Source organism: Brumimicrobium aurantiacum (assembly GCF_003402975.1).
Classification (GTDB): Bacteria; Bacteroidota; Bacteroidia; order Flavobacteriales_D; family Crocinitomicaceae; genus Brumimicrobium; species Brumimicrobium aurantiacum.
Map to the genome: position 1 here is coordinate 1 of NZ_QURB01000007.1, position 57671 is coordinate 57671.

Annotated in this window: 42 protein-coding genes and 1 pseudogene (1 of these 43 running past the window's edge); 20 read left to right on the top strand and 23 right to left on the bottom strand. The window is 34.8% G+C overall.

Features of this window, described 5'->3' with window-relative positions; genetic code table 11:
- The 4 genes and pseudogenes from DXU93_RS15205 to DXU93_RS11025 all read right to left on the bottom strand — a co-directional run.
- Positions 1-118, bottom strand: a pseudogene (locus DXU93_RS15205) (ArsR/SmtB family transcription factor); the annotation flags it as partial.
- A 235-nt stretch (positions 119-353) separates the two neighbouring features.
- Entirely contained in the window at positions 354-818 is a 465-nt protein-coding gene (locus DXU93_RS11015; RefSeq protein WP_116881347.1) for a nuclear transport factor 2 family protein, read from the bottom strand.
- 16 nt (positions 819-834) lie between these two features.
- Positions 835-1410 carry a YdeI/OmpD-associated family protein gene (locus DXU93_RS11020; RefSeq protein ID WP_116881348.1) on the bottom strand — a complete coding sequence of 192 codons (576 nt, stop codon included), beginning with the start codon at positions 1408-1410 and terminating at the stop codon, positions 835-837.
- Positions 1411-1424: 14 nt separating this feature from the next.
- Positions 1425-2411: an NAD(P)-dependent alcohol dehydrogenase gene (locus DXU93_RS11025; protein ID WP_116881533.1), complete on the bottom strand. Its 987-nt coding sequence runs from the start codon at positions 2409-2411 to the stop codon at positions 1425-1427.
- 243 nt (positions 2412-2654) lie between these two features.
- Here DXU93_RS11025 and ade point away from each other — a divergent pair, with 243 nt between their 5' ends.
- The 5 genes from ade to DXU93_RS11050 all read left to right on the top strand — a co-directional run bounded on the left by ade (position 2655) and on the right by DXU93_RS11050 (position 20412).
- Entirely contained in the window at positions 2655-4277 is a 1623-nt protein-coding gene (gene ade, locus DXU93_RS11030; protein WP_116881349.1) for an adenine deaminase, read from the top strand.
- A 276-nt stretch (positions 4278-4553) separates the two neighbouring features.
- Positions 4554-5417 (top strand): cation diffusion facilitator family transporter, encoded by an 864-nt coding sequence (locus DXU93_RS11035; RefSeq protein ID WP_116881350.1) that lies wholly within the window; start codon positions 4554-4556, stop codon positions 5415-5417.
- 273 nt (positions 5418-5690) lie between these two features.
- Positions 5691-12083, top strand: coding sequence for an HYR-like domain-containing protein (locus tag DXU93_RS11040; protein ID WP_116881351.1), 6393 nt, complete (start codon positions 5691-5693; stop codon positions 12081-12083).
- Positions 12084-12262: 179 nt separating this feature from the next.
- On the top strand, positions 12263-12706 hold the full coding sequence (locus DXU93_RS11045; protein ID WP_116881352.1) for a hypothetical protein: 444 nt from the start codon (positions 12263-12265) through the stop codon (positions 12704-12706).
- A gap of 2 nt (positions 12707-12708) precedes the next feature.
- Complete coding sequence (locus tag DXU93_RS11050) at positions 12709-20412, top strand: HYR-like domain-containing protein (protein ID WP_116881353.1); 7704 nt, start codon at positions 12709-12711, stop codon at positions 20410-20412.
- Between the two features lie 109 nt (positions 20413-20521).
- On the opposite strand, the gene pyrF is transcribed toward DXU93_RS11050, so the two are convergent.
- The 3 genes from pyrF to DXU93_RS11065 all read right to left on the bottom strand — a co-directional run bounded on the left by pyrF (position 20522) and on the right by DXU93_RS11065 (position 23870).
- Positions 20522-21343, bottom strand: a complete 822-nt coding sequence (pyrF, locus tag DXU93_RS11055; protein WP_116881354.1) for an orotidine-5'-phosphate decarboxylase — start codon at positions 21341-21343, stop codon at positions 20522-20524.
- A 266-nt stretch (positions 21344-21609) separates the two neighbouring features.
- Positions 21610-22695, bottom strand: a complete 1086-nt coding sequence (gene prfA, locus DXU93_RS11060) for a peptide chain release factor 1 (protein WP_116881355.1) — start codon at positions 22693-22695, stop codon at positions 21610-21612.
- Between the two features lie 8 nt (positions 22696-22703).
- A complete protein-coding gene (locus DXU93_RS11065) occupies positions 22704-23870 on the bottom strand; it encodes an AIR synthase related protein (protein WP_116881356.1) in 1167 nt (388 codons plus the stop codon).
- Positions 23871-24328: 458 nt separating this feature from the next.
- On the opposite strand from DXU93_RS11065, the gene DXU93_RS11070 reads away from it, so the two are divergent.
- The 7 genes from DXU93_RS11070 (at position 24329) to DXU93_RS11100 (ending at position 29511) form a co-directional block, all read left to right on the top strand.
- Positions 24329-24523 carry a tyrosine-type recombinase/integrase gene (locus DXU93_RS11070; RefSeq protein ID WP_116881534.1) on the top strand — a complete coding sequence of 65 codons (195 nt, stop codon included), beginning with the start codon at positions 24329-24331 and terminating at the stop codon, positions 24521-24523.
- A 60-nt stretch (positions 24524-24583) separates the two neighbouring features.
- Positions 24584-25432, top strand: coding sequence for a hypothetical protein (locus DXU93_RS11075; RefSeq protein WP_116881357.1), 849 nt, complete (start codon positions 24584-24586; stop codon positions 25430-25432).
- A 642-nt stretch (positions 25433-26074) separates the two neighbouring features.
- Positions 26075-27187 (top strand): YaaC family protein, encoded by a 1113-nt coding sequence (locus DXU93_RS11080; RefSeq protein ID WP_116881358.1) that lies wholly within the window; start codon positions 26075-26077, stop codon positions 27185-27187.
- 161 nt (positions 27188-27348) lie between these two features.
- Positions 27349-27804 carry a hypothetical protein gene (locus tag DXU93_RS11085; RefSeq protein ID WP_116881359.1) on the top strand — a complete coding sequence of 152 codons (456 nt, stop codon included), beginning with the start codon at positions 27349-27351 and terminating at the stop codon, positions 27802-27804.
- 651 nt (positions 27805-28455) lie between these two features.
- Positions 28456-28743, top strand: coding sequence for a hypothetical protein (locus tag DXU93_RS11090; protein WP_116881360.1), 288 nt, complete (start codon positions 28456-28458; stop codon positions 28741-28743).
- Positions 28744-28997: 254 nt separating this feature from the next.
- Positions 28998-29252, top strand: coding sequence for a type II toxin-antitoxin system Phd/YefM family antitoxin (locus DXU93_RS11095; RefSeq protein ID WP_116881361.1), 255 nt, complete (start codon positions 28998-29000; stop codon positions 29250-29252).
- A 1-nt stretch (position 29253) separates the two neighbouring features.
- A complete protein-coding gene (locus DXU93_RS11100) occupies positions 29254-29511 on the top strand; it encodes a Txe/YoeB family addiction module toxin (RefSeq protein WP_116881362.1) in 258 nt (85 codons plus the stop codon).
- 918 nt (positions 29512-30429) lie between these two features.
- Here the strand turns inward: DXU93_RS11100 and DXU93_RS11105 are convergent.
- The 3 genes from DXU93_RS11105 to dnaK form a co-directional block, all read right to left on the bottom strand.
- On the bottom strand, positions 30430-31506 hold the full coding sequence (locus tag DXU93_RS11105; RefSeq protein ID WP_116881363.1) for a hypothetical protein: 1077 nt from the start codon (positions 31504-31506) through the stop codon (positions 30430-30432).
- Positions 31499-31843: a PadR family transcriptional regulator gene (locus DXU93_RS11110; protein ID WP_116881364.1), complete on the bottom strand. Its 345-nt coding sequence runs from the start codon at positions 31841-31843 to the stop codon at positions 31499-31501. The genes DXU93_RS11105 and DXU93_RS11110 overlap by 8 nt, the downstream gene beginning before the upstream one ends.
- A 327-nt stretch (positions 31844-32170) precedes the next feature.
- On the bottom strand, positions 32171-34078 hold the full coding sequence (gene dnaK, locus DXU93_RS11115; RefSeq protein WP_116881365.1) for a molecular chaperone DnaK: 1908 nt from the start codon (positions 34076-34078) through the stop codon (positions 32171-32173).
- Between the two features lie 323 nt (positions 34079-34401).
- Here dnaK and DXU93_RS11120 point away from each other — a divergent pair, with 323 nt between their 5' ends.
- The 3 genes from DXU93_RS11120 to DXU93_RS11130 are packed head-to-tail and all read left to right on the top strand — an operon-like array spanning position 34402 to position 40880.
- A complete protein-coding gene (locus DXU93_RS11120; protein WP_116881366.1) occupies positions 34402-37974 on the top strand; it encodes a DUF7948 domain-containing protein in 3573 nt (1190 codons plus the stop codon).
- The gene (locus DXU93_RS11125; RefSeq protein WP_116881367.1) at positions 37975-38973 is read left to right on the top strand and encodes a PorP/SprF family type IX secretion system membrane protein; all 999 of its coding nucleotides are present in this window, start codon (positions 37975-37977) and stop codon (positions 38971-38973) included.
- Positions 38955-40880 (top strand): tetratricopeptide repeat protein, encoded by a 1926-nt coding sequence (locus DXU93_RS11130; protein ID WP_116881368.1) that lies wholly within the window; start codon positions 38955-38957, stop codon positions 40878-40880. The genes DXU93_RS11125 and DXU93_RS11130 overlap by 19 nt, the downstream gene beginning before the upstream one ends.
- A 69-nt stretch (positions 40881-40949) precedes the next feature.
- On the opposite strand, the gene DXU93_RS11135 is transcribed toward DXU93_RS11130, so the two are convergent.
- The 5 genes from DXU93_RS11135 to paaA all read right to left on the bottom strand — a co-directional run bounded on the left by DXU93_RS11135 (position 40950) and on the right by paaA (position 43793).
- Positions 40950-41162: a heavy metal-binding domain-containing protein gene (locus tag DXU93_RS11135; RefSeq protein WP_116881369.1), complete on the bottom strand. Its 213-nt coding sequence runs from the start codon at positions 41160-41162 to the stop codon at positions 40950-40952.
- A 68-nt stretch (positions 41163-41230) separates the two neighbouring features.
- Entirely contained in the window at positions 41231-41725 is a 495-nt protein-coding gene (gene paaD / locus DXU93_RS11140; RefSeq protein ID WP_116881370.1) for a 1,2-phenylacetyl-CoA epoxidase subunit PaaD, read from the bottom strand.
- Positions 41726-41751: 26 nt separating this feature from the next.
- Positions 41752-42510, bottom strand: a complete 759-nt coding sequence (gene paaC, locus DXU93_RS11145) for a 1,2-phenylacetyl-CoA epoxidase subunit PaaC (RefSeq protein ID WP_116881371.1) — start codon at positions 42508-42510, stop codon at positions 41752-41754.
- 9 nt (positions 42511-42519) lie between these two features.
- Entirely contained in the window at positions 42520-42807 is a 288-nt protein-coding gene (gene paaB / locus DXU93_RS11150; RefSeq protein ID WP_116881372.1) for a 1,2-phenylacetyl-CoA epoxidase subunit PaaB, read from the bottom strand.
- A 32-nt stretch (positions 42808-42839) separates the two neighbouring features.
- Positions 42840-43793, bottom strand: coding sequence for a 1,2-phenylacetyl-CoA epoxidase subunit PaaA (paaA, locus tag DXU93_RS11155; RefSeq protein ID WP_116881373.1), 954 nt, complete (start codon positions 43791-43793; stop codon positions 42840-42842).
- A gap of 284 nt (positions 43794-44077) precedes the next feature.
- Here paaA and paaE point away from each other — a divergent pair, with 284 nt between their 5' ends.
- From paaE to DXU93_RS11170, 3 genes are read left to right on the top strand one after another with little or no spacing between them, the layout of a single operon-like run.
- Positions 44078-45151, top strand: coding sequence for a 1,2-phenylacetyl-CoA epoxidase subunit PaaE (gene paaE / locus DXU93_RS11160; protein ID WP_116881374.1), 1074 nt, complete (start codon positions 44078-44080; stop codon positions 45149-45151).
- A gap of 27 nt (positions 45152-45178) precedes the next feature.
- A complete protein-coding gene (locus tag DXU93_RS11165; RefSeq protein ID WP_116881375.1) occupies positions 45179-46288 on the top strand; it encodes a 2Fe-2S iron-sulfur cluster-binding protein in 1110 nt (369 codons plus the stop codon).
- A complete protein-coding gene (locus DXU93_RS11170) occupies positions 46278-46970 on the top strand; it encodes an SDR family NAD(P)-dependent oxidoreductase (protein WP_116881376.1) in 693 nt (230 codons plus the stop codon). The genes DXU93_RS11165 and DXU93_RS11170 overlap by 11 nt, the downstream gene beginning before the upstream one ends.
- 90 nt (positions 46971-47060) lie before the next feature.
- On the opposite strand, the gene DXU93_RS11175 is transcribed toward DXU93_RS11170, so the two are convergent.
- Both DXU93_RS11175 and pfkA read right to left on the bottom strand, forming a co-directional pair.
- Positions 47061-47621, bottom strand: a complete 561-nt coding sequence (locus tag DXU93_RS11175) for a transposase (protein ID WP_116881377.1) — start codon at positions 47619-47621, stop codon at positions 47061-47063.
- Positions 47622-47761: 140 nt separating this feature from the next.
- Positions 47762-48733, bottom strand: a complete 972-nt coding sequence (gene pfkA, locus DXU93_RS11180; RefSeq protein WP_116881378.1) for a 6-phosphofructokinase — start codon at positions 48731-48733, stop codon at positions 47762-47764.
- A 171-nt stretch (positions 48734-48904) separates the two neighbouring features.
- On the opposite strand from pfkA, the gene DXU93_RS11185 reads away from it, so the two are divergent.
- Positions 48905-49885, top strand: a complete 981-nt coding sequence (locus DXU93_RS11185; RefSeq protein ID WP_116881379.1) for a pyruvate dehydrogenase complex E1 component subunit beta — start codon at positions 48905-48907, stop codon at positions 49883-49885.
- A gap of 253 nt (positions 49886-50138) precedes the next feature.
- Here the strand turns inward: DXU93_RS11185 and DXU93_RS11190 are convergent, their stop codons facing one another.
- From DXU93_RS11190 to DXU93_RS11205, 4 genes are all read right to left on the bottom strand, one after another.
- Positions 50139-53405 (bottom strand): collagen-binding domain-containing protein, encoded by a 3267-nt coding sequence (locus DXU93_RS11190; protein ID WP_116881380.1) that lies wholly within the window; start codon positions 53403-53405, stop codon positions 50139-50141.
- Between the two features lie 86 nt (positions 53406-53491).
- Positions 53492-54412: a DUF58 domain-containing protein gene (locus DXU93_RS11195; protein ID WP_116881381.1), complete on the bottom strand. Its 921-nt coding sequence runs from the start codon at positions 54410-54412 to the stop codon at positions 53492-53494.
- 84 nt (positions 54413-54496) lie between these two features.
- Entirely contained in the window at positions 54497-55144 is a 648-nt protein-coding gene (gene nth, locus DXU93_RS11200) for an endonuclease III (RefSeq protein ID WP_116881382.1), read from the bottom strand.
- Positions 55141-55818, bottom strand: a complete 678-nt coding sequence (locus tag DXU93_RS11205) for a tetratricopeptide repeat protein (protein ID WP_116881383.1) — start codon at positions 55816-55818, stop codon at positions 55141-55143. The genes nth and DXU93_RS11205 overlap by 4 nt, the downstream gene beginning before the upstream one ends.
- A 30-nt stretch (positions 55819-55848) precedes the next feature.
- On the opposite strand from DXU93_RS11205, the gene DXU93_RS11210 reads away from it, so the two are divergent.
- Complete coding sequence (locus tag DXU93_RS11210; RefSeq protein WP_116881384.1) at positions 55849-56112, top strand: hypothetical protein; 264 nt, start codon at positions 55849-55851, stop codon at positions 56110-56112.
- Between the two features lie 183 nt (positions 56113-56295).
- Here DXU93_RS11210 and DXU93_RS11215 read toward each other — a convergent pair whose 3' ends face one another.
- Positions 56296-57255, bottom strand: a complete 960-nt coding sequence (locus tag DXU93_RS11215; protein WP_116881385.1) for an isopenicillin N synthase family dioxygenase — start codon at positions 57253-57255, stop codon at positions 56296-56298.
- 97 nt (positions 57256-57352) lie between these two features.
- Positions 57353-57671, bottom strand: partial view of a hypothetical protein gene (locus tag DXU93_RS11220; protein WP_123776116.1) — the final stretch only. It continues 350 nt past the right edge of the window; the window shows 319 of its 669 coding nt (coding positions 351-669); the start codon falls outside the window, past its right edge; it ends in the stop codon at positions 57353-57355.

Sequence of the window (57671 nt, forward strand, 5' to 3'; positions counted from 1 at the left end):
CCAATTCAAGTCCGTTCGATAAGTAGTCAAACGAGCCGTTGAGTTCTGCAACTCGGTCTTTACAACGGTTGATTTGTTTAATGTCCGCTTGTTGTCTTATGCAAGAATTGTTTTCCATAAACACAAAAATAGTCAACTTGTTTATTTAAGCAAATGCTAAAATACAATATTTTAAAAATAACCCGATTTGTTTCTCGGGTCGTATTATTGCCTGACCGCTAACTCATTTATCCCCTTACCATCAGACTACTAAGCCAACAACCATTTGTTGGCTTTGTGCACCGTCAGATAAAGTTATTCTCCTCTAAAATAATAATTTTCTGAATAGTTTGAAATTTAGCATCACTACCTTTCTAATTCTTCGCCATGTATTTGTCCAATTGTTCTCCTGTGGTTTTTTGGATTTTGTTTTTTAGGAAGGAAGACCAACCCATCAAGTGTCCAACAGGTCCCATGGCTTGTTTTGACCATTTCCATACGTCGAAAGTGTCTATATGCTCAATGATTTTCCCGTCTTTAAATTTGAAATGAGCAGAAACCAAATTGATCACTTTTCTCTTTTTTGGACCGAAGTTATATTCTGCTCTCCAATTTGCTGAACCTGTGTCACCATCGATATTTATGTTGCTGAAGGTGATTTTCGATTGAGCACCGCGTGAAAGCAACATTTCCCACATTTTACAGGCTCTTTTTCCTTCTAATGTTCCAAAAGCAGGATCAGTGAAGCGAACATTTTCATGATAACATGCTGTCATTACTTTGCTGTCTCCGTTAGAAAATGCAGTGTAAAATTTATTGATTAATTCATTATGATCCATTGTATTTGCTTTAAAATTATCTAAATTGTTTTGGCTTTAATCCTTGTGCGGAAAGTTCAACCGTTTCGTTTATGCGTTTAATTCTTGTGTCACTTCTTTTGGCGGTCACAACCCATTGTAATATGGATTTACGATTCGATTTACTTAACGATAAAAAGTAGGCTTCAGCCTTAGGATTACTTTTTAAGGCTTGGTCTAAATCCTTTGGAATGATGAGGTTTTCAACATCGTCGAGTAAAGACCAATTACCGTTCTCTTTCGCAATCTCTATCGTTTTATATCCTGCTTCTTGTATTAAATCTTGCTCCATCAACACCTTCACCTTGTCTTTGTTCACCTTTGACCATGTACTTTTCGGGTTGCGTTTACTGTATAGTTGTCGGTACTTTTCTTCATCAATCGATTTCTTGGTACTGTCAATCCAACCAAAACAAATGGCTTCATCTACGGCTTCACTCCACGATAAGCTGGGTATTCCTGTCTTTTTACGATAAAAAATGACCCAAATCGATTGTTGGGTAGCATGATTTTGGGCTAACCAATTTCTCCATTCTGCTTTATTTGCAGGGTAAAACGTTTCCAAAGCTGACATTTTGTAAAAATAGTTTAATCTTTTTGATTCAATGAAATCACGATTTTTCCAGTGTGTAAACCTTCTCCAAAACGTTGTACAGCCCATGGAATTTTATCGAAGCTATGAGGTCCGTCGATGATACATTTTAATTTCTTTTCAGCATATAATTGGTTGATGAATTCCAAATCGTGATTGCCTTTTAACATGAGTACTTGAACTCTTTTCGTGCTCAATATTTTTAACAGTGGTTTCATGTAAATCATTTGAAGAAGTTTACCTGATTTTCCGCCTATTGATATGTATTTTCCTTTTGGATTAAGTACAGGTAAAAATCGCCAAATATTTCTGTTGGTTTTACAATCTAAAATGAGATCATATTTTTGCTTCTCTTTGGTGAAATCAACCTTTTTATAATCGACAACTTCATCAAATCCTAGGGTTTTCATGGTAGATAATTTTTCTCCAGTATCCACTCCTGTAACATGTGTGTTAAAGGTTTTAGCAATTTGAATGGCAAAAGTTCCTACACCTCCGCCACCGCCGTTGACGAGGATTTTTTGATTGTCCTTTAGCTGACCTAAATCACGCAAACCTTGTAAAGCCAGCATTGCTGCATGTGGAATACTTGCCGCTTCTTCAAAACTGATTTCCTTTGGTTTTAATTCAACCGCTTTTTCATTGAGTGAAATGTATTCTGCAAAGCTTCCAAAACCAAAGTCAGAAGTATCTCCATACACTTCATCACCGATTTTAAACCGCGTAACATTTTTACCAAGTCCAGTAACGATGCCAGAAAGTTCCATGCCAGGAATTGCGTATTTCTTGCGTGGTTTTGACAATCCAAATAAAAGTCGATAAGTGAGGGGATTTCCAGAAGTTACTGACCAATCATAATCATTTACAGTGGTTGCACAAACTTGAATCAAGATATCGTTGTCCTTTGGTTGAGGTCTATCCAATTCAACTTGCTGAAGTGCATCAAGTGGACTTCCATACTTCTTAACTTTAAAGGCTTTCATTGGAGGCATAAGGTTATACAAGTTTAAAATTATTCGCTTTGTAAAAATAATGACTTATTGTAATAAAATCCTCGAGCTTCGTGATTAATTAGATTGAGATCTAAATAAACACTGGTCTCTATGTTTCAAGTTGCGTTAGACTTCCTTAATTTAAAATCTTAAAAACTCTTTTCTTTATTGTTTTCGATGAAAGAATTACTGTAGGTTTTTGATAATTCCTATTTTTACCTAAAACACAAGAATATGCAAGAATTCAAAGGTCAAATTGTCGACATTAACAATAGAAAAATTTTCAAAGGAGTAATTAATGTGGAAAATGGAAAGATTCATTCTATTACGCCGAACGAAGATGTTCCCAATCAATTTATTTTACCAGGCTTTATTGATGCGCATGTTCATGTCGAAAGTTCAATGTTGATTCCTTCAGAATTTGCGCGATTGGCTGTTAAACAAGGAACCGTTGCAACTATTTCAGATCCTCATGAAATAGGAAATGTTTTAGGAAGGGCAGGAGTAGAGTATATGATTGCTAATGGAAATCAAACGCCTTTTAAGTTTTTCTTTGGAGCGCCATCCTGTGTTCCAGCAACAGTTTTTGAGACTGCAGGTGCGACCATAGACCTTGAAGATATTCGTGCTTTATTTAAGTTGCCGCGAGTCAATTATTTGGCGGAAATGATGAATTATCCAGGGGTGTTATTTGAGGATAAAGAAGTCATGGCTAAAATCGAATTGGCCAAAAGTTTAAATAAGCGCGTGGATGGCCATGCACCTGGTTTACGTGGAGAGGATGCTAAAAAGTATATTGCAGCAGGAATTGAAACAGACCACGAATGTTTTACCAAGGAAGAGGCTTTTGATAAGCTAAAACATGGTATGAAAATATTGATTCGTGAAGGAAGTGCAGCCAAAAACTTTGAAGCACTTTATACATTGATTGATGAATTTCCAAATGAAATTATGCTGTGTTCAGACGATAAACATCCTAATGATTTTGTACGTGGACATATCAATAAACTCGTTGCACGTGCTGTAGCGAAGGGGTGTGATTTATATAATGTCTTAAGTGCAGCTTGTTTGAATCCTATTGAACATTACAACATGGATGTCGGACAGATGCGTGTTGGAGACCAAGCTGATTTTTGTATCGTTGATGACCTCGAAAACTTTGAGGTCAAACAAACTATAATTGATGGAAATATTGTCTTTGAAAATGGAAAAGTAAATTTCCCTAGTGTTGCTGCAGAATTACCTAATAATTTTCATTGTTCTCCGATTGCATTAGCGCAATTAAAGTTAAACGCGGAAAGTGAAAATGTACGTGTAATTGTAGTGGAAGACGGTCAGTTGGTCACCAAAGAAGAAAGTATTAAACTTCAATCTAAAGATGAAGAATTAACACCCGATCTCGAAAAGGATGTATTGAAAGTAGTGGTAGTGAATCGCTATCATGATGCCAAACCTTCCGTCGCTTTGATTAAAAACTTTGGATTAAAATCTGGAGCTATTGCTTCATGTGTTGCACATGATAGTCACAATATTATATGTGTGGGAACCAATGACGAAGATATTCAAAAGGCCATTAATTTAATAGTAGGTGAAAAGGGAGGTGTGTCTTTAGCAAATGGAGAAGAATCTGAAGTTTTAGGTTTACCAGTTGCGGGAATCATGACGGATAAAAGTGGAGAAGAAGTTGCTGAAAAATATGAGCAATTAGATCAAAAAGCAAAAGATTTAGGTTCTACTTTAACTTCACCTTACATGACACTTTCCTTTTGTGCATTATTGGTTATTCCACAATTAAAACTAAGTGATAAAGGACTCTTTGATGGGAGGAAGTTTGAGTTTGTCTCGCTTTACAAGTAGTTGTTACTATGCCGTAGCTTTGATTGCACTAGTTATGTTTTTTTATTGAGCCTAATTCTATATCCGGATAGGCGATTAAGGGTAACCACAGCGTAGCGACATTCTTTGAGTGAATTCAAAGAAAGGTTAATAATATAGCACCACATTGTGTGCTAACGATGAATGTATTGCAGTTTCGAAGGAATCATTTAAGTCGAAAAAAAGTTAGAAATTATAAAATATCCTTCAAACGTAAATCTTAAATTTACAATATAAACAAAACTTAAAAACCGAGATATGAGTCAAAATCATCATCATACCGACCGTTCAACAAGTAATTTAAAACTTGCGTTTTGGATGAATCTTGGTTTTTCCATTTTTGAAATTATTGGAGGAATTTATGTCAATAGTGTAGCTGTTGTGTCTGATGCGATACATGATCTTGGAGATAGTTTATCATTGGGAACAGCGTGGTATTGTGAAAAGAAATCCAAGCAAAAAGCTGATGATCAATATTCTTATGGTTATGGACGATATTCTTTGCTCGGGGCGTTAATCAATAGTATGGTTTTGTTATTGGGTTCAGGTTTTGTCATTTATGCAGCAATCGATCGTTTGATTCATCCAGAAAGTTCAGATGCGCTAGGAATGATTGTTTTTGCCATTGTCGGAATTGCGGTAAATGGTTTTGTGGTTTTACGGATGAGGTCATCAAAAAAACTCAATGAAAAAGTGGTGTTTTGGCATATGTTGGAAGATGTGTTGGGTTGGACCGCTGTATTGATTGCTGCAATTGTTATGTATTTCTATCCGACTCCTTATATTGATCCTATTTTATCTTTGGCCATAACAGGCTACATTTTATACGGTGTTTTTGGGCGCCTAAAAGAAACCTTATATTTCTTTTTACAAGGAGTGCCGAAAGAGGTGCAATTATCAGAAATTCGAACTAAAATTTTAGCCCTTCCAAATGTTAGCGACGTTAATCATGCACATGTTTGGTCGTTGGATGGAGAGCAAAATATTTTTTCTGCACATGTTACAGTTTATGCCATTAAAAACATAGAGCAAGTTTCCATTGTAAAAAGTCAGGTAAAAGAAATACTTAAGCCTCATCATTTGAAATGTTCGACAATTGATATTGAAATTGAGGAAGAATAGCGTTTCTAATTTTGAACATTTTTGAATTTTATCCACAATTGAATGTAATTTATCAAGAGCGATGAAGTTGTATCTGTTTTTTTTATAATTTTATCATCGAATTTAAATATTTAATTATTTGATTTTCTTGCGGTTGTCTTATTGCTTCCGATTGTGAGTAAAATTGTATTTTCATATTTAGTCCGCTTTAAAACTTTAGAAAAGAAAAGGTGAGTTTATAAAAGCGATTTATCAATATTATTATTTAAAGAAAAACCTAAATTAACTTATCATATGAATCGATTGATACTAACCACAATAGTACTGTTTTGTATATTCTTTACTGGAAATACTCAAAACTGTCCATCATATTCGACATTAACAGCCACAGGAGAGGCTTGTGCAGGCCAGACTTACACAATGCACTTTGCAAATACATCTTGTCCTAGTGAAATAAATTTTGATTACAGTGGTAATATCAATGTTGGAGGAAGTGTATTGATGGAAAGTATTTTGACTGGAAATACAATTTACAGTGAAAGTTCGGTTGGTGGCCATTCAGCGAGCATAGGGCCAATTGATCCTACATTAGAAGGTACAGCTTTTAAATTGTCAACGACAAACGCCACATATACTATTTCTCAAAACGGAATAACTACAGGTCAGGCAATCAGTGAAGAAATATATTTTAACTTAAAGCCAATCATTAGTTCTGCTACCTTAAGCATAACTACTCCATCTGGTGTTGTGACAAGATCGGTTCAGTATTGTAAGGATTTTAATGTTGGATTAGAACTTGAAAACACTGATTACTGTAATACTTTGAATGTTGCTTTACCATGGGAATTAAGATGTGACCAAACGAATACTTTATTAGGCTCCGGAAATCACAATGTAACTGTTTATCCTTCTGTGCCTTCAAATACCAACGATTTGGTTGATATTGTATGGAATCAAACAACATGTGAATGGGATGTTTCTGCCAATTTTGATTGTGATAATTCTGACATTGGAAATATTTTCACCATTTCTCCAGATCCTACTTCGGGTCCTACAAATACTTGTGTTGACGGAAATGAAACATTTACAATAGAATATTTAGGAGTAAGTGGTAGCCCAAACTGTTGTTCAAATGCTGGGCCTAAAGTACCCGTAGAATTTAATACGGCAACCTCGGTAGGAAATACAACAGTGGAAAACTCCCTATTTGGAGGTACAAATAACGCTGGCTATATCACTATTCCACCAAATAATTTAGGAGGTTCAGCAAATGCCTTGAATCTGTCTGTATCCATAAACAATTATTGTTTCAATGCCCCAAATATTGACTATTTGATTAATATTTTTGTGGATGGTATTGTGGTAGTGAATTCTAAACATTATAACCCTATCATCACCTTAGGGTATAATCTTTCAAATATACCTTGGTATGATCAAAATAGTGTAGTGGATATTTATGTTTCACCGATACTATTGTCTAATGGTGGAGTCAATACAACTTATTCACCCAATGCTGTTTGTGGAAGTTTAAATCCAATGGAATGGACAGCAGATATAACAGCTTCATTAGATGTTGAATTCATAGATTCGATAGGTACAGGTTTGCCATGTACAAATGATACGATAATTCCTCATGTGAACTGTACTCCTGATCAGCCAGCTTTGGTCTTAGCTTCAGCTGCTGATTGTAATTTACCAAGTACTTTAGAAGTTACAAATTATGATAATGCTTTAAGCTATACTTTTGTACCTACAGGACCTACGATTAATGCGGCAGGGATCATAAGTGGTGTTGCAGGAAATTATTCTATTGAAGCCAATAATGGAAGCTGTTCAAGCTCAAGTAACTTTACCATCGACCCAGGAAATCCAGTACCTTCCTACTCAGTGAGTTCAGTAAATCCTACCGTTTGTAGTGGGAGTGATGGTTACATTCTACTCTCAGGATTAGACAATTCAGTTACATATAGTGTGACTTATGATGATAATGGAACAACAGTTGGTCCAGCTAATTTTACTTCAAATACTTCTGGAGAAATTCAAATCACAGGTTTAAGTGCTGGTAGCTATGATAACTTTTTAGTAGATCTTAATGGTTGTTCTACTAGTGATTTAAGCAATATTAATTTGACTGATCCAAGCGCTCCAACTGTTGATGCAGGGTTAGATCAAACGATTTGTGAGGGAACTTCAATTACATTGAACGCAACAAGTACTCCACCTGGCGCAGTCTTTTCATGGGACAATGGCGTTGTTGATGGTATGGCTTTTTCTCCAAATTCGACATCAACATATACTGTGACAGCAGATTTGAATGGTTGTATTGGAACGGATAATGTAACAATTACTGTGACTCCTCAAGATACACCAACTTTTACAGCCATTGCAAGTTTTTGTGAAAATGATGCAATTCCAACTTTGCCTACAAGTTCAAATGAAAATATCGCTGGAACCTGGAGTCCGGCAATTGTAAGTAATACACCCGGAACTACGACCTATACTTTTACGCCCGATGCGAGTGAATGTGCTTCAGTTGAAACGATGGATATCTTAGTATATGCGACTCCTAGTCCAACGATAAACCCTGTTGCAAATCAATGTTTAAATGCTTCTCCAGTAACACTAAACGCTTCTCCAGCTGGGGGAACATTTTCTGGAAATGGAGTTGTTGGTAATGTTTTCACGCCGTCGGTAGCAGGAATTGGAGTGCATACAATTGCTTATACCTACACTGATGGAAATGGATGTACAGGTGTTGGTACGATAGATATAGTAGTTGACTTTTTACTCGATTTTTCTTTGAGCTCAAATTCTCCAACAGTATGTGGAGGAAGTGATGGTGAAATTACCATTTCAGGATTAGAAATGAATACATCACATCAAGTTTCATACAACAAAAATGGTAACCTTGTTGGACCATTGACATTGATTTCTAATGCAAATGGAGAGATTACGATTACAGGATTGAGTGCTGGTGCATATTCAGATTTTATTGTTGATTGGATTAGTTGTTCAGGATCTAATAACACAACAATTACCTTGTCTGACCCCAATGCACCAAACATTACGACGCCTGGTGATTATACAATATGTGAAGATTCACAAATAACACTTACAGCATTAAATCCTGATGGAGCAACAATTTCTTGGGATAATGGAGTTACAGATGGAGTTGCTTTTACGCCAACAACTACCACAACTTATACTGTAACAGGAACCTTAAATAATTGTATAGCTACTGACGATGTAATAGTAACGGTGGATATGAAAGTTGATCCTACTTTTGCTTCTGTTGTTGATTTCTGTGAAAATGAAACTGCTCCAGTATTGGGAAGTGTTTCAGATAATGGAATTACAGGAACTTGGAATCCTTCAGTAGTTTCAAATAATGTTGGAAATTCAACCTATACTTTTACACCGATAAATTCAGCATGTGCGAATGAAATTGATTTTAATATTTCAGTGAATCCTGTGCCAACTCCAACAATAGATTCATTGGCAGATATGTGTGAACAGGCTGTGCCAGTTACATTAGTAGGAACACCTAATGGAGGTGTTTTCTCTGGTGCAGGAGTTACAGGAAGTACATTTGATCCTACTGTAGCAGGTTCTGGTGTTCATACAATTACTTATGAATATACTGATGGAAATGGTTGTATGGGGACAGCAACCACAAATATTAATGTTACAACGAATATATTATTTACTTTGAGTTCAACAGAACCTACAACTTGTAATGGAACTGATGGAACAATCACAATTGGTGGTTTAGATGCAGGTGAAATGTATGATGTATCTTATTTATTTAACAATTCTAATATTGTTGGACCAATTACAATTACTGCTAATGGTGCTGGAAATGCTGTGATAACAGGATTGGGTGAAGGTTCATACACCGATTTTGATGTGGTGTATAAAACATGTTCTGGGATTAATAATTCAACAATTGTTTTAAACGATCCTCCATTGCCAACAATTAATGCTGGATTGGATCAAGTCGTTTGTCAAGGTCAAACAACAATTTTAAGTGCGCATAATCCAGATGGTGCAACCATTTCTTGGAGTAATGGTATAACGGATAATATGAGTTTTACACCTCCTCAAGGAATTACAACTTATACCGTAACAGGAAGTTTAAATGCATGTATTTCAACAGACCAAGTAACTGTCACAGTTCCAACACCAATTATAAGTATGACTTCTCCAGGAAACTTAACGGCAAATTGTGATATATCTGAACAACCTGTATATGCTGATTTTGATGCTTTCTTAAATGCAGGAGGAACAATAAACTTGCCTGTTGATGGATTAGTTGATTCAGCTTCATTTACACTAATAAGTGAAAATTCAGATGGTAACACTTGCCCTGAAATAGTCACAAGAGTTTATGAAATAACTGATGTTTGTGGAAATTCAGTTTCAACATCTCAATCTATAACAATTCATGATCTTGTCGATCCTACAGGAACTGCCCCAGCAGATCTTAGTCTTCAATGTATTGGGGATTTACCTACTGCGGATCCATTATTGGTTACCGATGAAGCTGATAATTGTACGGTAAATCCAATTGTGAGTTTTATAAGTGAAGTGTCTGATGGAAATACATGTCCTGAAGTTATTACAAGAACTTATCGTGTAACTGATGATTGTGGAAATTCAATTGATTTGGTGCAAACAATCACGATAAATGATGATACTCCACCAACAGGTGATGCTCCTTCAGATATTGCTGTTCAATGTATTGGAGATGTTCCTGCACAAGATATCAATTTAGTGACTAATGTTTCAGATAATTGTACTGTTACACCAACTGTTACTTTTATAAGTGATGTTTCAGATGGAAATACTTGTCCAGAAATTATCACAAGAACTTATAATATCGCTGATGATTGTGGAAACAATGTGGACCTTGTGCAAATCATTACTGTTGGAGACAATATTGCGCCAACGGCAAATACTCCAGATACGCTAAAAGTAGATTGTTTAACAGATGTTCCTGCAGCTGATGTTACCGTAATTTCGGGTGTTTCTGATAATTGTACTTCCTCGCCAATGGTGGCTTTCGTTTCGGACGTGTCAGACGGAAATACATGTGCAGGTGAGCTCATTACAAGAACTTATAGTGTTACCGATGACTGTGGAAATGTAACTTCAATAGAACACATGATTTTAATTGAAAATTATGATCCAAACTTTAATATTGTTGGAAATGATCCAACGACTTGTGGTGGAGTAGATGGTTCGATTAGCTTAACAGGACTAAACCCTTCTACAGATTATTGGTTGACTTATGATGGAGGTACATCAAATCTTATTACGACAGATGTAAATGGAGCGTATGAAATTACAGGTTTAACAGAAGGGAGTTATACAGATTTTACACTTGATGAAACTTCATGTAATGTTTGTTCGACAACTGAGAATGTTACGATTACCCTGAATGATCCTTTACCACCAACCATTGATGCTGGACCAGATCTAGTTGCTTGTGATGATGAGGTGATCACGATCAATGCAATTAATCCTGATAATGCAAATTTAAGTTGGAATAATGGAGTAACCGATGGAGTTGGATTTGTTTCACCTTTAGGAACTACAAAATATATTGTGACTGCAGAATTGGCAAATTGTTTTGCAAAAGATTCATTAGAAGTTATGGTTAACCCACTTCCGAATGTATCAGCAGGAAATGATATTCAGATTTGTGATGGAGATCAAGTTACGCTAACTGCAACAGGAAATGCAGTTAATTATACATGGAATAATGGAGTAGTAGATGGAATTGCATTTACACCAACCTTAGGAATTACAAATTATATTGTGACTGCCACTTCAGTAGATGGTTGTGAAAATAAGGATACTGTAGAAGTTGAAGTGATGGTGTCGCCAGATGTTTCATTTGCAGCCAATAGAACTGTTGGTTGTGCTCCTGATGAGATAAATATTTTGAATACAACACCTGGATCAATTCAAGAGTGTAAGTATACGATTGATGGTGGCCACCAATATTACGATTGTAATATCGCTCCAACTTTTCTTAATGCAGGTTGTTATGATATCAATTTAGAAGTTGAATTGACCAATGGTTGTGTGGATGATCTTACAATGGTCGATTACATTTGTATGGATGATTATCCAGTGGCTAATTTTACTGTTGAACCAGAGGAACTATCTAATATCTACAACGAAGCAGAATTTACCAATAAATCCACAGGAGCCTTTTCTTATGAATGGAATTTTGGAGATGGAGAATTCAGTAACGCCACCGATCCTACACATACTTACATGGTTGAATCAATTAATGAAGAATATACTTTTATTGTAGATTTAATAGCGATAAGTAATTTAGGATGTCGTGATACTTTCTCTTTGGATTTACCTTTTTATGAGGAGTTGATTTACTTTGTTCCCAATACATTTACTCCAGACGGAAATAAATCAAATGAGACCTTTAAACCGATTTTTACAACGGGGTTTGATCCACAGAATTATAATTTTAAAGTATATAACCGTTGGGGAGACATTGTCTTTGAAAGTAATGACGCTAATTACGGATGGGATGGAACATACAAGGCTAGTAATTATGAAGTTATGCCTTCAGGAACTTATGTTTATCGTATTAATTTTAATAAGTTACGAAATGATGAAGAAGTTGAAATTATGGGTACAGTGAATTTACTTCGATAACATAATACAATAGATTTTAATTCAAAAGCCAGAACATTTCGTTTTGGCTTTTTTTTATTCTACACATCCATATTTTCTTTATAAACTTATGAACTTACATCCTACTACTAATTAATAAAATCATATTAAACACTATTCTTTAACAACCTTTAAAAACTTTTTAGCGTTTATATAGCACTATGAAGAAACTTATGAGACTAAAACCAATATCTATAATGATATTGTGTATTCTATTTTTTGGGCATAATGCTTATACTCAATTAGATAATGTTGAAACTAAAGTAGAGGAATACTTAGGGAAGGAAAAATTTGAACTTTTTCAGACAAGTAACCCAGGACTTATTCAATTTTTAAAAAAGAAATCTACACATGGTTTTTTAATTGAAGATGTTTCAGAAACAAAATCCAATGTACTACCAAAATTGGGTAAAGTCTTATATCAAGAAAAAGAAATTTCATTGGAAGCTTTTTATGAAGCTACAAAATCTAATGACTTTAACTTTTTACAATATTCTTTTCCTGATATTGATAATGGAACATTCTTGTTAAGTAAATCAGAAAATAGAATGATAACGATTTATTCTGATCGCATTATAAATCAACTGGTGAATAAAGACAACTAATTATGAGAAGATATACTATTTTTATATTCATTTGTACCATACTTTTCTCCATTCAGAAATCATTTGGACAAAGTTATATTATTACCAATGGAGTTGCTGATACTACTTGTACAGGTACATTTTATGATACTGGTGGACCAAGTGGTGATTATTCTAATAATGAAAATATAACCTATACCATTTGTCCTAATTCAAATAATACCTTAGTTGTAGATTTCGTTTACTTCAATTTAAGAAATAATGATTACCTAACGATTTATGATGGGGCTAGTGTATTGGATCCTTTAATTGGTAGTTATTCTCAAGCTCCAGGACCAGGAACAGTAATTGCTTCCTCAAGTAATACTTCTGGTTGTTTAACTTTTGTATTTACTTCATCACCTATTTTTACAGATGGTGGGTGGATTGCTAATATTAGTTGTTTATTGCCTTGTCAAGATATAATTGGTAGTGCAACATTCTCACCTGCACCTGATGCAGACGGTGTGATTCGAATTTGTCAAGGTGAAACTGTAGACATGTTTGGAACAGCAACTTACCCGCAGAATAATCAGAATTATCCTCAATCTAATGCCACTTCAGTGTTTGAATGGAATACTGAGAATGGTCCAAATCAGTTCGGTCAAAACATTTCATCTACCTTTAATAATGAAGGTGCTTATGTAGTTCAATTAGATATACAGGATGTAAACAATTGTTATAATTCGATACCAATTAGTCAAGAAATTCATGTTTCCACCACCCCCGATTTTAGCGGAACCTTGGCCTCACCTGATTCCATTTGTTTGGGTGAACAATCTGTATTAACAGGGGATGCTACTCCCGTTACGTTCAATAAAACTTGTGTACAGCCATCCTTTCCTCCAGTAGCACTCCCTGATGGCTCAGGAGTATCATATAATACTTCTGTTAATTTAGATTGTTTTAATGATAATCAGACCTTGACTAATATCAATAATCTGCAATCGATTTGTGTTAATATGGAACATTCCTATATGGGAGATTTAACCATCGAAATCGAATGCCCGAATGGTCAATCTGTTACTTTACATAGTAACGGAGGTGGTTCAACTTATTTAGGTGTACCGGTAGATAATGACAATTTACCTTTGGCACAAGGAATTGGTTACTTATATTGTTGGACACCATTTGCAACCAATGGTACATGGGGGGCTAATTCAGCTTCTAATTCAACATTACCTGCAGGAGATTACGAGTCTTTGGGTCCGTTATCTAATTTGGTTGGATGTGATTTAAATGGAAACTGGACACTTACTGTTACTGACCATTTAGGATCTGATAATGGATTTATTTTTGATTGGAGTCTAAACTTTAATCCCGCGATTATTCCTCCAGGAATTACTTTCACTCCGACAATTAATTCGGAAAATTGGTTAGCTAATCCAACAATTGTAAGTGGCACTAATCCAATTACTGTGGAACCAACAACTTTAGGAAACGAATGTTATACTTATGAAGTAACCGATAACTTTAGTTGTACTTATGATACAACAATTTGTGTGAATGCAATAGCTGTTCCTAGTTTAGACCCGGTAGCTGATTTCGATACATGTGCAGCATATACATTGCCGGTAATCACTGGGACAAATTTATCTGGAAATGAATCTTTTTATACAGGACCATCAGGAACTGGAACTCAATATAATGCTGGAGATGTAGTAACTGTTCCGATAAGCTTATATATTTATGATAATACAGGAGCACCAGCAATGTGTGAAGATGAAACAAGTTTTAATATTGGTCTGTTCGCAAATAATACCACGCTAACTGCACCTAACAATTTATCGGCCAATTGCTCAATTTTAGAGGTGCCGCCATATGCCTCACTTACAGATTTTGAAAACGATGGAGGGTCTGCAAGTTCATCGTCAAATATGAATATTGTTCCCGGTACTTTCACATTAGTGAGTGAAATTTCAGATGGAATGTACTGTCCAGAAACAGTAACGAGAACTTATTCTGTTAAAGATGATTGTGGAAATGTAGCAACAGCAACACAACTTGTGATTATTCATGATCAAATAAATCCAACAGGAACTGCACCTGCAGATGTTACAGTACAATGTATTGGTGATGTTCCGTCAGTAGATATTACAGCTATTACAGATGAAGCAGATAACTGTACTGTGAATCCAGTAGTTGCACATGTTAGTGATGTGTCGGATGGAAACACTTGTCCTGAAGTTATCACGAGAACTTATAGCATTACCGATACTTGTGGTAATTCAATAAATGTTGTTCAAACAATAACCATCAATGATGACATCAATCCAACAGGGACAGCTCCAGCTGATGTTACAGTGCAATGTATTGGTGATGTTCCAACGGTGGATGTAAATGCAATTACTGATGAAGCAGATAATTGTACTGTTAATCCTACTGTGACCCATGTGAGTGATGTATCGGATGGAAAGTCTTGTCCTGAAATCATTACAAGAACATATAACATTTCCGATGACTGTGGAAACAATATTAATGTTGTACAAACCATTACCATTAGTGATGATACCAATCCAACAGGAACTGCTCCAGCTGATGTAACAGTGCAATGTATAGGTGATGTCCCAGCGGTGGATGTAACTGCAATAACAGATGAAGTCGATAACTGTACAGTGAATCCAATAGTGACGCATGTTAGTGATGTTTCTGATGGGAATACTTGTCCAGAGATCATCACAAGGACATATAATATTGCAGATGATTGTGGAAACAATATCGATGTTATTCAAACCATTACGATTAATGATGATACCAATCCAACAGGAACTGCTCCAGCTGATGTTACTGTGCAATGTATAGGTGATGTTCCAGCAGTTGATGTGACGTTAATTACTGATGAAGCTGATAACTGTACAACTACGCCAACAGTTTCTCATGTAAGTGATGTTTCTGATGGGAATACATGTCCGGAAATCATTACAAGAACCTATCGAATTCAAGATGATTGTGGGAACTTTACAGATTTAAATCAAACCATTACAATTAACGATGATACGAATCCAACAGGAACCGCTCCTGCAGACCTAACATTTCAATGTGTTACAGATATTCCTGCACCAGATGTTAGCCTAATTACAGATGAAGCAGATAATTGTACAGTAAATCCAACTGTAACTCATGTTAGTGATGTTTCTGATGGGAACACTTGTCCAGAGATCATCACGAGAACTTATAATATTGCAGATGACTGTGGAAATAGTATTAATGTGACACAGAATTTTATAATCTATGATGACATCAATCCAACAGGAACTGCACCTGCAGATGTTACAGTACAATGTATTGGTGATGTTCCGGCAGTAGATATTACAGCGATTACAGATGAAGCAGATAATTGTACTGTGAATCCAGTAGTTGCACATGTTAGTGATGTGTCGGATGGAAACACTTGTCCTGAAGTTATCACGAGAACTTATAGCATTACCGATACTTGTGGTAATTCAATAAATGTTGTTCAAACGATAACCATCAATGATGACATCAATCCAACAGGAAGCGCTCCAGCTGATGTTACAGTGCAATGTATTGGTGATGTTCCAACGGTGGATGTAAATGCAATTACTGATGAAGCAGATAATTGTACTGTTAATCCAACTGTGACCCATGTGAGTGATGTATCAGATGGAAGTTCTTGTCCTGAAATCATTACAAGAACATATAACATTGCCGATGACTGTGGAAACAATATTAATGTTGTACAAACCATTACCATTAGTGATGATACCAATCCAACAGGAACTGCTCCAGCTGATGTAACAGTGCAATGTATAGGAGATGTCCCAGCGGTGGATGTAACTGCAATAACAGATGAAGCCGATAACTGTACAGTGAATCCAATAGTGACGCATGTAAGTGATGTTTCTGATGGGAATACTTGTCCAGAGATCATCACAAGGACATATAATATTGCAGATGATTGTGGAAACAATATCGATGTTATTCAAACCATTACGATTAATGATGATACTAATCCAACAGGAACTGCTCCAGCAGATGTTACTGTGCAATGTATAGGTGATGTTCCAGCAGTTGATGTGACATTAATTACTGATGAAGCTGATAATTGTACAACTACGCCATCAGTTTCTCATGTAAGTGATGTTTCTGATGGAAATACATGTCCGGAAATCATTACAAGAACCTATCGAATTCAAGATGATTGTGGGAACTTTACAGATTTAAATCAAATCATTACAATTAACGATGATACGAATCCAACAGCGAGTAATGTTTTTTCTACGGTAGATTGTATTGATAACTTACCACCAGTAAATATTGCAGTGATCACTGATGAAGCAGATAATTGTACTACAAATCCAGTAGTAGCTTTTGTATCTGAAAGTTCAGATAACAACGTTTGTAACGGAGAGCAGATTACGAGAGTTTACAGTGTGACTGACGATTGTGGAAATAGTATAAATGTAAATCATGTTATAACAATCGATGCTTACACTCCCAATTTTGTAGTGACTCCAAATAACACAACATCGTGTGGAGGAACTGATGGTTTAATTACAATTTCAGGATTAATTCCGAATAAGGATTATGAAATCAGCTATGATGGAGGAGCACCTTTTTTAGTGACCACAAATGGAGCAGGGGAGTATACAATCCTTGGTTTACCTTCTGATAGTTATACTAATTTTACAGTTACGGATGCGAGTTGTATTGGATGTACAAATACAGAAAATGTTTCGGTTAATGTTAACGATCCTAGTTCTGCTGTAATTGATGCAGGGCCAGATCATGTATTGTGTGAAGGTTCAACTTTAGTCTTGAATACAGTAAATCCAGATAATGCAAATTTATCATGGGATAATGGAGCTGTTGAAGGAGGTGCAGGATTCGTTCCACCACCGGGTGTAACCTTTTATACTGTGACTGCTGAATTGGTAAATTGTTTTTCATCAGATCAAATTAAAGTTACGGTTTCACCAGAAATTACATCGATTTCGTGTCCAGGTGATTTAACCGCCAATTGTGATATTTCTGAGCAGGCACCTTATGCCGATTTTAACGCATTTATTGCTGCAGGAGGTTCTGCATTGATTCCTTCTGGAGGTATAATTGATTCAACATCATTCCAATTGCTGAGTGAAGTTTCTGACGGAAATTCTTGTCCAGAAACAGTGACAAGAACTTATCAAATTTCGGACACTTGTGGAGTTGCTGTTACTTGTACTCAAGATATTGTAATTAACGATTTAATATTACCTACTGGAACAGCACCAAATGATACCACAGTGACATGTCCAGATGATGTTCCTGCAGTTGATGTTACATTAATTACAGACGAAGCAGATAATTGTACGGTAAGTCCCGTAGTCACTCATGTAAGTGATGTTTCCGATGGAAATACTTGCCCAGAAACGATTACAAGAACTTATGCCATTACGGACGATTGTGGAAATACTTTAAATGTTACTCAATTGATTACAATAAATGACTTGGTGAATCCTACAGGGACGGCGCCAGCAGATTTAGCTTTTCAATGTATTACTGATATTCCGGCACCGGATGTGACAGAAATTACCGACGAGGCAGATAATTGTACCGTAAATCCAATTGTAACTCATGTAAGTGATGTTTCCGATGGTAACACTTGTCCAGAACTCGTTACAAGAACATATAATATTGCTGATGAATGTGGAAATTCAATCAATGTAACACAAGTGTTTACGATTAACGATACCATAGATCCTACTGGAGCAGCACCAGCAGATGTAAATGTTGAGTGTTTGGCAGATGTGCCAGCCATAGACGGAACAACTGTACAAAATGTAAATGACAATTGTACAACAACTCCTACGGTAACACATGTAAGTGATGTCTCGGATGGAAACACATGTCCTGAAGTGATTACAAGAACCTACAATATTGCAGATGATTGTGGAAACAATATTGATGTGGTTCAAACGATTACAGTAAACGATGTAACAAATCCAACAGCTAGTAATCCTGTGGATATAACAGTTCAATGTTTAAGTGATGTTCCACCTGTTAATACAACGGTGGTCACAGACGAAGCAGACAATTGTACAGTAAACCCAATAGTGGCATTTGTTTCTGAAACTTCAGATGGAAATACCTGTAACGGAGAGGTAATTACTCGTGTTTATAGTGTTACAGATGATTGTGGAAATTCGATTAATGTTTCACATACGATAACAGTTGATTCCTACACACCACCTGCAGGATTTACGCTTTCAAGTACAGATCCAACAACATGTTCAGGGACAGAAGGTACAATAACATTAGCTGGTTTAACTCCTTCTACTAATTACCAATTGAGTTATGATGGAGGCGCTCCGTTTCCAATTACTTCTGATGCAGCGGGTGAATATACAATTATCGGTTTAACTGCAGGTTCTTATATTGATTTTACAGTTTATGATGAAGATTGTATAACATGTTTCTCAACCGTAATCGCAACGATTAATTTATCAGATCCAAATGCGCCTGTCATTGATGCTGGTCCAGACCAAGAACATTGTGAAGGAACTGTGGTTACCTTAAATGCAATAAATCCTGAAGGTGCAAATATCTCATGGGATAATGGTGTAACTGATGGTGTTGGTTTTGTTCCACCAGTTGGTGTATCCAATTATACTGTTACTGCTGAACTTGCGAATTGTTACTCTTCAGATGTTGTTTCAGTATTAATTCATCCATTGCCTCCTGTAGATGCAGGATTAGATGTAGATGCATGTATTGGAGAACAAGTGACTTTAAACGGAAGTGGAGCAGTGAGCTACACTTGGGATAAAGGTGTGGTTGATGGTGTTCCATTTAGTCAGGGGATTGGAATTGAAACTTATACCGTAACAGGTACTTCGTCATTTGGTTGTGTAAATACAGATCAAGTTGATGTAACAATTCACGATTTACCAGTTATTTCTTTTGAAGCGGATACATTGACAGGCTGTTATCCATTAGAAGTAGATTTCACAAATCTTTTACAAACTCCAAGTGACCAATGTGTATTTACGATAAATGGAAATGACCTTATTGGATGTGATGTAACTTACTCTTTCGATATTGTAGGATGTCATGATGTAACTTTACAAGTAGAGTCTCAATATGGATGTGTAAATCAAGCTACATTAACGGATTATATTTGTATTGGAGAATATCCTGATGCAGACTTTACATTTAGTCCTGATAATCTTTCAAGTTTTGATAAAACAGTGGAATTTACAAATACTTCAACAGGTTCAGTAACATATGACTGGGATTTTGGAGATGGAGTAGGAAGAAGCAATTTAACAAATCCAGAATACACTTATGGAATCGAAGCTGAAGAAGTTGAAGCATACTCTGTAGAATTGATAGCTTACAGTGATTATGGATGTCCTGATACTATCTCTAAAGCAATGCCATTTATTGCGGATTTAATCTATTACATACCTAATACATTTACACCAGATGGGAATACCAATAATGAAGTGTTTAAACCTGTTTTCTATTCAGGGTTTGATCCTCAAGATTTTAATATGAAAATATTTAACCGATGGGGAGAAGTCATTTTTGAATCTAATGACGCATCTATAGGTTGGGATGGAACTTATGGAGCTTCGAGTAATGAAACTGTTCAGCAAGGCACCTACATCTGGGAAATTGAATTTAAAAGGGAAAAAGAAAAGGAAAGAGTGGAACTTTCAGGACATGTGAATTTAATTAAATAGACCAAATAATCTTCCGTGTGAGGTGTGCAAAAACACCCTAATATAAAAAGAGGAAAATAAGTTAATCTTATTTTCCTCTTTCATTTTTGATCTCTATATTTTAAGATACTTAAATCAGACCTTTGTCTTTTAAAATAACTTCCATCTCTTGTTGAACTTCGATGGCTTTTTCTTGGGCCTTACTCGCGAAATCTTCTCCTTCTGAAGCATAAAGGATTCCTCTTGATGAGTTTACCAATAAACCACAATCGTCATTCCATCCATATTGTGCTGTATCATTTAAACTTCCACCTTGAGCTCCAATTCCTGGGACTAAAAAGAAATAGTTAGGTACAATATTTCTCACCGATTGAATTCCTTCAGAACGTGTGGCACCCACAACATACATTAGCTGTTCTGCGCTTCCCCATTTTGAGGTTTTTTTCAAAACGTTTTCGTAGAGTTTCTCACCACTTAGATCTGTCATGAATTGAAAGTCTAATGCTCCTTTATTTGATGTCAATGCCAAAACTATAACCCATTTGTCTTTGTATTCTAAAAATGGTGTAATTGAATCTTCTCCCATATATGGTGCAATAGTTACAGCATCGAAATCCATGTATTCGAAGAATGTTTTTGCATAATAGCGCGATGTATTTCCTATATCTCCGCGTTTTGCATCTGCAATCGTAAACTTATTCTTTGGAATGTAATCAATCGTTTTCTTTAAAGATTCCCATCCTTTAGGTCCAAGACATTCGTAAAAAGCAATGTTTGGCTTATAAGCAACACAATGATCCTTAGTTGCATCAATAATGGCTTTATTGAATTCAAAAATCGGATCTTCTGTATCCAATAAATGCTTTGGAATTCGGTCCATATCTGTATCTAATCCAACACAAAGGAAAGATTTCGTGGATTTTATTTCTTGGATAAGTTTTTCTCTTGTCATTGCTTTCTACTTAAAAAAATAAGAAAGGCAAAGATAATGAAATTTTGTTAGATAGTAGGCACTAACGGGGCTGATTGTCTTTTCTTTGGAACTGACATTCTTCCTTAATGAAGGAACTTTTTTCAATTTGAATTTCGAGCTGAATAAAAGGTGTTCACAAACAAAAAATGCGTTACACCATAAGCGCAACGCATTTCAATTATTTAGAGTTAACCAAAATTCGTAATCCGATAGCTATCGGATCATAATTAAATAATTCGTAACTACTAAAGCCCTTCCTCACCTTTCAACTTCTCAGCATTCTCAGCCATCTTCAAAGCATCAATCATTTCTTGAATATCTCCATTAATGAAAGAAGAAAGATTGTACATTGTTTTATTAATTCTGTGATCGGTAATTCTTCCTTGTGGATAATTGTAAGTTCTAATTTTTGCCGAACGGTCACCCGAAGAAACCAATGACTTACGCTTTTCAGCTCTTTCACTCATGATTTTATCCAATTCTACTTGGTATAGACGTGAACGTAGAACAGAAAGCGCTTTATCGTAGTTTTTGTGCTGTGAACGACCATCTTGACATTCAACCACAATTCCTGATGGCGCGTGCGTTAAACGAATGGCAGAATCCGTTTTGTTTACGTGCTGACCTCCAGCTCCAGAAGCACGGAAAGTATCACGACGAACATCAGCCATGTTTAATTCCACATCCACTTCTTCAGCCTCGGGTAAAACCGCAACTGTAATTGCAGATGTATGTACACGTCCTTGAGATTCTGTTTCAGGAACACGCTGAACACGGTGAACTCCCGATTCAAATTTCATTGTTCCATAAACACCTTCACCTTCAATATTCATTGAAACCTCCTTGTATCCAGAAGTACTTCCTTCGTTAGAGTTAATGATTTCAACTTTCCATCCTTTTTCCTTGAAGAACATCGTGTACATTCTGTAAATGTCTTCCACGAAAATACACGCTTCATCTCCACCTGTACCAGCTCTCAGCTCAATAATAACGTTCTTGTCATCTTCTGGATCTTTAGGAATCAACATGAATTTGATTTCTTCTTCCATTGCTGGACGCTTGTTCTCTAATTCATCCAATTCCATTTTCGCCATTTCTCGCATTTCAGGATCACTTTCCTCCGCAAGTAGCTCTTTTGAAGATGCTATGTTTTCAAGTACGTTTTTATATTCCTCGTAAACTTTATCTAACTCTTCAAGATCTTTGTACTCTTTGTTGAGTTTAACATAACGCTTCATATCAGCAATTATATCCGGGTCAACAATAAGTTGTCCAACCTCCTTAAATCTATAATGAATGGCTTCTAATTTGCCTAATAATGTATTATCCATAAATGTGTTTAATATTCAAATGTACCGAATTCAGAAGTGATGGTCAATTTCTTAGCATCGCTTTCTTCAACACGACCTATGATTTGTGCATCAACATTAAATGATTCTGAAATCTTAATGATGTCTTGTGCAATTTCTTCAGGAACATAAAGCTCCATTCTGTGACCCATATTGAAAACCTTGTACATTTCTTTCCAATCTGTTCCTGATTCTTCGTGAATCGCTTTAAATAGCGGAGGAATAGGGAAGAGATTGTCTTTGATAATGTGTACGTCGTCTACAAAATGCAGTACTTTTGTTTGTGCACCACCACTACAATGAACCATTCCATTGATGTCTGCACGGTGAGTATCTAAAATTTTCTTAATAATTGGAGCGTAAGTTCTAGTAGGAGATAATACAAGTTTTCCAGCGTCAAGAGGACTTCCATCCACTTCATCTGTTAATTTATAATTTCCACTGTAAACGAGGTCATCTGGAACACTAGGATCAAAACTTTCAGGGAATTTCTCTGCCAAATATTTGTGGAAAACATCATGACGAGCAGAAGTTAATCCGTTTGAACCCATTCCTCCGTTATATTCTTTTTCGTAAGTCGCTTGACCAGAAGAAGAAAGTCCAACAATAACGTTTCCAGGTTTAATGTTGTGATTAGAAATTACGTCTTCACGTTTCATTCTACAAACCACAGTTGAATCAACGATAATAGTACGCACCAAATCACCAACATCAGCCGTTTCACCACCAGTAGAATCGATTCCAATTCCCATTTCTCGAAGGTCGGCCAATAATTCCTCAGAACCATTAATCAATGCCGAAAGTACCTCACCAGTAATTAAGTTTTTATTTCGACCAATTGTCGATGAAACCAAAATATTGTCTGTCGCTCCAACACACAATAAATCGTCAACATTCATAATCAAAGCATCTTGAGCAATACCTTTCCAAACCGAAATATCTCCGGTTTCTTTCCAGTACATGTAGGCCAAGGCAGATTTAGTTCCTGCACCATCAGCATGCATTACCACACAGTGGTCTTCACTTCCAGTTAATAAATCAGGTACGATTTTACAAAATGCCTTAGGAAAAAGTCCCTTATCAATATTTGCAATTGCATTGTGCACATCTTCTTTCCCTGCGGAAACCCCTCTTTGATTATAACGATTATCTGCCATGATTCTTTTACGATTATGAAAACGCAAAGATAATTAAAATTTAAGAGAGGGGGGAAGGTTTTTTAATTGGATAGATAAAAAAAAGTTAGTGCAGAGTTTCGCAAAGTTTTCGCAGAGTTCCGTTGAGTTTTTAAGTTGGTTAGTTTTATAAGTTAGTTATCAAGTTGGGTAGTTTTCAAGTTATTTAGTTCTCAAGTTTGGTTGCCTCAAAACTCTTGCTGATTCTTACTTGTATGCTCTTGCTCAAAACTCTTGCTGATTTAGCGTCCTTTTCTGCCTACACCTCCAATCTGTCTCCTGTTTTTACCACGCTGTAAAATCCCCAAAAAGGAGCATTCCGTTGGTCGCTCTTTTTGTGAATACAGCTGAGTAAAACAGTACAACAGGATTTCCGTTTCCGTCAGGGCCGGGGGAAATATCATTGCCTCAGAATACCATTTTCAGCAAGGTAAGCAGAAATTAAGAATAAAGGGAGTTCACGCATTTTAAGACATAGCTTTGCAACTTATCAATTAGTATTTGGAACAGATTTAAGATTTATTCAATTTTTAAAGGGACACAGCAGTAGTAAAACGACAGAAATATATACGCAAGTAGCAATAAATCATCTTAAAAATATTAAAAGTCCGATTGAATTATTAAATTTGGGTTAAAAGATACATGGTGAATAAAAGCAATTGCGTTTAGCTACCTGTTGGCTGTAATTTGAGAAATTGGATAAAAAATTAAACATATTAACACAAAATGTAGCAAATACTGCATTACAGGTTACGCCAATAATTAGTATTCCAAATCCACCATCTGCAATTCCGATGGGTTGCGGAATTTTCTTGAAAATAAACGAAGATAGATATTTGATAAGTGCAGGACACTTATTGAACTTGAAGGACTGGCCGAATTTAATGGTTCCTGGAGCTGACAAAAAAATGGTTTGGTTAAACGGAACTGTAATCACTTCTTACAAAGATTCTGAAACTGACAATCCAATCGATTTTGGTCTGCTGAAATTCTCAACAAGACAAAACAAACATTTCATTAATGGAAGTTTTGGATTTTGCAACCCTTCGAATATTATCGTTAATCATAAAGTTCAACAAGGTGGTTATTATGTGATTGCTGGCTATCCAATTTCAGGTGTGAAAAAGACAAGTGGTAAAGCGGAATTTAATCCTATTCCTGTTAAATTTTTGACTTATCCATTAAGTGAAAACAAATATGAAAAATATAGATTTAATCCTGACCATTTTATTTTAGTAAAATATCAAAGAAAAGTTGCGCCTTTTGGTTCTAAAAAGAAACAAATAACGAAAGAATTGAGAGGAATAAGTGGTAGCGGACTTTGGTATGTGCCTGATTGGAATGACAGAAAAAAAGGAGTTCCAAAATTTTACCTAGTTGGAATTATGGTAGAGAATTACAAAGACAAAGGATTTGTTGCTGCATTGAGAATTGATTTTGCGACCGAAGTAATTAAACAGTTTTTTATCTATTCACCATTTGAACACACTAAATTTGACTTTGTAGATAAAGTAAAGAATTTATATGTCTCGGAAATAAAATAACTACTGCCAACAATTAAGAATCAATGAGGTTAAGTAAAGTTCGACTTCATTTACTTGATCTTGAATGCTTACCCTAGGTGGCAGGTTCGAAGCCTGAAAAAACTATGGGGATTCAATAAGAAAACTTGTGATTGTATTTCTAAAAATTGGACTTTCTGTTTTTAGAAATATGCTGTTTTGTCAAACAGGAACACTTTTTATCTTCTGATTTGCTGAGATAATGCGGTATTAAGTATTGATTTTGACAAAAGCTTTCATTTAAAGCATAGAAATAGCTGTCCGTATGCGTTATAGATTTTAAAGATCAGATTACTAGTTGTTTAAAGTTCTTTGTTTACTTTCAATTTTGATGGTGGACCTCTTAAACCCAGAATTAACTCCTTAATTTCAAAAGCCTTCCCTTTACATTTTATGACATAGCTTTGCGACACAATTTTTAGGATTTGGAACAGTTTTAAGATCTATTCAATTTTTATAGGGACTCAGCAGTAGTAAGAGGATAGAAGTAAATAGGCGAGTAATAACTAATCAGTTGAAAAATATCAAAAGTCCGATTGAATTATTAAATTTGGAGTAAAAGATACAGTATGGCTAAACGTAATACGATTAGCCGATTGTTAGCAGCAAACAATAAAACCAATAATGGGAAGAAAGAAAATTGAATTCGTAGAAGCTAAAAAGAAATTTACTTCTGTAAAATACTTCCCCTTTGGAAACGTACCTGGAGAATCATATGTATTAACCTCTGACCCATGGAATTATCTCAAAGCATTTCTGAAAAATGAACATGACAGCATTAAAAAGAAAACTGAAAAGCTAGGTCCAAAAAAAGATAAACTAAGTAAAGCACTATATTTTACTGAATTAGCTGAAAGTTTTCAAAGAAGCGCTGAAAATGTACAAATGCCAACCAAGGCAACCTTAACATATTATTCAGTTTTGAATATTGTAAAGGCTTTTTTACTAGTTCGAGGACATGATTTAGAAACTAATCAGGAATATCATGGCTTAAGTTTAAATCCAAACGATACGATGGATTTAACAATTTCATCCAACGCAAAAAATGGAGGTATTAATATTTTCCATGAGTTCGCTAAAGAACTAGGTTATACAGTCAAACCGGGCACTAAAATATCTTTAGAAGAAATGATATCAAATCTTCCTGAGATTCATGAACTAGCATATAATCTTAACTTAACAAAAACTAGTAAACGAAAATTTCTACCCATAGATATTGAATTTTTATCAAATAATAGAAGGTGGAATAAGCTTACATATAGAATATGTTTTGAGAAAAAACACAAACATGATTATCGTATAGAAAAATTTAAAAAAGGTATTCTCTCAAAAATTTTAGAAGAAAGCGAAGATTCTAAAGAAAGAGTTTGCTATCTATCCAAGCAGGTAAGAAATTTAACTCACACATCAGAAAGCAGTTGGAAATCAAATTATAATGAATTGTGCAAAGAAATAACGGGGTGTAATATTAGAATTATGTTGACAAGAGTAGGCTACAAATATTACTTAGACTTACAACCAGATAACTATTCGCCTTTAATTTATTATTTCAGTCTTATGTTTTACATCGGCTCAGTTGCTCGTTATCGACCGACATTGAACGAAGAAATTTTAGAAGGACAATACAAATCCTTAATATCAGAGGTGCTGACAAGTTCACCGAAGCAATTCCTGTACTTAATTGCTGGATTTATGACAAATAAAATATGTGCTGTTCCAATGGCAAATTTGAATTAAAAGTCAGCTGCTAACAATGGGTATACGTAATGCGGGCTGAAGTGCTAAAAGGAAATTATTAACATAAAACAAAATCAATGGAAAACGGAAAGATAAGTGCCTTAAAATCCCGCACTACGCATACCCGAGACCGTTAGCGGTAACTATAACTCAACGTTGAAATGACTATTAGTGGAACATATCTGGATAGGTTTATATCAATTATTTTACCGATAGTTTTACTAGTTTCTGTAATTCTAATTATAACAACAAGAGAGATTTATACACTATTAGTAGGCATAATAATAGCTTTATTAATTTGGTTATTAGATACTATAATCCTGTATAAAAAATATAATAAACCTGTACAAGTAAAAATTGAAAAGCAATTATTGGTTAACAACGAAGTAATTGATTCAAATGACATACTTAGTATTACTCCTATAACTGACAATAGAATCAGGTGGGATTTTAAGTTAGTCACAATAACTCTTTCAGATAATAGAATTATTCACTTCATTGAAAAGCCACAATTTTTTATACATGACATAATGGATAAACCTTCAAAATCGATTCAATTAATAATTGATAACCTTCCAGAATTAAAGGAAAAGATACAGGAACGAAAATATGTTTAAAACAACAATACCGCATAACAATTAAGCATCAATGAAGTCAAGTAAGGCTTGAGTTCATTGTGCTTGGTGTTGAACTCTGCCTTTGGTGGCGGGTTCGAAGTCTAGAAAAACTATGGGGATTCAATAAGAAAACTTGTGATTGTATTTCTATAAATTGGACTTTCTATTTTTAGAAATATGCTGTTTTGTCAAACAGGAACACTTTTTATCTTCTGATTTGCTGAGATAATGCGGTATTAAGTATTGATTTTGACAAAAGAATTCATTTAAAGCATGGAAATAGCTGTCCGTATGAGTTACAGATTTTAAAGAGCAGACTACAAGTTGTTTAAAATTCATTGTTAGCTTTCAATTTTGATAGTGGACCTCTTAACCCCAGAATTAACTCCTTAATTTCAAAATCCATCCCTTTACATTTTAAGACATAGCTTTGTAACTTATCATTTAGAATTTGGAACAGATTTAAGATCTATTCAATTTTTAATCGGCCTCAAAGTAGAAGGATAGAAGTAAATAGGCGAGTAATAACAAATCAGTTGAAAAATATAAAAAGTCAAATTGAATTATTAAATTTGGAGTAACCACACAGGTTGGATATGCGCAATGTTATAGCCAATTGTTGGCAACCATTTACTCACTCAAACTCTGAAAATGAAACGAAGAAAAAAATCTAAACAAGTTCTTGTGAAAAGAATATTTTTTGAAAAAGGAACTTATGACTATCTCTATCGTGATAAAGAAACTGCTGAAAAAATTATAAAATCTACTGAAAACAGAACCGAAAGCCATAAATTTGAAAAAGCTGAATGGTATGTTTCTATTGAGTATAAAATTAAAAAAATCTTTAAAAGTAAACATTTTGAGAAAGTAATTTATATAGTGTTATCAATTACATTAGGTTGGTTTTTAAAATATTACTTTGATAAGTGGGTAAGTTAAATTTGCTAAATAAATGCCAAAATAAACAAGAGCTAACCTCATTATTGTTTTTAATGGTTTTTTATAAAGGAAGCCATTTTCATATTTGTTAGAACCTAAAAATAAAAGCACCTTAAATGAAGTCTATTTGCTTTGTAAGACTAATATTTGAGTAAAAATGGGGTTTGTGCGCAGACTTCCTGTTGCCAACAATACGGGAAAATTGCAAATACCATATTTTGTACATATATTTGTACTTAAATAAGTATTAAATTATGCAAATCACAACTGTTTCTGAGTTTAGAAAGGACATTAAAACATATTTGGACAGAGTTATTAAAAACTTTGAAACCTTAATAATTAATCGCGGAAAAGATTCTGGAATTGTTGTTATGTCCTTAGAAGAATATAATTCTCTAATGGCTACCAGTCACGAATTATCTTCCCGAAAAAATGAATTACGTTTAGACTCTGCTATTGACAAACTAAAAAATGGAAGATCATTTTCAAGAGACTTAATCGAAGACTAATATGAAATATACATTTGTTGACGAATCTTGGGAAGATTATTTATATTGGCAAAAAACAGATAAGAAAAAACTTAAAAAAATAAACGAACTTTTAAAGGATATATCAAGAAATCCATTTGACGGGATCGGAAAACCAGAACCTTTAAAACATAAATACGCCGGATTTTGGTCAAGAAGAATTGACAGTGAACATAGATTGATTTATCAATATAAAGACGGAGAAATTTTAATTGCAAAATGCCGATTTCATTATGACTAGAAAAGTACAGCAGGAAATAACTAAGTCTTCGGCGTGCCGAGTGTCTCCGTTTGCCAACTGATTACGCCCTATGGTTGTGAAATCGCTGTGCTAAGTTGGCCAATATTTAGACAAGCTAAATTGTGTCCGTCGGTCCCCATGTTTTAGCCTGTCATGAATTTATTCTGCGGAAACGATTACATTAATTAAGGACTTATTGTTAAGGCTGAATCCTTCGCTCAAGCATCCTTCACCGAAGCAGATAAACACCTCCGTGTCCCTCCGTGAAAACACTCCTTTTTCCTCCGTGTTAAAACACCTCACCACAGGAGAACTCTTCTTAGCGTTCTCAATTTGCCGTAGGTAAATAACCTCTGCGTTTCTATGTGTAAAACCTCAGTGTACCTTTGCGGTTTCTTTTTCTACACCATCCAGCACTTCTCATGTGTCTCACTTTTCTTTCTCTTCAAATTACCTCAACCACAACAAACCTCCGTGTACCTTCGTGAAAACACTCCTTTTTCCTCCGTGTTAAAACACCTCACCACAGGTGAACTCTTCTTTGCGTTCTCAATTTGCCGTAGGCAAATAACCTCTGCGTTTCTTTGTGTAAAACCTCAGTGTACCTTTGCGGTTTCTTTTTCTACACCATCCAGCACTTCTCATGTGTCTCACTTTTCTTTCTCTTCAAATTACCTCAACCACAACAAACCTCCGTATACCTTCGTGAAAACACTCCTTTTTCCTCCGTGTTAAAACACCTCACCACAGGAGAACTCTTCTTTGCGTTCTCAATTTGCCAAAGTTAAATATAGCCTTTGAGCCTTTAGCGAAAACCTTTGCATGCCTTTGTGGGTAACCTTTCTACCTCCTTAAACTTGAAATGAAAAAAGGCCGTCCTTCCAAACGACCTCAATTCAAATAATTAAAGTTTATTTTTTAACTCCACTTATTCAAAAGAGAATTCTCATTGTTTAGAACTTGAAGTTGAATGTGATCCAAAATGTCATCTAAAATTTTTCTTTGAGTTTCTTTTTTTAATAATTCACTGAGTCCAATCTTTTTTTCTGCTAAAGAATGTTTATCCATATAATCATTGTATGTAGTCAGGTTTGCTTGTAAATCCTTGAAGGAGTCGTCCCCTTTAGTATTTAATTCCTGTTTTATTTCTTCAATTGATTGAATAATGGCTCTTGAATACTTTCTCAATACAGAAATTTCGATTTTGTTTGTGTCGATGATATTGTACAATTCTTGATTTGTATTTTCTAATGTCTCGATTTTTTGATCATAATATTCTTCATAAATCTCTTGCTGATTATTTGTTTTTGAACTGTAACCTAAATTCTGTAGCGCAAACAACATTCCTCCGCAAGCAAACATTAGCACTGAGTTAACTATCGTGTTAAATTTAAGTTCGGGGCGCTTTATTCTTGTAACGTAATATAGCGGGACATAGGTGAAGGTAAAAGCAATAACTCCAGAAAACATGAGAATGTTTGCATAAGGCCAATGCATTAGTTTAAATAGTATTCCAACAGTCATAATTATAGCGAGTAAAAACCCTAAACTGAATACCCATTTATCCGTTTTACTTTCTTCATCTCTAAACTTTAGAATAATTAGAAGTGGTAAGAAGACGAGACTAAATAGACCTCCTGCTAAAATTATTACCACTCCAGCACCAGGGAGGTGGAATGATTTTAAAAAAGCTCCTAGAATGGTGAAAACTGTAATTGTAAAACCTGTTATTTTTAATGTATTTTTCATGGCGTAATAATTTTTGAATTTTAATAAAATCTCGGTTTCCTCCTGGATTTCCTTTAAATCCTTTTTGAAAAACCGAGGCATGATTTTTTTATAGAATTCATAAAAGTCTTCATTATCAGATTTCTCATTCTCGATGATACAGCAAATGTGATCAAGTAAGTTGTATTGCAGATCTTCAATATCAACTCCATTGGCTTTTATATCCGCTAAAATGAAATCTATTTCAACTTCTGTAAATTTATGCATTACTCGGTTTTATATCAATGTCTAATAAGTACTTCATTGTTTCTATGAAGTCCGCAAATTCGTTAACCTTTTCTTGAGCCGTATTTTGTCCTTGCTCGGTGAGGGAATAATATTTTCTCACGCGTTTTCCAATGTACTCCTTTTCAAACCCTATATCTCCCTTTTTCTCTAGTGAATGCAGAGTAGGGTACAAGGCTCCTTCTGTGATTTTGATTTTGCCATTAGTCATTTCTTTTACTGTTTGAGTAATTTCATAACCGTACATTTTATCTCTATTCTTTAATAGGTTTAAGATAATTGTCTTTAATGTTCCTTTTATTAATTCTGATGTATACATAGGACAAATATACATAAGAATCTTAGGTAAACAAATTTAACACCTAAGTTTCTTAGGTTTATTTCATAATCTTCCCGTAAATAAAGGAGTTTGGAATGTTGTTTTATGCTGTTGTTTATTTTTTAACTTCAAATAAGAGAGAGAAAAATTTAAAAATTGATAGAATTAGAAGAAATATTGTTGTGTTTTTATTAGAGACTAAAATAAAAAAGGGGATTAACATATTATTGTTAATCCCCTTTCCAAATAACTTCCATAGTTCTTAGGATACACCCAAAAAAAAGAGGCTACCTTGTGAGTAGCCTCTCTCTCTATGAAAACTTAAATTTATTTTTTCTCGTCTTCTACTTCTTCGAAGTCAACATCAGTTACTTCATCGTCACCTGCGTTTTCTTCGCTAGCTCCTTGTTCAGCACCTCCTTGAGTTCCTGCTCCTTCTTGTTGGTACATCTCTTGTGAAGCTGCTTGGAATACAGTGTTCAATTTATCTGATGCAGTATTGATTTTCTCCAAATCTTTAGCTTCAAATGCTGTTTTTAATTCAGCTAAAGCATCTTCGATTGGTTGTTTCTTCTCTGCTGGAATTTTATCTCCATATTCTTTCAATTGACGCTCTGTTTGGAAAATTTGAGAATCTGCTTTGTTGATCGTCTCAACTTCTTCCATTTTCTTCTTATCTGCTTCTTCGTTTGCTTGAGCTTCGTTTTTCATTCTTTCGATTTCCTCTTCGCTCAATCCTGAAGATGCTTCAATCTTAATTGATTGCTCTTTTCCTGTTCCTTTGTCTTTTGCAGAAATGTTCATGATACCATTCGCATCAATATCAAAGATCACCTCAATTTGTGGCTCACCTCTACGCGCTGGTGGAATATCCGTCAATTGGAATCTACCTAACGTTTTGTTATCTGTTGCCATTGAACGCTCTCCTTGAAGTACGTGAATGTCAACTGATGGTTGGTTGTCTGCCGCTGTTGAGAATACTTGTGATTTCTTCGTAGGAATCGTTGTATTTGCATCAATTAATTTAGTCATTACTCCTCCCATAGTTTCAATACCTAATGAAAGTGGAATAACATCTAGTAACAATACGTCTTTAACTTCTCCTGTTAAAACACCACCTTGAATTGCAGCACCAATTGCAACAACCTCGTCTGGGTTAACTCCTTTTGAAGGATCTTTTTTGAAGAAGTTCTTCACAGCATCTTGAATTACTGGAATTCTTGTTGATCCACCAACTAAGATTACTTCGTCGATATCGTCAATAGATAATCCACCGCTCTTCAATGCTGAACGACATGGCTCAATTGTTTTTTCAACGATGTCAGAGATCAATTGCTCAAATTTAGATCTTGGTAAAGTTCTTACTAAGTGCTTAGGAACTCCATCAACTGGCATGATGTAAGGCAAGTTGATTTCAGTTGAAGTTGTAGAAGAAAGCTCAATTTTTGCTTTTTCAGCTGCTTCTTTCAAACGTTGAAGTGCCATTGGATCTTTTCTCAAGTCAATTCCTTCATCTTTTTTGAATTCTTCAGCCAACCACTCAATGATTCTTTCATCAACATCGTCACCTCCTAAGTGCGTGTCACCATCTGTAGCCAATACTTCGAATACTCCGTCACCTAGCTCTAAGATAGAAACATCATGCGTTCCTCCACCAAAGTCAAATACTGCAACTTTTTGATCAACATTTTTCTTGTCTAATCCGTATGCCAATGCTGCTGCTGTTGGCTCGTTGATGATTCTTTTAATTGTTAAACCTGCGATTTCACCAGCTTCTTTCGTTGCTTGACGTTGTGAATCGTTGAAGTATGCAGGAACTGTTACTACAGCTTCTGTTACTTCTTGTCCAAGGTAATCCTCAGCAGTTTTCTTCATTTTTTGAAGAACCATTGCAGAGATCTCCTGTGGTGTAAATGTTCTGTCGTCTATTTTTACACGTGGTGTATTGTTGTCTCCTTTTACGATTTCGTAAGACATTCTTCCATCCTCGTTATTAACTTCATCATAAGTTACCCCCATGAATCTTTTAATAGATGAAATAGTTTTTGTTGGATTTGTAATGGCTTGACGTTTTGCTGGATCTCCAACTTTACGTTCTCCTCCTTCTACAAATGCAACAATTGAAGGTGTCGTACGTTTTCCTTCTGCGTTTGTAATTACTACTGGCTCGTTACCTTCCATTACTGAAACACAAGAGTTGGTAGTACCTAAGTCAATTCCAATTATTTTTCCCATATCAATTTTTGTTTTTTTTTCTAGTTTAATTTTTAACTCACCCTCCTTTTATCAATCATGATGCCACTAGAGTTTTAGTAGGATTTTCTTTCATTTTGACATCTTTTTTAGTCAATCATCGATTTTTGACTGACATCTTGTCCTAAAACTGACAGGAATTGATCCTTTTAAGCATGCTTCGTCATAACAATCAATCTGTTAGGTTAATTATAGCCTGCTAAAAGTATTTCTGATTTTAAACTTAGAAATCTAAGTTGTTCTCTTAGTAGGACTTGTTTTATTTGGTGTTCGGTTTGTTTCAGAGATTTCCTTATTTTAGCAATATGATAAGGTATCTACACTTACTATTTATATTCTTGTTTCCTTTTGGTCTGTTGAGCCAAGAAATTACTCATGCCCATTCAGTTCACCATGCTTTTCTTGAGAATAAAGGTCAGTGGGAAGACCATGTGTTTTTCAAAAATAAAATAGAAGGCGGAAACATGTGGGTGGAACAAGGTAGAGTCTTGTTTCAGCTTCAAGATTTTTCAAAATTACAAGAAGCACATTTTTCTAAAAAGAAGGTCAAAGAAGAAGTGAGCTTCCGCGAAAAACTTGTGGAATTGAAATTTGTTGATGCAAATGAAATATCCAGGGTAGACAAAAAAGGAGCAACTGAACATTATTACAATTATTTTTTAGGTAACGATGAATCGAAATGGGCTTCTGATGTGCACGGATATGAAGAGTTTACTTTAAATGAAATTTATGATGGTATTGATCTTCGTTTTATAGAACAAGAAAAACAAATTAAATATGAGTTTATTGTTGGGCCTGGGAAATCTCCAAATCAAATAAAGCTAGATTATTCTTATCAAGATGCATTGAAAATCGACAAGAAAGGAAATCTGGTGATTGAAACGGAATTGGGTAATATTATAGAGGAGAAACCATATGCCTACCAAATTGTCAATGGAAAGATTATTGAAATTACCTGTCAATACAGCATAGATGGTGAAAATGTCTTGTTTGAATTGGGAGAGTACAACAAAAGAGCCGAATTAGTGATCGATCCAACTTTAGTTTTTGCCACCTTTAATGGCGCTGTGTCAGATAACTTTGGAATGACTGCCACATATGGTTATGACGGTTCTGCCTTTACAGGTGGTACAATCTATGGAAATTCTCATCCGATGCCAGATCCTAATGCTTATGATGTAAATTCAAATATCACCTCAGTCAATATTGGAACGGTTACTACAGATGCCTTTATTGCCAAATATTCAGATGATGGAACTCAAATGTTATGGGCCACTTTTTATGGAGGAGGTAGCAATACGGAAGGGACGGATGTACCACATTCATTAATCTGTGATCAAGATGACAATATATATGTTTTTGGTTCAACTTCCTCATTAGATTTTCCAATTGTGAATGGATTTCAAACCACGCATGGCGGAGGAACACCTTTCTCAATTAATTACAATGGAACCAATTTTGGAATTGTAGGGACAGATATTTATGTTGCGAAATTTAGTACGAATGGACATAATCTACTTGGCTCAACTTATGTTGGAGGAAGTTTAAATGACGGTGTAAATTATATCGTGAGTGCAGGAAACTATAACTCGGCCGCAGCTTATGACAGTTTAACAATGAATTATGGAGATCAATTCCGTGGCGAAATTATGCTGGATTCCGATAACAATATTTTGATAGGTTCTTGTGCCAGATCAAGTGATTTTCCAACGACGAATGCTTTCCAGCCTAATTTGGCAGGTCAACAAGACGGGGTCGTATTTAAAGTGAAAAATGATTTCACAAGTTTGCTTTTTTCAAGTTATTTTGGAGGTACAGAAGCAGACGCTATTTATTCGGTGAAAATAGACTCTAGTGAAAATATTGTTTTTGCAGGAGGAACAACTTCTTCCGATTTGCAAAGTACTCCTGGAGTTTATCAAGATGTTTATGGTGGAGGAGAGGCAGATGGTTTTATTGGAAAGCTCTCACCAAATGGTTTGAATCTAACACACTCTACTTATATCGGAACGTCTAATTACGACCAAACTTTCTTTGTGGAAATAGACCGATTGGACAATGTATTTGTTCTTGGTCAGAGTAACGGTGGAACATTTCCTGTGATTAACGCAAATTATGAAGTGCCAAATTCGAGTCAGTTTATCGCAAAAATGAATCCTGATTTATCATTTATAGATGGCTCAACGGTCTTTGGAAGTGGTAGTACTATTTTTGATATTTCTCCAGCAGCATTTCTCGTAGATATTTGTGGAAACATGTATGTCTCAGGATGGGGAGGGAGTGTTTTGGCTGGTTCCTCGGCAATGAATAATATGCCAGTAACTCCAGATGCATTTCAAGGAACACCTCCTAGTGGTTTTGATTTTCATTTAATGGTTATCGAACGAGAATTTAATAGTTTGTTGTATGGAACCTATTTGGGAAGTAACTCTTCTCAAGAACATGTTGATGGTGGAACCAGTCGATTTGATAAAAACGGTGTTGTTTATCAAGGTGTTTGTGGAGGTTGCGGAGGAAATAGTGATTTTCCAACAACTGCTGGAGCTTGGTCAGATCAAAACTTAGCCAATAATTGTAATGCTTTGACTTTTAAGTTTGATTTTAACCTTATTCCTACCGCTGAGTTTACTGTTGAATCAGAAATGGGTTGTGCGCCTTTCGATGTTGAATTCACCAATCAATCTTCAGATGGAGATCGTTTTTTGTGGGATTTTGGAAATGGAAATGTCGATTCTACAACGCTAGAACCTACAGTGACTTACACTCAGCCAGGTACTTATGAAGTAATGCTCACAGTAACCGACTCTGTGTGTTTAATCACTGATTCAGCAGTAGTAACCATTACTGTTCTTCCAGAAATAGAATTGGAAGAATTGCAAACCATTAGTCTATGCCAGCCTGATACTATTACATTGACAGCATTAACGAATGGAACAGCAAATCAATTTGTATGGTCATCTAATCCATCATTTACCGATACGTTGAATACAAATACTTTGGATTCAACTTTGCAAATTAACCATCCCACTGGAGGTTGGATTTACATCAATGCTTCTAATGGAGTATGTGAGTTAGTAGATAGTGTTGAGGTTATTTTTACAAGTGGAAATATTCTTTTAGAAGGTGATACTCTGCTGTGTTTAGGAGAAGATACACAAATTTCAGCATCAACAGGAGATCCTTCAGTAGGTTTCACAAGTATAGATTGGTCTTCAGATTCAATTATAGTTTCAGGTGATGGATCGAGTACTGTAACGGTAAATCCTAGCGTAACTCAATATGTTTATTTGAATGCTGAAACAAGTAATGGCTGTATCATTTTCGATTCTATTTTAGTTTCAGTTAGTAATATTGATCCTTCAATTGTAGAGGCTTATGCTTCAGATTCAATCGTACCCAATGGAACTGTGGTAGTCTTAAATGCCGAACCGGATGGCTATTCATATAGTTGGTCTCCTACAGATGGTGTTGAAAATCCAAATGCACAAGAAACAAATGCTATCGTTTATGGTACCACCAACTATACTGTTTCGGTTTCTGACGGAATTTGTACTAAAAACGCGATGATTACAGTAACTGCCTTTCCTTATGTCTGTGATGAACCTTATATTTTTGTTCCCAATGCGTTTTCACCAAATGGAGATGGGGAAAACGATGTACTTTATGTAAGAAGTTTAATTGTCTCTGATGTTAATTTTAAAATATTTAATCGATGGGGAGAACTCGTTTATGAATCGAACACCACACATGGTCCAGGTTGGGACGGAACTTATAAAGGTAAACTACTCGATCCTGATGTATATGATTATTATTTGAAAGGACATTGTATTGATGGACAAGAATTTTTAATCAAAGGAAATATTACATTGATTCGCTAATTGAGAATATTAATCTACATATTGCTCTTTTTGATATGGAATGCAGAGGCGTTTGGCCAAGATGTACACTGGTCACAATTTGATCATAATCCTGTATTTCAAAATCCTGCAAATGTTGGTCGTTTTGATGGTGATTATCGTTTTCATGCTAATTATAAGGATCAATGGAGGAATGTTACTGTTCCGTTTCAAACCTTGTCGATCTCAGCTGAAGCAAAACAGATTTATAAAGGATTTAATCTTGGAGGTTATATTTTGAACGATGTGGCGGGTGATGGATCATTTCGTACCATAGAATTTCAACCCTCTATTTCTTATACTTATAAATTAACGGCAGATTCTACTCATTTACTACGTCCGGGATTACAACTTGGAGTAAATTTTCGTTCGATAAATGCAAGTGCTTTTACTTTCGATAATCAATGGAATGGTTATCAATTTGACGGATCACTTGATACTAAAGAAACATTTCAAAGTCAGAAAAAGACCAATTTTAGTTTTGGTATTGGAATGGCCTACGAATTTCAAAAAAGTAAGCGAGAACGAATCGTTACAGGTATAGGATTGTTCAATATTAATCGTCCTAACCAAAGTTTCCTAGGAGAAGAGGTGAAAAGAGATATGCGTTTTAATTTATTTACACAGGCAGAATATGCAATTGGTTTTGATTGGGATATTTTACCTTCTATTCAACTTAATTTACAAGGAAAATACAGAGAGTTGATTTTGGGTTCCCAAGTGCGTTACATTTTAGAAGATAGGTTGGGTGAATATAAAGCAGTGATGGCTGGACTTTATATGCGAAGTAATGATGCATTTTATATTTCAGCGGGAATGGAATACCAAAATTATTGGGGAGGAATATCCTATGATATCAATACTTCAGATTTAACACCTGCAAGTCGATCTAGAGGAGGGTTGGAATTGAGTTTTCGATACATCCTTCATTCATTTAAACCGAAGAATATAATACACAGAGTATGTCCAGATTTTATTTAGTTCTTCTTCTACAATTCCTCACTGTTGTCTCCTTTGGACAACAAGAGTTGAAAAAATATCTTGAGTTTGCCAATAAAAAACAAGCTGAAGGAGACTATGTCTATGCTTTAAATTACTATGAAAAGGCAATGCAAATAGATTCAAACACCATTGATATATTGTGGAACTATGCAGAAACTTTAAAAGCGTATAAAGATTATGCAAAAGCGGCCTTTTATTATGGAAAAGTTTATGGTAGGGAAGGAGCAGAATTATACCCTTCGAGCCTGATGAAATATGGATTGATGCTTAAACAATCTGGAAAATATGAGCAAGCATTGGAGCAATTTAAACTTGGAAAAAAGAAATATAGAGGAGACCGAAGAGGGTATTTATATCAAAAATGTCGTGCTGAAATTAGGTCATGCATTTGGGCAAAAGCAAATCAAGGTGATTCTTTAAACCTCGTATTTGAAGCACTTCCACAGCAAATCAATTCAAAGAATGCAGAGTTTGGTCATCGACAATTTAAAGATAAATTCATTTTCTCTTCCTTACGTGCCGATTCAATTAGTGCTACAGAAGAGGTGTATGATCCATCTTATCGTACACACTTATTCGTTTCAACATTAAAGGATAGTGTGTTTTCTTCAGAAAAACGGATTGATGAATTGGCCTTTAAAAATGCTCATACTGGAAATGGAACTTTTAGTTTGGATGGAAATCGTTTTTATTTTAGTTATTGTGATGAAGATTCAGGAAGTTTCAATTGTAAAATTTTAGTAGCCTATATAGAGAAAGATAAATTCGTTGATGTAGACACACTTGGATCAATCATCAATCAAGAAAATGCAAGCACAACAATGCCTTTTATTGGAGAATGGGACGAGAAAGAAGTCTTATTTTATGTTTCAAATAAAGAAGGAGGAAGAGGTGGAATGGATATCTGGTATAGCTTTATTGAAAACGGGAATCAATTCGATAGACCAAGAAATCTGCGAAGTATAAATACATTGGATAATGAATTGTCTCCGTTTTGGGATGGAAAAACCAATACCCTTTATTTCAGTAGTTCATGGTATGAAGGGTTTGGAGGTCAAGATGTGTTTAAATCTAATTACAATACAGATTTTTCAGATCCAATAAATATGATGGAGCCTATTAATTCCCCAGCCAATGATCTTTATTATTTTGAGACAATGACCGGAGATACTGCTTTTTTTAGTTCAAATCGAATAGGAAGTAATTTTAGTAAGAATCCTACTTGTTGTAGCGATGTTTTTCTTGTGCGTCAACCTTTGATTGATCTTCCACCAACTATTGAAGAAACGCTAGAAGATTTAAATCGAAGATTGCCTGTGACTTTATATTTTCATAATGATATCCCGAATCCACGTTCTTGGGATACTGTTTCAAATGTAAATTATCTGGATAGTTATCAAGATTATGTTGCTATGAAAGATAAGTACAAATCAAAATATGCTCAAGGATTGAAAGGGAAGGCTGTTGATGACGCAAAAGATGATATTGAGGACTTCTTTTTGGAGTATGTGGAACAAGGATTAAAGGATTTAAATCACTTTGTAGATTTACTCATTGTAGAATTGGAAAAAGGGCGAAAGATAGAGCTAATTGTTAAAGGATTTGCAAGTCCATTGGCCAAAACAGATTACAACGAAAACCTAACCAAAAGAAGAATAGCTTCTTTGGTAAATTATTTATATGCTTATGAAAATGGTGTCTTTAGAAAGTATATCGATGGTACTTCAGAAGATGGCGGAAGATTAATTATCACTCAAATTCCTTTTGGGGAAAATAAAGCTGACCAAATTGTAAGTGATAATCCAAACGATCAAAAGAATTCAGTATATTCTAGAGCTGCGGCGATCGAAAGAAAAATAGAAATTCAAAGTGTAGATTTACAGTAGGAACGATTTGCTGTAAGGACGATTTGCAGTAAGGACGATTTGCAAATCGTCCCTACTGCAAATCAATTCCTAAGCATCAATTTCTTCAAGATCCATCTCACAAAGTGGACATTGACCATTTTCGTTGTAAGTTTTACCATCTTCACAGTCCATTGGACATTGGTAAACAGCATCTGCGGATTGTTCAGATTGTGTGTTTTCACTTTCTGCTCCACATGAAGTTAGTACTGCTCCAGAAAGAGCGAATAAACTTGCTGCTATTAAAATTCTTGCTTTTTTCATTGTAATGTTTTTAATATAAATTGTTTATTAAGTAACAGGTTTGTCAAAAGGTTTTCGTTCAAAAATATTTATTTCAAACATTTAAAATAGTCAAAAGGCTCTTCACAATCATTACATTGGTATAATGCTTTACAAGCAGTTGATCCAAATTGAGAAACCAATCTTGTGTTTTTTGATTTACAAAGGGGACATGGGATTTCTGGTTTATCACCAAAAAGAACAGATTTATCTCCTTCGTTTTGAGGTGGAGTAATACCGTATTCTTCCAGTTTTTTACGCCCATTTTCGCTTAGCCAATCTGTTGTCCAAGCAGGCGATAATACTAGGTCCACATCAACAGTGATTCCTTCCTTTCCCAATCGTTCTTTAATGTCTTCTTCAATAACTTGCATAGCTGGACATCCAGTATACGTCGGAGTAATGACGATTTTGAAGTGAGAAGGGCTTTTTGCGATAACCTCTCGAACAACACCAAGGTCTACAACAGTCAATACAGGTACTTCAGGATCTGTAACATCCTCAAGCATTTCCCAAATATCATCAATTGTTATTTCCTTAGTCATATTTAATTAATAATTCGTAATTGACTCTACCATTTCATTCCTGGATAAGTTCTTTGCATATACTGTAATTCAGTTAGCAAGTAACCTAAATGTTCAGAGTGAACACCTTTTCGTCCACCATCCAATTGCCATTTTTCATTAGGTAGTTCTAATGTAGCTTCGTCTAAAATAGCTTTTATATTTTTATCGTATTCTACTTTGAATTTACTCACATCTGGAATAATTCCTTCAGCGATTAAGATTTGATCTACTTCATCTTGATAGAACAATTCTTTTGTAAAGCGAGATAAATCTCTAACAGATTTTTGAACACGGTTATGAGATTCTTCAGTACCATCACCTAAACGAATTGTCCATTCACTTGAGTGTTTGATATGGTATTTAATCTCTTTTATCGTTTTTGTGGCAATGGCTGCAATTCTTTCATCCTTACTGTTCATTAGCTCTTCATAAAGAAGGTGCTCAAAATGATCAAAGAACAATTGACGAATCATAGTTTTACCAAAGTCTCCATTGGTTTGTTCAACCAATAAAACGTTTTTGTATTCTCTTTCAATTCTTAAGAAAGCTAAGTCATCTTCATCTCTTCCTTTGTCCTCAACTTCTGCTGCATATTTATACAACTCAGTGGCTTGTCCAATTAAATCCAATGCGATATTAGTGATGGCAATATCTTCCTCTAAAATTGGCCCATGTCCACACCATTCAGACAAACGGTGACCAAGAATTAAACTGTCATCAGCTTTTCTTAATAAATATTCAAATAATGCTTCTTGTTTTGTCATTGCGATGGATTACATGTGTTTGATTCCTTCTGGAACTTCATAAAATGTTGGGTGACGATATGCTTTTGAGTTTGCTGGTTCGTATAGTGGTCCAGCTTCAGATGGATCTGAAGCAACAACATTTGCAGATTCTACAACCCAAATACTAATACCTTCGCTTCTTCTTGTATATACGTCACGTGCATTGTTCACAGCCATTTCTGCGTCAGGAGCTCGTAAACTTCCTACATGTTTATGACTTAATCCTTGTTTACTTCTGATAAAAACCTCCCAAAGTGGCCATTCTTTCTTATTCATAATACTTTATTGTCTAATTTTTCTATCTATGATTACGATGCTTTCTTGTTGCGAGCAGCTCTTTTTTCAGCATAAGCATTTGCAGCTTCTCTAACCCATAATCCATCTTCTTTTGCTTTCTTTCTTGCAGCAACTCTTTCTTCATTACAAGGACCGTAACCTTTAACAACTTGCCAAAATTCATCCCAGTCAATTTCACCGAAATCATAATGACCTGTTTCTTCGTTAAACTTCAAATCTTTGTCTGGAATAGTTAAACCAATCAATTCCGCTTGTGGAACTGTTGCGTCAACAAACATTTGTCTTAGTTCATCATTGGTGTGTCTTTTGATTTTCCACTCCATTGATTGTGCTGTGTGTGTTGAATCGGCATCGTTTGGTCCAAACATCATCAATGCAGGCCACCACCATCTGTTTAATGAGTCTTGTGCCATTGCTTTTTGTTCAGGTGTACCTTTTGCCAATTGAGTGACCACTTCAAATCCTTGTCTCTGGTGGAAAGATTCTTCTTTACAAACACGAACCATGGCACGAGCGTATGGTCCATAAGAACAACGACACAACGGAACTTGATTCATAATTGCTGCTCCATCTACAAGCCAGCCAACGGTTCCCATATCAGCCCAAGTTAGAGTAGGGTAGTTGAAAATGCTCGAATATTTTGCAATTCCTTCGTGTAAATCATCAATTGTTTGCTCTCTGTCAGCTCCTAATGTTTCAACAGCACTGTATAAATACAATCCATGTCCAGCTTCATCTTGAATTTTAGCCAATAAAACAGCTTTTCTTCTCAAGTTAGGTGCTCTTGTTACCCAGTTTGCTTCTGGTAATTGACCAACTATTTCTGAGTGGGCATGTTGAGAGATTTGGCGAATTAATGTTTTTCTATAAGCATCAGGCATATAGTCTTTAGGCTCAATTTTGATTTCGTTATCAATTTTGTCCTGAAAGGCTTTATTTAATGCGTCTATTTTATTTTTCTCCATGATTCTAAGTTTTTTGGTACATTCTCCTAAAGAAATTGACCTTTACAAATTTATAAAATAAATATGATTTGATGCGTTGATTAATCGTTGTACTTTGTTTTAATTTGAATTTCTAAGATGTTCTATCAATTTCAACGCTAAGATTCAAAGTTGAAATCATTGTCATTTCAATGTCTTAATGTTCCATGTGTATAAGTTTTAAGGTTTAAAATAGAACTTTTTGATACGATATCCAAGAAATATGGCTTTAGTTGTTAATTTTGTAATCACAGAATTTATAAATTATGAATCCAAGATTTCACGCCTTAAAAGTTAAAGATATTCGTCAAGAAACCAGTGATGCTGTTTCTATTGCATTGAGCGTTCCAGACGATCTTAAAGAAAATTATAAATATACACCAGGTCAATATTTGACTTTTAGAACAACAATTGATGGTGAGGATGTGCGCCGTTCTTATTCTATTTGTACTGGTTTACAGGAGAATGAATTGCGTGTTGCTGTGAAAAAAATGATCCAAGGAAAGTTTTCTACTTTCGCTAATGACGTATTAAAAGTTGGTGAGGAGATGGAAGTAATGACACCAATGGGAACTTTTACCACTGAAATTGATGAAAATACAGAGAAATCTTTTGTGTTTTTTGCTGGTGGTAGTGGAATCACTCCAGTGATGTCATTGATCAAAACAATTTTACATACAGCTAAGAAAAGTAATGTAACTTTGATTTATGGTAACCGTGGAATAGATCACGTTATTTTCCGTGACGAATTAGAAGAATTAAAAAATCTTCACATGGATAAATTCAGTTTGATGCACGTTTTCAGTGTAGAAAAACTTGGAAATCCATTACAAGAAGGCTTACTTGATAAAAATCAAATTGAGAAAATATACAAGGCGATTCTTGAAGGTCAATCAATTGATGAAGTTTTTGTTTGTGGTCCTGAACCAACAATTTACGCTGTAAAAGATGTCTTTGAAGAGGCTGGATTTGCACCGGAAAATGTACATTTTGAATTGTTTACTTCTCCAACTCAAAAAGATAAAAAACCTTTACCAAAAGTTGCTGCTGCTGATAAAGTTGAGGCTAACATAAAGGTTATTTTGGATGGGGAAGAGATTTTACTTAACTTAGATAGTGAAGGTGAAAGTATTTTAGATGCCGCTTCAAAAATGGGGGCAGATGTTCCTTATGCTTGTAAAGGTGGTGTTTGTTGTACGTGTAAAGCAAAAGTACTCGAAGGTACAGCGAGAATGGATGTGAATTATGCATTAGAAAAAGACGAGGTTGACGCGGGTTATATATTGACTTGTCAAGCTCACCCAACAAGTGATCAATTGGTTGTATCTTTTGATGATTAATAAAATTTTAGGTATTAAATAAATAGAATGAGTTTGTTCAAAAAATTATTTGGAGGTAAAAAAGATGCTGGTCAATCAGCAAAAAAAGGAAATAAAGAGCAATCAAGCGCTTTGCTAAAAATCAAACAAATTGATCGACTAACTGCAGATGCGGTTAAGATTGTGTTTGATGTTCCTCAGGATTTAAAATCCAAGTACACTTATGTTCCAGGACAATATGTAAATGTTACCTTGGACATTGATGGTAAATCAGAACGTCGCTCGTATTCTATTTGTAGTGATGTTAATGAACCTTTAGCCATTGGTATTAAGAAAGTAGAAAAAGGAATTGTTTCAACATTTTTTAATGACCAAGCCAAAGTCGATGATGAAATCGAGGTAGGTTTTCCAATTGGTAACTTTAAGATGTCAGAAGTTGATGGAGAATATGTTGCTTTTGCAGCGGGTAGTGGGATTACACCAGTATTATCTATCGCTAAATTAATCAACAATACAGAAGGTGGTAAATTGAATTTATTCTATGCCAATAGAAATGATCAATCTATCATGTTTGAAGATGAATTGAATTTATTGACTCCTGATAAAGTAACGACAACTCACATTTTTTCAGAACAGGAAAAAGAAGGTTTCTTATATGGAATGATGACAGAAGAAGTGATTACTCAAATCATTAAAAGTGACCTATCATTACTTAAAGCAAAAGGATTCTACCTTTGTGGACCAGAGCAAGTCATCATTAACGCTCAAAATGTCCTTAAAACTTTTGGTGTTTCTGAAGATAAAATGTTCTATGAGTTATTTACAACTCCCGTTTTAATGGAATCTACAAAAGAAGAAGTTGTTTCTGATTTTAATGGATTATCAAAAGTGACCTTAATCTTAGATGATGAAGAGGAGAAGTTTGAATTAGAATCTGACGGCGACACAATTTTAGAAGAAGCTGAAAGCTATGGTATTGATGCACCATACTCTTGTAGAGGTGGAGTTTGTTGTACATGTAGAGCGAAAATCATCAAAGGTTCAGCTACGATGGATAAAAACTTCAGTTTAACAGATCAAGAAATTAAAGATGGATATGTTTTAACTTGTCAAGCACATCCAAATAGTGAAGAGGTAGTATTGAGTTATGACGAATAAAGTAATCGTAGTTGTTGGATCAAGTCGAGGAATCGGTAGAGAACTTGTACTTCAATTTGCCCAAGAAAAATCAAATACTGTTATTGCTTTGTCGCGTAACATCGATGCAATGGACCTTGCTTTTAAAGCAGAAAACATCCACTTTGGGTATATTGATTTGACTTCAAAAAAATTGCATGAAGAAATGGATGCTGTTTTAAATGCATTCCCGAAAATTGATGTGGTTATTAATAATGCTGGAAGATTGGTTAACAAAGCTTTCCTTGAATTAACAAGAGATGATATCGATGCTTGCTATCAAACCAATGCAATAGGGGTGATGCATGCTACACAATATGTAGTGCCTAGAATGTTAGAAAATGGTGGGCATATCGTAAATATTTCTACCATAGGAGCATTTCAAGGCAGTGTGAAATTCCCAGGATTATCGGCATATTCTACTTCAAAAGCTGGAATCACTAGTTTTACAGAATTATTTGCAGAAGAATATAAGGATACAAAAATCAAGATGAATTGCTTATGTTTGGGCGCTGTTCAAACAGAAATGTTAGAAGAAGCATTCCCAGGATTAAAAGCGCCTGTTTCACCAGCCGAAATGGCAGAATATATTGTGGATTTTACATTTAATGCACCTCAATATTTCAACGGTAAAATTTTACCGGTGAGTTCAACGACACCATAGGTAAAAACAATTATAAATTCAAATGGATATAAAAAATGTAGGCTTGCCCTATTAGGACATGCCTACATTTTTTATATCCATTTGAATTTGTCACCTTTTCCCGTTATCAACATCATCCTGCCATTTTTTAGGGTTGTTTTCTATATATTTTTGAATCCTTTCATACGAGATTGAGTTTCGAATAATATGATCATTAAATAATGACTGCCAACCAAATATTGGATTTAATTTTCGGGCATTAATTGTTACGATTCTTTTATATTGATTAACAATTACACCAACACTTCCAGAATTCCATCTATTATTTTTTTCTCCAAATTTATTTTTTGTTATTGATTTAGCTTTTGTGTGTTTATTGCTTTCTAAAGTATTGGATAATCCGGGACAGCCTTCAAGTATTAAAATACCATGCATGTGATTTGGCATAACTACAAAGTTCCCTAATTGAACATTTGAGAAGTGATTAGGTATTTCCATCCAAAACTTTTTAGCAAATTTCCCAATTTCATTCTTTTGCATAACTCCATTATCAATTTCACCAAAAAAATGATTGTGATTTTTGGTGTTTATTGTAATAAAATATGCTCCATCATTTCTATAATCCCATGATTGTAGACGAAAGGAACCGTTCCTGAATTTTTTGGCTTTCATGATTTAGGTGATTTTTGATTTAGGTTAAATCTTAATTTAAATACGTTTCCAATTTAAGATACAAAAATCATCCTATATATTCATTTTAATACACCCATAAATTCAATAAAAATAAATTATACCAAATTAAAACAATCTCATTACTTCGTAAGTAATTTAGCCAATAACTCTTCTTTTTCGATTTTAGGAAAGGCATTTTTATCGATGGCATCTTTCAAATCAATGGTCACCAATTCATCTGATTTTATTCCAATCATTTTCTTTGTATTTCCTTCCATCAAAAGCTCTACAGCCTTTATTCCAGAGCGAGTGGCCAAAGAACGATCATAAAATGAAGGAGAACCACCTCTTTGGATATGACCTAAAATTGTCGTTCTCAATTCATAATCTTTAAGATGAGGTTTTACCTTTCTCATGATGTCCATTGCACCACCTTCTTCATCTCCTTCAGCAACAATGATAATACTACTTCTTCGTCCTTTATTTTGATTTTTAATTTGAAGTGCAATGGCTTCAATATCTGAAATAGTTTCTGGTATTAAAACAGATTCTGCTCCAGAAGCGATAGCCGAATTTAATGCAAGGAAGCCTGAATTTCGACCCATAACTTCAACGAAGAAAATTCGTTTGTGAGAAGTGGCTGTGTCTCTAATTTTATCAATGGCCTCTACAATTGTATTTAAAGCTGTGTCATAGCCAATGGTTGTTTCAGTACCATATAAATCGTTGTCAATCGTTCCAGGGATACCAATCACAGGAATATTCATTTCAGAGGAAAGGACATGAGCTCCTGTAAAGGAACCGTCACCACCGATCACTATTAATCCTTCAATTTCCGCTTTTTCAAGATGTTCAATCGCTTCTTTTCGTGCTTCTTTTTCTTTGAATTTAGGTGCTCTTGCCGAACCTAAAACCGTTCCTCCACGCTGTATAATATTGTCAACATCTTCATAATTCATGTTTTTGAACCATCCATTCATAAGTCCTTCAAATCCATCTAAAACCCCGATAGGTTGAATACCATAATGTATTGCTGTTTTTGTAATTGCACGAATTGCTGCATTCATTCCTGGAGCATCTCCTCCTGATGTTAGAATCCCGATTTTTTTCATGTTCAAAGCTTCTTGAATTAATATTTGTTGCTTAAAAATACAAGATAATGTCTATGCGTTAATAATAATCGATAAAAAAGATCTAGATTTTTAAGTGTTCAAGTCAAAAATTCTTAGTTTTACCCTTCGTTAATTTACTTTTTAACTAAAGGAAAATATAAGACTTTAATAATGAAGACAGTTCAATTTAGAGAGGCCCTACGAGAAGCGATGTCAGAAGAGATGCGTCGTGATGAAAACGTGTTTTTAATGGGGGAAGAGGTTGCCGAATATAACGGTGCGTATAAAGTTTCGCAAGGAATGTTAGATGAGTTTGGTGACAAACGTGTAATCGATACACCAATTGCTGAGTTAGGTTTTACAGGAATCGCTGTTGGAGCTTCAATGAATGGATTGAGACCAATTGTTGAGTTCATGACTTGGAATTTTGCTATTCTTGCTGCTGACCAGATTATTAACAGTGCGGCAAAAATGCTACAAATGTCAGGTGGTCAATATCATTGTCCAATCGTTTTCAGAGGAGGAAATGGTCAAGCAGGTCAATTGGCAGCAACACACTCACAAGCATTTGAATCATTCTATGCACATGTTCCAGGATTAAAAGTGGTAACTCCATCTAATCCTGCAGATGCAAAAGGTTTATTGAAGTCAGCCATTCGTGATGAAGATCCTATTGTCTTTTTAGAATCTGAAAAGATGTACGGAGATAAAGGAGAAATTCCTGAAGGTGAATATTTAATTCCAATTGGCTTAGCAGATGTTAAACGTAAAGGAAAAGATGTAACTATTGTTTCTTTTGGTAAAATCATCAAAGAAGCCCACAAGGCAGCTGATGAATTGAAGAAAGAAGGAATCGAATGTGAGGTAATTGATTTACGTACTGTTCGTCCAATTGATTATGGAACTGTTGTTGAATCAATCAAGAAAACAAATCGTTGTGTAGTAGTCGAAGAATCTTGGCCATTGGCTTCTATTTCTTCTGAAATTGCATATCACTTACAACGCTACGCATTTGATTACTTAGATGCTCCTGTAATGAGAGTAACGCAATCTGATACTCCATTCCCATTCTCTCCAACATTAATGGAAGAAGGTTTGCCAAACGTGAACAGAATCATTAAAGCGGTGAAAGCAACAATGTATAAAAACTAAATAGAATTATATTATATATTGAAATCCAAGCTCAAAAGGCTTGGATTTTTTTGTGGCTAAATGTTTTTAAATATTGTTCGTTTCTTTTTTCTAAACATTGTATCGATCGCTTTAAACTAGGAAACAGAATTCATTGTTACTTGTAGATTAAGTGTCTTGCTGCAATTATTAAAAATTAATACTTTAGCGAATATTAAAGCAAAAAAAATCCGCCCAAAAGGCGGATTTAATATTTGATATTTTCGAAGATCGATTATTGTACCACAAGGTTAATCGTTCCGAAGTTTGTTTTTTCACTTCTAACATTTAATAAAACTAATCCAGAAACTTTATTGAGGTCTAGTTCTATTTCATTTCGGCCTTTGTTGATGTCTACATTTTTAGTGTAAACAAGCTTTCCTGAAAGATCGTGTACAGTTACTTCAGCATTGTGCTCTTCATCTTCACTGTAAATAACACAGTTGACATTTCCAATAGATGGATTAGGGTAAGCTAACATTTCGTTTTCAAGTCCCATCAACATATTTTCATATCCGTCTGGAGCAGTCTTAGTAAATTTCACATCTTCCAATGTTAAATCTAAATCGTTGGTTTGTGCTTCAACAGGTAAAAATGTAAAAGTCAATAATGTTAAGTCATCTGCTGTGATTGAATTCAAAGATGCAGTTGAAGCAAAGTATTCAAAAGGAATGTAATATGTTTGTTCTTCTTCCTTTACATCAATCATCGCTTTGTACTGTTCTTTCCAATCGTCAATTGAAGATTTTACTAAACCTAATTCCAATAGTCCGCTTCCTTTCGCTGTGAATGAAATATAATTATAATCTGTGTAATCATCAGCTTCACTTCCTGGAAGTAAAGATTTATACATTGTTAGATAATCATACTCACTGTGTGCTTTAATTCTAACATTTCGGTGAATCGCTAATTCATCATCATTGTATACTCTATTGAAATCATTGTAAACTTCATACTCTTCAACACTTGTGTATGTAGGGTCATAATCTAATCCCCAGTTTCCATCAGCATGATAAAACGCATCCTGAACTTCACCATTTACTTTGATTAATCCATCATATTCGTATCCATCTTTGATTTCGAAAACCAAAGTTTGTTCAAGCTCTGATTTTAGAGGGTTATAACGTTGAGCATATCCTCCAGTTTCACTATATACTTCATCAAGGATAACCTCAATGTTTTGATTAGCTCTTAAACTTTTAAGATCAACAATCATGCTTACTCCTTCTCTAGTTATTTTTGAAGCATAAGTTTTAGGTACTTCTTGTATTTCCGTTTGTACAATTGTTTGGTAACTAATTAGGTTGTTTAATATATCTTGTACAAGCTTCTGTGTTGCTTCAGGAGTAGTTGACCATACCTGGAAGTTGTACACCTCTTCAGCAGGTGTAAATGTATTTACATACCAATTTGATTGTAATGTATAGTCAGAATCGTTTTCATTAAACCCAACAACAAATGAAATAGCATATTCAGTATTTCCATTTTTTTGACGAATGGCTTGTGTAAGGAAATTATAACCACCGATTTCAATTGCTTTAACATTCAATATTTCGGCACCTTTCAATCGATCACAAGAAGCTTTCGTGTGATTGTAAATTTTGTTTTCAGTTTTTACACCTAAAACAACTGCTTTTGTAGAACCGTCAACAGAAAAATCAACACTCAATACTTCTTCAGCTACTGTGTAATCCAATATATCAGTAGGAGAAGATACGTGAGCTACATCTCCAGGAGTTAATTGAGTTGGAAACATATCGAGCATCGTTTGTGCATTACTTCCCTTTGTTGTTGGTGTAGGTTTAAACTTTTGCTTGTCGAAAATTTCAGCTTTTGCTTTATCGAAATTCGTTGGAATTCCATTCTTTTTACGTTGAACATATTGTTTAGAAACAGCATCACCTAGACTCTCACTTTCTAGTCCTCCACCACTTCCTGATCCAACTTCACCTGATGCGATAGTAACAGGAATAATTAAAGTTTTTGTACATCCATTATTGTCCGTAGTTGTGATACTCACTTCATAATAACCATCTTGTGTGTAGTCGAAACTTACAGTATTTTGATTTGGGAAAAGACCATTACCTTGTCCAGTCGCGGCCCAAGAATAATTGGTGAAATCACCACTGTTGTTTAAAGTAAATGTTTTTGTTACTGTATTTGTTCCAACTCCTGCAGTCGTAACTGTTACATCAGCAACTTCCGCTTGAAGAACTGTTACCTGTTGCGTTGTTGTATCTGCGCCATAAGTATTGGTCGCGATTAAAGTTATGGTATAGTTTCCAGCATTAGTATAAGAATGAGTAGGGTTCATTGAAGTACTTGTCGTTCCGTCACCATAATCCCATTCATAAGTAATTGGAGCTGATGGCTGTGAAGTAGAACCAGTATTTGAAGTATTATTCATCGTAAATTGATTTCCATCTAAACAGTCTACAGTAGATGTTGAAAATTCAGCTGTTGGTTCAACCCCTGGAACTGGAGCACATCCTGTTAGTGATGGCGTGAAAATAGCATAATGCATTTCTCCACCTTTATGAATTAAAGATTTACCAATGATTTGCCCTTCAATATTTGATTGATTAATGGTTTTGTTAATGTCAGCAAAAGGAGCAAATACAGTTCCCTCAATTGTAGAGTTACCCTTGATATTTAAAGTCGTTGTATTGTAGAAGTTGTAAATGATATAAGGACAATTTTGTAAGCCAATTCCCGCTTGATTCCATACCTCCCAATTGAATGTACCTGGAGCATCAACATTAATTACCAATACTTTTGAAGCACTTGGTTGATTGTTGTAGGTGAAAACTTGAACATTATTCATGTCAGCACCTGTAACATTTAAATAGTTTATACCATTTTGAAGATTTATTTTTACTTGATTTGGAAGATTTGTTGTTGGAATCGATTGTCCATTTGGATTCGTCAATTGAGCATTTCCTGTACATTGAGAAATACTTTCAGAAGAAGCTCTCATTGTTTGAAAAGCAGTTGAGAAATCAATTAAATTCGACTCAAAAACTGGATTGTTATTTACACCGACATTCAATTGGTTTGAATTGGCTTGAAGCATAATTCTTGGCGAAGAGTTGTAGTTCGAACTTGGTGTAATTCTAATAGGTGAAGCGGCATTGTTTTGGTCGTAATACCAAACGTGAGAACCTTGACTGTTTCCTATTTTTATGTAAGCATTTTGATTTACTTGTAAAGCGTTTCCTGAGGTGTAGTTTACTCTACCATTGACGAGAAGTCCAATTTTTACACCATTAACGGTAAAGTTTCCTGGGTTATTTGTCGCAACTTGATAGTTGCCTTTAAGCGTTAGATCTTCACCACATGCCGCGGGACCATCTGTTTCGTTGGTCGTTAAAGTCATGTCGTTTTCTATAAAGACATTAAATCCTTCTGCGGGATCTGTTGGGCTTTGAGCTATTGCAATACTAAAGTTGAATGAAAATATTAAAGCAACTAAGTAAATGTAATTAGGGTAAGATTTTATCATGTTTAAAATATTAATATGATGCAAAAATAAGTAAAAATACAATAAATATGTATGCTGTAAGCTGTAAAAGATTGTGAATTAAGATCTTATCTTGTTTTTTGACGTTTATTTAAATACTGAACAAGTAATTCATTCAATGGTTGATTGGTGTCTAATTCGAAAAAATCGATGCCATACGCACCACATTTTTGTTCCAAATCTTTAAAATATTGATTTATTTGTTGTGTGTAATGATCTTTTACTTCACCAGGAACTAACTTCATTTGTTCTCCAGTTTCCATATCTACCAAAGTATATGGTCTATTGTCAAACTGAAAATCTAATTCCTTTTGTTTATCAACAACATGAAATAAAATTACCTCATGCTTATTGTGTTTTAAATGTTGTAATGCTTCAAATAAGCTGTCTTTATGCTCAGGATTATTTAACATGTCTGAAAAAATAACGACTAAACTTCGGCGTTTACATAATTCTGCAATGTCATGCAAAACCTGAACAGCTTCGGTTGATTTGGATTCTTTTTCACTGTATGACTTTAATAGTTTTTCTAATTCTGAGAAGATAAATCGATGATGTGAGTTTGAAGATTTATTTTCGGTGTGTAAATTAAGCTTGTCGGTAAATGTAGATAATCCAACTGCATCACGTTGTCGTTTGAGTAACTCCATTAAAGTAGCAATACCATAAATGCTGTATTTCAATTTTGACCAATTGTCCTCATGTTGAAATTGCATAGAACTAGAGGTGTCAAGTACAAACTGACAGCGTAAATTGGTTTCTTCTTCGTACTTTTTTGTAAATAACTTTTCTGTACGTGCATAGAGTTTCCAATCAACATGTTTAGTTGATTCACCAGTATTATACAATCTATGTTCGGCAAATTCAACAGAGAATCCATGAAAAGGACTTTTATGTAATCCTGTGATAAAACCTTCAACAACTTGTTTTGCTAAAACTTCAAGGTTTCCAAACTGTTCTAAATATTCACGTTGAATTTGTTCTGCCATATGCGAAAGATAAGGATTTAATGAATAATGAAAAATTTGGTTGAATTGAATTTTTCACTTTTCGTTTTCATTTCTCAATAAGAATTAAGGTTTATAATCTTTCAACACCTTTTTGGATCCTATTGCCTCAGTGATGTAATCAACACTTAATTTGGGACTTCTAGCTGGTGAATGACTTCTTCCGTAAAAAATAATTTGAAGGTGCAACTTGTTCCAATGTTCTTTAGGAAAGTACTTTTTTGCATCTTTTTCAGTCTGCTCAACGTTTTTTCCATTGGTCATTCCCCAACGGTAAAGTAACCTATGAATATGTGTGTCAACTGGGAAAGCTGGAACGCCAAAAGCCTGTGACATTACAACGGCTGCTGTTTTATGACCAACTCCAGGTAAGAATTCTAAATCTTTATAATTATCAGGAACTATTCCATTGTGTTTGTCGATTAAAATTTGAGATAACTCATGAATAGCTTTTGATTTTCTAGGAGAAAGTCCACAGGGTTTAATGATCTCACGAATTTCTTCTACAGATAATTTAACCATATCGTATGGGTTATCCGCTTTTGCAAACAAGTAAGGTGTAATTTTATTTACCCTAACATCAGTACATTGAGCAGACAAAAGCACAGCGATCAATAAAGTATATGGATCTTTATGGTCGAGTGGGACAGGAGTGGTCGGATAAACTTTATCCAATTCTTCCATAATAAATTCGGCTTTCTCTTTTCTTGTCATTGTTTTAATTTAAATCCATTTTTCACAAAACCAATAAATTCTTTAAAAACTGATTTTTTTGTGATTAAATCCTTTGAAACCTGTTTGAATGTTTTTGGAACTTCTGGCTGCAATTTTTTTGGTTGTAGCGGTTCTCCCTTTGGTTTTAAACCTTCTCCAGGTTTAGGCAATGGGTTGCTTTTTGTTTTTTTAGATTCATTTTCTTGGTGAAATTGATCTTCTTTTTGCTCTAACTCATCAAGCTTATCAAGCATCTCATCTTGAATCTTAGCCAATTTATCTGCCTTTTCAAAATTGTCTTTAGCTTTTTGCTGATATCCTTTTTTCTCCATTAAAAGGCCAAGGTTGTTATGCGAAATTGAATCTTCTGGATCAACTTGGACAGCTTTTTCATAAAGTTCAATGGCAGTATCAGTATCTCCAAAGAAATCTTTTGCGTAGGCTAAAGCTGCATATCTGTAACTGTAGTTTTTGTCCAAACGTAAAGAAAGTTCCAAATCGTCAAAGCATTTTTTCTTTTGATTCATGTGAAGGTGTAGAACACCACGATGAGAAAGAATATCGGGATGATTTGGATCTATTTTTAATGCTTTATTAAATGCAATCAAGGCTTTTTCAAATTTTTGTTGATCTAAAAGTGCTTGTGCTTTTTTATGTTCCGAATTAATATACATTTGTGTTCTAAAAATTAATGATACAAACTTATGGACTTTCCGCAATATAGAAAACGATTTGACAATAAGTCTTTTTACAAAGTTACATCATTTACAACATTTGAAGAAGTTCAAATGGTAGGTAAACGTTTTTTATTTCATGATGTTCACGCAAAAAAGTACTTCGAGCAATTACAAATCCAAGATATGCTTGTAGCAGAAATTGATATGTACCAAATGAGCACAGCTGAAGAGTTTGATAATCAGTTTGAATCAGCGAAAGCTTATATTGAACAAAAGAAAAATGATGATTGATTGAGATAAGGTTAAAGGTATAAAAATGAGACCCAAGTACTTTTATATTCTCGTCGTTTCAAATTAATGGAGGAATCTCTTTTTTAATCTTAAGTTTAAAAATTATTCATAAAAAAAACGTAGAGGCACCCAATCAAGTGTCTCTACGTTTTTTAATTATGATGTTTTTTCTGCGAATGCAATTTATTTAACCAATCCTATTTCTCTTAGTCTTTCCATTAAATATTCACCTGCAGTGATGTCCTCAAAAGCTTTTGGATTGTTTTCGTCGATACAAGATTCTAAACAATCTAAACGCATGTCAGATCTTGGGTGCAAGAAAAATGGCACTGAATATCTACTTGTTCCTAATTTTTCTTTTGGCGGATTAATTACACGGTGTGTTGTTGATTTCAACTTGTTATTGGTCAATCTTTGTAGCATGTCACCAACATTGACCACAATATGATCTTCAATTGCCGTAACTGAAACCCATTCGTTTTGTTTGTTTAAAACTTGAAGTCCGTCTGCTGATGCACCAACCAATAGGGTAATTAAATTGATATCCTCGTGTTCTCCAGCTCTTACGGCACCTTCTTCGATTTCCCCTGTAATAGGTGGATAATGAATAGGTCTTAAAATACTGTTACCATTATGGATATGCTCATTAAAATACGTTTCCTCAAGACCTAAATGCAAAGCAATTGCGCGCAACATATGTCTCCCTGTATTTTCTAGAGCTTTATATGATTCTTTACCTACTTTTAAAAATTCTGGCTGTTCTTTTACATCAACATTATCTGGATATTCTTTTCCAATTGGATCATTGTCTTCAACAAATTGACCAAAATGCCAGAATTCTTTTAAATCTCCAGCTGTTTTTCCTTTGGCGTGTTCTTTTCCAAAAGGAGTGTAACCACGTTGACCACCAATTCCTTCAATGTTGTATTGATTTTTCACTTTCTCATCTTGACCAAAAAACTCTTCCATTTGAGCGTAGAGCTTATCGATTAGTTCTGACGGAACACCGTGATTTTTTACGGCTACAAATCCTATGTCTTCATATGCCTTACCTAGTTTATTGATAAATTGTTTTTGCTGTTCTTCATTACCTGATACGAACTCAGATAAATCAACAGATGGAATACCTTGTGGATTACTCATAATATGTTTGTTTTAAACAAAAATAGCATTAATTATTAAAGAATCATTCTTTAAAATACTGAAATTTTATAGGGATTTATATATTTAAATTCTTGATTTATAATCCTTCTGAATCTAAGATGTAGTCCCATGACGTGCTTCCAAAACCACTGTTTGACCAACTGATTAATTTTGAATCTTGGACGTCATGATTATAAATTAAATTTGGATATCCGCCTATAATCACACTCTTTAAAAGTCTTGAATCTGGGAACATCTCAACTTCGATAATTCCTTCAGCACGTTCACGGTAAGCTTCTAATGCAGCTTGATCGTTATTAATCACAAATACATGCATTGGAATCGAAGGGTAGAGCGCACTAATTTTTTTCATTTCGTCTAATTTTTGAAAACAAAAAGGACATCCTGGAAGTGCA

Bases quoted from the DNA above. Each gene is read 5' to 3' on its own strand.
- DXU93_RS11015 (WP_116881347.1), bottom strand. From the start codon at position 818: ATGGATCATAATGAATTAATCAATAAATTTTACACTGCATTTTCTAAC.
- DXU93_RS11020 (WP_116881348.1), bottom strand. From the start codon at position 1,410: ATGTCAGCTTTGGAAACGTTTTACCCTGCAAATAAAGCAGAATGGAGA.
- DXU93_RS11025 (WP_116881533.1), bottom strand. From the start codon at position 2,411: ATGAAAGCCTTTAAAGTTAAGAAGTATGGAAGTCCACTTGATGCACTT.
- ade (WP_116881349.1), top strand. From the start codon at position 2,655: ATGCAAGAATTCAAAGGTCAAATTGTCGACATTAACAATAGAAAAATT.
- DXU93_RS11035 (WP_116881350.1), top strand. From the start codon at position 4,554: ATGAGTCAAAATCATCATCATACCGACCGTTCAACAAGTAATTTAAAA.
- DXU93_RS11040 (WP_116881351.1), top strand. From the start codon at position 5,691: ATGAATCGATTGATACTAACCACAATAGTACTGTTTTGTATATTCTTT.
- DXU93_RS11045 (WP_116881352.1), top strand. From the start codon at position 12,263: ATGAAGAAACTTATGAGACTAAAACCAATATCTATAATGATATTGTGT.
- DXU93_RS11050 (WP_116881353.1), top strand. From the start codon at position 12,709: ATGAGAAGATATACTATTTTTATATTCATTTGTACCATACTTTTCTCC.
- pyrF (WP_116881354.1), bottom strand. From the start codon at position 21,343: ATGACAAGAGAAAAACTTATCCAAGAAATAAAATCCACGAAATCTTTC.
- prfA (WP_116881355.1), bottom strand. From the start codon at position 22,695: ATGGATAATACATTATTAGGCAAATTAGAAGCCATTCATTATAGATTT.
- DXU93_RS11065 (WP_116881356.1), bottom strand. From the start codon at position 23,870: ATGGCAGATAATCGTTATAATCAAAGAGGGGTTTCCGCAGGGAAAGAA.
- DXU93_RS11080 (WP_116881358.1), top strand. From the start codon at position 26,075: ATGGGAAGAAAGAAAATTGAATTCGTAGAAGCTAAAAAGAAATTTACT.
- DXU93_RS11085 (WP_116881359.1), top strand. From the start codon at position 27,349: ATGACTATTAGTGGAACATATCTGGATAGGTTTATATCAATTATTTTA.
- DXU93_RS11090 (WP_116881360.1), top strand. From the start codon at position 28,456: ATGAAACGAAGAAAAAAATCTAAACAAGTTCTTGTGAAAAGAATATTT.
- DXU93_RS11095 (WP_116881361.1), top strand. From the start codon at position 28,998: ATGCAAATCACAACTGTTTCTGAGTTTAGAAAGGACATTAAAACATAT.
- DXU93_RS11100 (WP_116881362.1), top strand. From the start codon at position 29,254: ATGAAATATACATTTGTTGACGAATCTTGGGAAGATTATTTATATTGG.
- DXU93_RS11105 (WP_116881363.1), bottom strand. From the start codon at position 31,506: ATGCATAAATTTACAGAAGTTGAAATAGATTTCATTTTAGCGGATATA.
- DXU93_RS11110 (WP_116881364.1), bottom strand. From the start codon at position 31,843: ATGTATACATCAGAATTAATAAAAGGAACATTAAAGACAATTATCTTA.
- dnaK (WP_116881365.1), bottom strand. From the start codon at position 34,078: ATGGGAAAAATAATTGGAATTGACTTAGGTACTACCAACTCTTGTGTT.
- DXU93_RS11120 (WP_116881366.1), top strand. From the start codon at position 34,402: ATGATAAGGTATCTACACTTACTATTTATATTCTTGTTTCCTTTTGGT.
- DXU93_RS11130 (WP_116881368.1), top strand. From the start codon at position 38,955: ATGTCCAGATTTTATTTAGTTCTTCTTCTACAATTCCTCACTGTTGTC.
- DXU93_RS11135 (WP_116881369.1), bottom strand. From the start codon at position 41,162: ATGAAAAAAGCAAGAATTTTAATAGCAGCAAGTTTATTCGCTCTTTCT.
- paaD (WP_116881370.1), bottom strand. From the start codon at position 41,725: ATGACTAAGGAAATAACAATTGATGATATTTGGGAAATGCTTGAGGAT.
- paaC (WP_116881371.1), bottom strand. From the start codon at position 42,510: ATGACAAAACAAGAAGCATTATTTGAATATTTATTAAGAAAAGCTGAT.
- paaB (WP_116881372.1), bottom strand. From the start codon at position 42,807: ATGAATAAGAAAGAATGGCCACTTTGGGAGGTTTTTATCAGAAGTAAA.
- paaA (WP_116881373.1), bottom strand. From the start codon at position 43,793: ATGGAGAAAAATAAAATAGACGCATTAAATAAAGCCTTTCAGGACAAA.
- paaE (WP_116881374.1), top strand. From the start codon at position 44,078: ATGAATCCAAGATTTCACGCCTTAAAAGTTAAAGATATTCGTCAAGAA.
- DXU93_RS11165 (WP_116881375.1), top strand. From the start codon at position 45,179: ATGAGTTTGTTCAAAAAATTATTTGGAGGTAAAAAAGATGCTGGTCAA.
- DXU93_RS11170 (WP_116881376.1), top strand. From the start codon at position 46,278: ATGACGAATAAAGTAATCGTAGTTGTTGGATCAAGTCGAGGAATCGGT.
- DXU93_RS11175 (WP_116881377.1), bottom strand. From the start codon at position 47,621: ATGAAAGCCAAAAAATTCAGGAACGGTTCCTTTCGTCTACAATCATGG.
- pfkA (WP_116881378.1), bottom strand. From the start codon at position 48,733: ATGAAAAAAATCGGGATTCTAACATCAGGAGGAGATGCTCCAGGAATG.
- DXU93_RS11185 (WP_116881379.1), top strand. From the start codon at position 48,905: ATGAAGACAGTTCAATTTAGAGAGGCCCTACGAGAAGCGATGTCAGAA.
- DXU93_RS11190 (WP_116881380.1), bottom strand. From the start codon at position 53,405: ATGATAAAATCTTACCCTAATTACATTTACTTAGTTGCTTTAATATTT.
- DXU93_RS11195 (WP_116881381.1), bottom strand. From the start codon at position 54,412: ATGGCAGAACAAATTCAACGTGAATATTTAGAACAGTTTGGAAACCTT.
- nth (WP_116881382.1), bottom strand. From the start codon at position 55,144: ATGACAAGAAAAGAGAAAGCCGAATTTATTATGGAAGAATTGGATAAA.
- DXU93_RS11205 (WP_116881383.1), bottom strand. From the start codon at position 55,818: ATGTATATTAATTCGGAACATAAAAAAGCACAAGCACTTTTAGATCAA.
- DXU93_RS11210 (WP_116881384.1), top strand. From the start codon at position 55,849: ATGGACTTTCCGCAATATAGAAAACGATTTGACAATAAGTCTTTTTAC.
- DXU93_RS11215 (WP_116881385.1), bottom strand. From the start codon at position 57,255: ATGAGTAATCCACAAGGTATTCCATCTGTTGATTTATCTGAGTTCGTA.